55 protein-coding genes, 2 tRNA genes and 1 pseudogene (2 of these 58 running past the window's edge) are annotated in these 57116 nt (G+C 67.9%); 22 read left to right on the top strand and 36 right to left on the bottom strand.

The window, feature by feature from the left end; translation table 11 throughout:
• A protein-coding gene (locus JOD60_RS04760) for a toll/interleukin-1 receptor domain-containing protein (RefSeq protein ID WP_076689025.1) crosses the window boundary here: on the bottom strand, positions 1–1219 show its 5' portion. 272 nt of this gene lie to the left of the window's left edge; 1219 of the gene's 1491 nt are visible here — the first part of the coding sequence; its start codon is at positions 1217–1219; its stop codon lies off the left edge, out of view.
• A 244-nt stretch (positions 1220–1463) separates the two neighbouring features.
• On the opposite strand from JOD60_RS04760, the gene JOD60_RS04755 reads away from it, so the two are divergent.
• Positions 1464–1958, top strand: a complete 495-nt coding sequence (locus JOD60_RS04755) for a hypothetical protein (protein ID WP_157127840.1) — start codon at positions 1464–1466, stop codon at positions 1956–1958.
• Between the two features lie 145 nt (positions 1959–2103).
• Here JOD60_RS04755 and JOD60_RS04750 read toward each other — a convergent pair whose 3' ends face one another.
• Positions 2104–5202, bottom strand: a complete 3099-nt coding sequence (locus tag JOD60_RS04750) for a type I restriction endonuclease subunit R (protein WP_076689021.1) — start codon at positions 5200–5202, stop codon at positions 2104–2106.
• 81 nt (positions 5203–5283) lie between these two features.
• Between JOD60_RS04750 and JOD60_RS04745 the strand changes: the two genes are divergently transcribed.
• Together JOD60_RS04745 and JOD60_RS04740 are read left to right on the top strand one after the other, a co-directional pair.
• Entirely contained in the window at positions 5284–5595 is a 312-nt protein-coding gene (locus JOD60_RS04745; RefSeq protein WP_076689019.1) for a type II toxin-antitoxin system RelE/ParE family toxin, read from the top strand.
• Positions 5579–5878 carry an addiction module antidote protein gene (locus JOD60_RS04740; protein WP_076689017.1) on the top strand — a complete coding sequence of 100 codons (300 nt, stop codon included), beginning with the start codon at positions 5579–5581 and terminating at the stop codon, positions 5876–5878. Before JOD60_RS04745 ends, JOD60_RS04740 begins: the two co-directional genes overlap by 17 nt.
• Positions 5879–5927: 49 nt before the next feature.
• Here JOD60_RS04740 and JOD60_RS04735 read toward each other — a convergent pair whose 3' ends face one another.
• The 3 genes from JOD60_RS04735 to JOD60_RS04725 form a co-directional block, all read right to left on the bottom strand.
• Positions 5928–7106, bottom strand: a complete 1179-nt coding sequence (locus JOD60_RS04735) for a restriction endonuclease subunit S (protein WP_076689015.1) — start codon at positions 7104–7106, stop codon at positions 5928–5930.
• The gene (locus tag JOD60_RS04730) at positions 7103–9055 is read right to left on the bottom strand and encodes a type I restriction-modification system subunit M (protein WP_076689013.1); all 1953 of its coding nucleotides are present in this window, start codon (positions 9053–9055) and stop codon (positions 7103–7105) included. The genes JOD60_RS04735 and JOD60_RS04730 overlap by 4 nt, the downstream gene beginning before the upstream one ends.
• 96 nt (positions 9056–9151) lie before the next feature.
• A complete protein-coding gene (locus JOD60_RS04725; RefSeq protein WP_076689011.1) occupies positions 9152–10357 on the bottom strand; it encodes a KAP family P-loop NTPase fold protein in 1206 nt (401 codons plus the stop codon).
• Positions 10358–10606: 249 nt separating this feature from the next.
• Between JOD60_RS04725 and JOD60_RS04720 the strand changes: the two genes are divergently transcribed.
• A protein-coding gene (locus JOD60_RS04720; protein ID WP_157127839.1) for an IS3 family transposase occupies positions 10607–11853 on the top strand; the annotation gives its coding sequence in 2 pieces (ribosomal slippage) (positions 10607–10916 and positions 10916–11853; 1248 coding nt in all).
• A gap of 453 nt (positions 11854–12306) precedes the next feature.
• Here the strand turns inward: JOD60_RS04720 and JOD60_RS04715 are convergent.
• Positions 12307–12573: a hypothetical protein gene (locus JOD60_RS04715; protein WP_157127838.1), complete on the bottom strand. Its 267-nt coding sequence runs from the start codon at positions 12571–12573 to the stop codon at positions 12307–12309.
• Positions 12574–14329: 1756 nt separating this feature from the next.
• Between JOD60_RS04715 and JOD60_RS04710 the strand changes: the two genes are divergently transcribed.
• Together JOD60_RS04710 and JOD60_RS04705 are read left to right on the top strand one after the other, a co-directional pair.
• Positions 14330–15256, top strand: a complete 927-nt coding sequence (locus JOD60_RS04710; RefSeq protein WP_076689004.1) for a DUF2599 domain-containing protein — start codon at positions 14330–14332, stop codon at positions 15254–15256.
• Between the two features lie 11 nt (positions 15257–15267).
• Positions 15268–15516, top strand: coding sequence for a hypothetical protein (locus tag JOD60_RS04705; RefSeq protein WP_076689002.1), 249 nt, complete (start codon positions 15268–15270; stop codon positions 15514–15516).
• A gap of 483 nt (positions 15517–15999) precedes the next feature.
• Here JOD60_RS04705 and JOD60_RS17145 read toward each other — a convergent pair whose 3' ends face one another.
• The 3 genes from JOD60_RS17145 to JOD60_RS04690 form a co-directional block, all read right to left on the bottom strand.
• Positions 16000–16638: a response regulator transcription factor gene (locus JOD60_RS17145; protein ID WP_232321692.1), complete on the bottom strand. Its 639-nt coding sequence runs from the start codon at positions 16636–16638 to the stop codon at positions 16000–16002.
• Positions 16639–16668: 30 nt separating this feature from the next.
• Entirely contained in the window at positions 16669–17958 is a 1290-nt protein-coding gene (locus tag JOD60_RS04695; protein WP_084201887.1) for a sensor histidine kinase, read from the bottom strand.
• A 108-nt stretch (positions 17959–18066) separates the two neighbouring features.
• Positions 18067–19041, bottom strand: a complete 975-nt coding sequence (locus tag JOD60_RS04690) for a class III lanthionine synthetase LanKC N-terminal domain-containing protein (RefSeq protein ID WP_443673665.1) — start codon at positions 19039–19041, stop codon at positions 18067–18069.
• Positions 19042–19620: 579 nt separating this feature from the next.
• On the opposite strand from JOD60_RS04690, the gene JOD60_RS04685 reads away from it, so the two are divergent.
• The gene (locus JOD60_RS04685) at positions 19621–19878 is read left to right on the top strand and encodes a hypothetical protein (RefSeq protein ID WP_076688996.1); all 258 of its coding nucleotides are present in this window, start codon (positions 19621–19623) and stop codon (positions 19876–19878) included.
• Complete coding sequence (locus JOD60_RS04680) at positions 19871–20866, top strand: zeta toxin family protein (RefSeq protein WP_076688994.1); 996 nt, start codon at positions 19871–19873, stop codon at positions 20864–20866. Before JOD60_RS04685 ends, JOD60_RS04680 begins: the two co-directional genes overlap by 8 nt.
• A gap of 135 nt (positions 20867–21001) precedes the next feature.
• Here JOD60_RS04680 and JOD60_RS04675 read toward each other — a convergent pair whose 3' ends face one another.
• The 5 genes from JOD60_RS04675 to JOD60_RS04655 form a co-directional block, all read right to left on the bottom strand.
• Complete coding sequence (locus JOD60_RS04675; RefSeq protein ID WP_076688992.1) at positions 21002–21199, bottom strand: hypothetical protein; 198 nt, start codon at positions 21197–21199, stop codon at positions 21002–21004.
• A 200-nt stretch (positions 21200–21399) separates the two neighbouring features.
• On the bottom strand, positions 21400–22668 hold the full coding sequence (locus JOD60_RS04670; protein ID WP_076688989.1) for a hypothetical protein: 1269 nt from the start codon (positions 22666–22668) through the stop codon (positions 21400–21402).
• Between the two features lie 7 nt (positions 22669–22675).
• Positions 22676–22948: a hypothetical protein gene (locus JOD60_RS04665; RefSeq protein ID WP_076688987.1), complete on the bottom strand. Its 273-nt coding sequence runs from the start codon at positions 22946–22948 to the stop codon at positions 22676–22678.
• Positions 22945–23286, bottom strand: a complete 342-nt coding sequence (locus JOD60_RS04660) for a hypothetical protein (RefSeq protein ID WP_198159115.1) — start codon at positions 23284–23286, stop codon at positions 22945–22947. Before JOD60_RS04660 ends, JOD60_RS04665 begins: the two co-directional genes overlap by 4 nt.
• 2 nt (positions 23287–23288) lie before the next feature.
• Positions 23289–23948, bottom strand: a complete 660-nt coding sequence (locus JOD60_RS04655; RefSeq protein WP_076688985.1) for a ParA family protein — start codon at positions 23946–23948, stop codon at positions 23289–23291.
• A 136-nt stretch (positions 23949–24084) separates the two neighbouring features.
• On the opposite strand from JOD60_RS04655, the gene JOD60_RS04650 reads away from it, so the two are divergent.
• The 4 genes from JOD60_RS04650 to JOD60_RS04635 all read left to right on the top strand — a co-directional run bounded on the left by JOD60_RS04650 (position 24085) and on the right by JOD60_RS04635 (position 26555).
• A complete protein-coding gene (locus tag JOD60_RS04650) occupies positions 24085–24663 on the top strand; it encodes a hypothetical protein (RefSeq protein WP_232321691.1) in 579 nt (192 codons plus the stop codon).
• A complete protein-coding gene (locus JOD60_RS04645; protein ID WP_157127836.1) occupies positions 24656–24868 on the top strand; it encodes a hypothetical protein in 213 nt (70 codons plus the stop codon). The genes JOD60_RS04650 and JOD60_RS04645 overlap by 8 nt, the downstream gene beginning before the upstream one ends.
• Before the next feature lie 191 nt (positions 24869–25059).
• Positions 25060–25980 carry a tyrosine-type recombinase/integrase gene (locus tag JOD60_RS04640; protein WP_198159114.1) on the top strand — a complete coding sequence of 307 codons (921 nt, stop codon included), beginning with the start codon at positions 25060–25062 and terminating at the stop codon, positions 25978–25980.
• A 53-nt stretch (positions 25981–26033) separates the two neighbouring features.
• On the top strand, positions 26034–26555 hold the full coding sequence (locus JOD60_RS04635; RefSeq protein WP_157127835.1) for a hypothetical protein: 522 nt from the start codon (positions 26034–26036) through the stop codon (positions 26553–26555).
• 106 nt (positions 26556–26661) lie between these two features.
• On the opposite strand, the gene JOD60_RS04630 is transcribed toward JOD60_RS04635, so the two are convergent.
• The 16 genes from JOD60_RS04630 to JOD60_RS04555 all read right to left on the bottom strand — a co-directional run bounded on the left by JOD60_RS04630 (position 26662) and on the right by JOD60_RS04555 (position 42652).
• Positions 26662–26753: transfer RNA gene (locus tag JOD60_RS04630), tRNA-Ser, on the bottom strand.
• A gap of 222 nt (positions 26754–26975) precedes the next feature.
• Positions 26976–28283, bottom strand: coding sequence for an LCP family protein (locus JOD60_RS04625; protein WP_076688981.1), 1308 nt, complete (start codon positions 28281–28283; stop codon positions 26976–26978).
• A gap of 33 nt (positions 28284–28316) precedes the next feature.
• Positions 28317–28401, bottom strand: a tRNA-Ser gene (locus JOD60_RS04620).
• Between the two features lie 119 nt (positions 28402–28520).
• Entirely contained in the window at positions 28521–29456 is a 936-nt protein-coding gene (locus tag JOD60_RS04615; protein ID WP_084201886.1) for an HAD family hydrolase, read from the bottom strand.
• Positions 29453–30718 carry a serine--tRNA ligase gene (gene serS, locus JOD60_RS04610; protein ID WP_076688979.1) on the bottom strand — a complete coding sequence of 422 codons (1266 nt, stop codon included), beginning with the start codon at positions 30716–30718 and terminating at the stop codon, positions 29453–29455. Before serS ends, JOD60_RS04615 begins: the two co-directional genes overlap by 4 nt.
• 128 nt (positions 30719–30846) lie before the next feature.
• On the bottom strand, positions 30847–31773 hold the full coding sequence (locus JOD60_RS04605; RefSeq protein ID WP_076688977.1) for a DNA-formamidopyrimidine glycosylase family protein: 927 nt from the start codon (positions 31771–31773) through the stop codon (positions 30847–30849).
• 112 nt (positions 31774–31885) lie between these two features.
• Positions 31886–33400, bottom strand: a complete 1515-nt coding sequence (locus JOD60_RS04600; protein ID WP_076688975.1) for an HNH endonuclease signature motif containing protein — start codon at positions 33398–33400, stop codon at positions 31886–31888.
• A gap of 41 nt (positions 33401–33441) precedes the next feature.
• Positions 33442–33849 (bottom strand): PIN domain-containing protein, encoded by a 408-nt coding sequence (locus JOD60_RS04595; RefSeq protein WP_076688973.1) that lies wholly within the window; start codon positions 33847–33849, stop codon positions 33442–33444.
• Positions 33846–34133 carry a type II toxin-antitoxin system Phd/YefM family antitoxin gene (locus JOD60_RS04590; protein ID WP_076688971.1) on the bottom strand — a complete coding sequence of 96 codons (288 nt, stop codon included), beginning with the start codon at positions 34131–34133 and terminating at the stop codon, positions 33846–33848. The genes JOD60_RS04595 and JOD60_RS04590 overlap by 4 nt, the downstream gene beginning before the upstream one ends.
• Before the next feature lie 125 nt (positions 34134–34258).
• The gene (locus JOD60_RS04585) at positions 34259–34738 is read right to left on the bottom strand and encodes a hypothetical protein (protein ID WP_157127834.1); all 480 of its coding nucleotides are present in this window, start codon (positions 34736–34738) and stop codon (positions 34259–34261) included.
• Positions 34739–34807: 69 nt separating this feature from the next.
• Positions 34808–35095 (bottom strand): hypothetical protein, encoded by a 288-nt coding sequence (locus JOD60_RS04580; protein WP_157127833.1) that lies wholly within the window; start codon positions 35093–35095, stop codon positions 34808–34810.
• Positions 35096–35121: 26 nt separating this feature from the next.
• Positions 35122–35700, bottom strand: a complete 579-nt coding sequence (locus JOD60_RS04575; protein ID WP_076688967.1) for a hypothetical protein — start codon at positions 35698–35700, stop codon at positions 35122–35124.
• Positions 35700–38123, bottom strand: a complete 2424-nt coding sequence (locus tag JOD60_RS04570; protein WP_232321690.1) for a GIY-YIG nuclease family protein — start codon at positions 38121–38123, stop codon at positions 35700–35702. The genes JOD60_RS04575 and JOD60_RS04570 overlap by 1 nt, the downstream gene beginning before the upstream one ends.
• A 121-nt stretch (positions 38124–38244) precedes the next feature.
• Positions 38245–39612 (bottom strand): Eco57I restriction-modification methylase domain-containing protein, encoded by a 1368-nt coding sequence (locus JOD60_RS04565; RefSeq protein WP_307823844.1) that lies wholly within the window; start codon positions 39610–39612, stop codon positions 38245–38247.
• Between the two features lie 224 nt (positions 39613–39836).
• Entirely contained in the window at positions 39837–41978 is a 2142-nt protein-coding gene (locus JOD60_RS04560) for a GmrSD restriction endonuclease domain-containing protein (protein ID WP_076688961.1), read from the bottom strand.
• Complete coding sequence (locus JOD60_RS04555) at positions 41975–42652, bottom strand: DNA methyltransferase family protein (protein WP_076688959.1); 678 nt, start codon at positions 42650–42652, stop codon at positions 41975–41977. The genes JOD60_RS04560 and JOD60_RS04555 overlap by 4 nt, the downstream gene beginning before the upstream one ends.
• A 104-nt stretch (positions 42653–42756) precedes the next feature.
• Between JOD60_RS04555 and JOD60_RS04550 the strand changes: the two genes are divergently transcribed.
• From JOD60_RS04550 to JOD60_RS04525, 6 genes are all read left to right on the top strand, one after another.
• Positions 42757–43023 carry a helix-turn-helix domain-containing protein gene (locus JOD60_RS04550; protein ID WP_076688956.1) on the top strand — a complete coding sequence of 89 codons (267 nt, stop codon included), beginning with the start codon at positions 42757–42759 and terminating at the stop codon, positions 43021–43023.
• A 148-nt stretch (positions 43024–43171) separates the two neighbouring features.
• Positions 43172–43435 (top strand): type II toxin-antitoxin system Phd/YefM family antitoxin, encoded by a 264-nt coding sequence (locus tag JOD60_RS04545; protein ID WP_076688954.1) that lies wholly within the window; start codon positions 43172–43174, stop codon positions 43433–43435.
• A gap of 4 nt (positions 43436–43439) precedes the next feature.
• On the top strand, positions 43440–43865 hold the full coding sequence (locus JOD60_RS04540) for a type II toxin-antitoxin system VapC family toxin (RefSeq protein ID WP_076688952.1): 426 nt from the start codon (positions 43440–43442) through the stop codon (positions 43863–43865).
• Positions 43866–43953: 88 nt separating this feature from the next.
• Positions 43954–44958: a diacylglycerol/lipid kinase family protein gene (locus tag JOD60_RS04535; RefSeq protein ID WP_076688950.1), complete on the top strand. Its 1005-nt coding sequence runs from the start codon at positions 43954–43956 to the stop codon at positions 44956–44958.
• 49 nt (positions 44959–45007) lie between these two features.
• A complete protein-coding gene (locus tag JOD60_RS04530; RefSeq protein WP_076688948.1) occupies positions 45008–46381 on the top strand; it encodes a cryptochrome/photolyase family protein in 1374 nt (457 codons plus the stop codon).
• Between the two features lie 29 nt (positions 46382–46410).
• On the top strand, positions 46411–47460 hold the full coding sequence (locus JOD60_RS04525) for an MsnO8 family LLM class oxidoreductase (RefSeq protein ID WP_076688946.1): 1050 nt from the start codon (positions 46411–46413) through the stop codon (positions 47458–47460).
• A gap of 390 nt (positions 47461–47850) precedes the next feature.
• Here the strand turns inward: JOD60_RS04525 and pheA are convergent, their stop codons facing one another.
• Positions 47851–48831, bottom strand: a complete 981-nt coding sequence (pheA, locus tag JOD60_RS04520) for a prephenate dehydratase (RefSeq protein WP_076688944.1) — start codon at positions 48829–48831, stop codon at positions 47851–47853.
• 23 nt (positions 48832–48854) lie between these two features.
• Here pheA and JOD60_RS04515 point away from each other — a divergent pair, with 23 nt between their 5' ends.
• The 3 genes from JOD60_RS04515 to JOD60_RS04505 all read left to right on the top strand — a co-directional run bounded on the left by JOD60_RS04515 (position 48855) and on the right by JOD60_RS04505 (position 51558).
• On the top strand, positions 48855–49484 hold the full coding sequence (locus JOD60_RS04515) for a hypothetical protein (RefSeq protein ID WP_232321688.1): 630 nt from the start codon (positions 48855–48857) through the stop codon (positions 49482–49484).
• Positions 49485–49568: 84 nt separating this feature from the next.
• Positions 49569–51212, top strand: coding sequence for a phosphoglucomutase (alpha-D-glucose-1,6-bisphosphate-dependent) (gene pgm / locus JOD60_RS04510; protein ID WP_076688940.1), 1644 nt, complete (start codon positions 49569–49571; stop codon positions 51210–51212).
• Between the two features lie 142 nt (positions 51213–51354).
• Positions 51355–51558 carry a hypothetical protein gene (locus tag JOD60_RS04505; protein ID WP_076688938.1) on the top strand — a complete coding sequence of 68 codons (204 nt, stop codon included), beginning with the start codon at positions 51355–51357 and terminating at the stop codon, positions 51556–51558.
• Between the two features lie 18 nt (positions 51559–51576).
• Here JOD60_RS04505 and JOD60_RS04500 read toward each other — a convergent pair whose 3' ends face one another.
• From JOD60_RS04500 to JOD60_RS17000, 5 genes and pseudogenes are all read right to left on the bottom strand, one after another.
• Positions 51577–52818 carry a glycerate kinase gene (locus tag JOD60_RS04500; protein WP_076692051.1) on the bottom strand — a complete coding sequence of 414 codons (1242 nt, stop codon included), beginning with the start codon at positions 52816–52818 and terminating at the stop codon, positions 51577–51579.
• Complete coding sequence (locus tag JOD60_RS04495; RefSeq protein WP_076688936.1) at positions 52815–53897, bottom strand: LacI family DNA-binding transcriptional regulator; 1083 nt, start codon at positions 53895–53897, stop codon at positions 52815–52817. Before JOD60_RS04495 ends, JOD60_RS04500 begins: the two co-directional genes overlap by 4 nt.
• Positions 53894–54769 carry a sugar phosphate isomerase/epimerase family protein gene (locus JOD60_RS04490; RefSeq protein ID WP_076688933.1) on the bottom strand — a complete coding sequence of 292 codons (876 nt, stop codon included), beginning with the start codon at positions 54767–54769 and terminating at the stop codon, positions 53894–53896. The genes JOD60_RS04495 and JOD60_RS04490 overlap by 4 nt, the downstream gene beginning before the upstream one ends.
• 23 nt (positions 54770–54792) lie before the next feature.
• A pseudogene (locus tag JOD60_RS04485) lies at positions 54793–55992 on the bottom strand (dihydrodipicolinate synthase family protein).
• 57 nt (positions 55993–56049) lie between these two features.
• A complete protein-coding gene (locus tag JOD60_RS17000; protein ID WP_275578837.1) occupies positions 56050–56181 on the bottom strand; it encodes a hypothetical protein in 132 nt (43 codons plus the stop codon).
• A gap of 46 nt (positions 56182–56227) precedes the next feature.
• Here JOD60_RS17000 and galE point away from each other — a divergent pair, with 46 nt between their 5' ends.
• Positions 56228–57116, top strand: the 5' portion of a protein-coding gene (galE, locus tag JOD60_RS04480; RefSeq protein WP_076688929.1) for a UDP-glucose 4-epimerase GalE. Its footprint extends 92 nt past the window's final position; only the first 889 of its 981 coding nucleotides appear in the window; it begins with the start codon at positions 56228–56230; its stop codon lies beyond the right edge, outside the window.

The raw sequence follows: 57116 nt of genomic DNA, 5'->3' as shown, positions 1-57116 counted from the left end.
GATCGAAGGCATCAGAGTAGTCGGCGTCGCTGGCGAACTGTGGCTGAAAGAGCGGCGCGAGCACTGTGTGAAGATGATCGGAGATCGGTGTATGGCGCCGGCCGCCCTGCTTCGTGATCAGCGCATTCGCGTCGTCATCGGTTGGGGATTTGCCCTCGTCTTCCAGACACAAGACTGTGCCAAGCGATCGCCATTGATCGATCCCGACGATGCTTTGACTACCCGACGTCAGAATGAAGGGCACCCGACGCCCCCCGGTTAACGTGACGCGCACGTCCGCTGTCGCCGCTCGCATCATCGAATAGTTGGCCTTGGACATTGCCCCGAGCGCGGCAACGAAGGTAGCGACCAGCGCGGGATACTGATGGAGAGATGTCAGGAGGTCGGCACCGGTCTCTTGCGTCGACTCTTGCGCAAGCATTGCGAGAGTCTGCGTGAACTCCTGCTCGTGAGCCGGCGTGCCGTACATCGAAATCAGTTTGAGGGGCACCAGCGTCGGGGCAACCGTGTCCTCGTATCGCCGCACTCGTTGGACCCATTCGTGCGCGAACGCGGCATCCAGTTTGGTGCCGTGCGGCACCCCGAGCGGGAACACGTCGCGGTCACTTAGCGATTGCCGAATCGGCCCTCGAAGAGTCGAAAGGTACTCGTCGTAGTCCATGATCAACTGCGGATTCCGCAAGAGGAATCGAAGCCGCTCGACAACATCACTCTCCGCGAGAGCGGCATTGTTGGCAACAGCCGAGACGGATGCCGGCGGAATTCCCGGCGTCGATCCCATAGCGCGCTGAATAGCGACCACCAGTCGACTTATCTGCGCCGTCTTCTGAGTTCCGAACAGATCTGCGCGATGAATCGAGTGGCCCAGAGTGCGCCCGGCCCCGAGATCGATCTCGGGTATCTCGCACTCGTCCAGCCGGGCAGTCATGAGCCATGACGCCCCGGGCGGGCGCAACCGGTACTCCTCGGCCGCGAGAGTTAACTCTTCGTACTGGTACGACTTCTCCCGCTTCGCAAGGTTGGAAGAGAAGCACGCCAGGAATACGAACGAACCGCTTCGGATCGCGTCGCGAATCTCGCGCTGCCAATCGTCACCCGGCCAAAGCTTGTCCTTGTCTCGCCAGACGATGAAGTCTGCGGCTTCGAGAGCGCCTTGGAGCTCGTCGATCTGGTCGGAATCTTCGGTGATGTACGAGATGAATACGTGGTCCCCGGGCACGTCGCCCAGATTATCTGGTTAGACCGGGCGATCCGTGATGCCTGCAATCTTCGCCGAGCGCGATAGACGAAGCGGCGGCTGCGGTGGCGGGCGGTGCCCGCTGAGGGATCCCCTACGAACGCTGACGTCCCACTAACTCGCGCCGCCCGTGTACGGATGCCAGCGCGACAAAGAGCTGGCCCTGCCCGCCGCGCATGTCTGAACGGTGGTGTTAACTCGTCAATCTGCGAGGAAGGACATCACATTGGATTGGCTCACACCATGGGGAGTCGCAGTAATCGCGGCCCTCGCATCCGTCGTCGGCGTCTACTTTTCGCAATGGCGCCCACTGAACCTGCGCCGCGCTAAATGGCTTTCGGATCAGATCGGCGCCATGCGCGAGGACTCGACGGAGAAGGAATTCGCTCAAGATCTCCACGACGACTACGTGATCCACTGGGCCATGCGTCAGACCGGCCCAGGTGCGGGGCTGTACTTCGCCATCACGGCCTACCTTTGGGGTGCAGCCGCCGTCTTCGGACTCACAGCACTCGTGAACCTCGCGATAGCGACTTTCGCCGATCCGAACGCCCTCGCGGCTGCAGGTGCGTGGGGCATTGCGATGATCGGTGCGATCTTGATCTCGGCCATTCCGCACACGCTTGAGGAAAACTGGCAGAAGCGGCGCGTCGAGGCCGTGAGGAAGTCGCGTCACCTGCGGCGACCGCTGAGTGAGTGGCGAAAGGACCTGCCGAGTTGAGCCCACCGACGGCGGGGCATGCTGGGAGGAGTTGGCCGCGCGTCGACGACGCCCCGCAGTCTCGAGACTGAACAACGTCCCTCGAGCAACGCTGCTGATGATTAGCGCAGTGGCAACAAGCTACGCGCGGCGTCGTGTCGCAGTCTCACCCCGCCGAAGCCGCGCGCTCCGCCTCGCTGCGGGTCTTCTCGTATAGTCCCATCGCCACGAGCACGCTCACCACTGACGGGAAGTCGCTCTTCTGCAAGAGCGCACGGATGGCGGCGCTGTGTCCGGCGTCCGACGCGTAGAGGACGTCTTCGAGCTCAGCGACGATGGTCGGGGAGGACTCGAAGTCGATGGGGGTGTTGGCCATCGCCTCGGCTTGGATTTTCGGGTTGTCGACGACGTGGCGGAGGATTGTCTCGGCCGCGCTGACGGCGTTGAGTTCGTCGACGTCGGTGCCGGCGAAGAGGCTGTTGATCTTGTCGATCACGTCCTGCAGCAGGCCGTACTTCGCTTCGCGCGGCTGCGCGGAGCCGGCGGCGGTGATTCCCGCCAACTCTCCGGATTCACCCGACGTCAGCCCCAGCGAGAGGGCCTCGAGCTTCCGCAGCCGGTAGTGGGTGAGGACGATGTCGTCGGTGTTGATCGCGGCGGCGTCGGCCTCATCGCGTTCGATGACGCGCCGGTAGACGCGCAGGAAGATTGCCCACTTCTCGATGTCGGTGTCGCCGTAGTCCATGATCTGCGACAGGAAGTCGTACGACCGGACGAACGCGAACACCGTCCCCCGGAACTCTTCGAGCCTGCCCTTCTCGAGCTCGTCGCCCGTCGCAGCCGCGGTGTTCCAGCGGTCCCAGAAGATGTCGCGGGATGCCTTGATGTGCGAGTACAGCGCGTTGTGGCTGGACTTGTGCAGCCAGGCATCCACGACCGCGTTCAGATCGTGCGTGTCGATGATGTTCATCGCGCGGAGTTTGCCGAGCATGTCGTGGATGATGTTCGGGTCGCTGGGCTCCGTCAGTTCGGCGTCTTCGTAGTACACCTGGAACGCCGCGAGGATCTCGGCCGGGTCGTTGACGAAGTCGACGATGTACGTGTTCTCCTTGCCGGGGATTACACGGTTCAGCCGTGACAGGGTCTGCACGGCGGTGATGCCCGACAGCTTCTTGTCGACGTACATCCCGACCAGCAGGGGCTGGTCGAACCCGGTCTGGAACTTGTTCGCGACGATCATCACTTGGAACTCGTCGCCGCCGAACGCCGCGTCCAGGCTGCGTCCCTTGAGCCCCGGGTTCAGCGACGTTTCGGTGAACTCCTCCGGCCCCGACTGCGGGTCGGTGACCGTGCCCGAGAACGCGACCAGCGCGCCGAGCTGCCCGTCGAGCTTGTGCTCCTTCAGGTACGCGTCGATGGCGAGCTTGTACCGCACCGCCTCCTTGCGTGACCCGGTGACGACCATCGCCTTCGCCCGGCCACCGAGCTCGCTGCGCACGTTGGCGCGGAAGTGCTCGACGATGACGGCGACCTTCTGGGCGATGTTCGTCGGGTGCAGCCGCACCCACCTCATCACCTCGCTGCCGGCCTTCGCCGTGTCGATCTCGACATCCAGCCCCGTGGCGGTGTCGGTGTGAGCAAGGGTGAACGCGAGGTCGTAGGGCAGGTAGTTCTTCAGCACGTCGAGGATGAACCCCTCTTCGATCGCCTGCTTCATCGAGTACAGGTCGAACGCCTGCTTCGTGCCGGCATCGTCCTCCCGGCCGAACAGCTCGACCGTCTTGCCCTTCGGCGTCGCCGTGAACGCGAGGAACGAGATCGTCCCGACGCCGACCTTCCGCGCCATGACATCCGCGAGCACGTCTTCGACGTCGACGGCCCCCACGTCGTCCGCCTCCGACTCGGGTGTCGCGCCGGCGGTGAGGACCTGTTTGAGGGATGCCGCGGCCTCGCCGGTCTGGGACGAGTGCGCCTCGTCGGCGATCACCGCGTAGCGGCGGCCGGCGAGCCCGGCATCCCTCTCGATGGTCTCCAGCGCGTGCGGGAAGGTCTGCAGCGTCACCCCGATGATCTGCTTGCCGGCCAGCAGCGCCTCGGCAAGCTGCGCCGACTTGGATGCGTCCCCGCCCCGGGTGATTGCCTGGAACACCCCGGACGTCGTCTCCAGCTGCTCGACGGCACGCTGCAGCTGCCCGTCGAGGACCTGCCGGTCGGACACGACGATGACGCCGTCGAACACCTTTGACCCGTCCGCATGATGCAGCTGCGCCATCCGGTGCGCCGCCCACGCGATCGAGTCGGTCTTGCCCGAGCCCGCGGAGTGCTGGATCAGGTAGTTGTGGCCCACGCCCTCACCGAGGACGGTGCGCTCGAGCTTCGTGACCGCGCGCCACTGGTGGTAGCGGGGGAAGCGGAGCGCCCGGTCGTAGGTCTTCTTGCCGTCGATCGGGTCGGTCTTCTCGGTGAACCGGTAGTGCAGGAACCGTCCGACGAGGTCGAGCCAGGTGCCACGCTCGAGGATCTGCTCCCAGAAGTACGCCGTCGGGCTCGACCCCGCGACTGCGGCGTTGCCGGCGCCGTTGTTCTTGCCGCGGTTGAACGGCAGGAAGCGGGTGTTCGGCCCGTCGAGCTTTGTCGTCATGTGCACTTCTTCGTTCGTGACGACGAAGTGCACGAGCGCGCCGCGCCCGAACGTGAGCAGCGGCTCCCCCTCGGGCCTCCGGTCCTGCGCATACTGCTTGAGGCCCGCGGTCAGGTTCTGCGTGAGGTCGGTCTTCAGCTCGATCGTCGCCACCGGGATGCCGTTGACGAACAGCACCAGGTCGATCCGGTTCGCGTGCCGTGACGAGTACACGACCTGGCGCATCACCCGCAGCCGGTTCGCGGCGAAACGCTCCGTGGTCTTCGCATTCAGCGACGTCGCCGGCCGCGCCTGGAACAGCGTGAACTTCGCGTTCAGCACCCCCACCGGCGCCTTCAGCACGTTCAGCGTGCCGCCCCCGTTCATCGGGTCGGTCGACGCCGACGCGACGATCCGGTCGAGGATCTGTCTGCGACCCTGATCGCGGGATGCCTCGGACGCATCCGGCTTCACGAGCTTCTCCAACTGCTCCGGCTGCGTCGCCTCGAGCCACGCGAACACGTCCCCGGGGAACAGCGCCCGTCCACGGTCGTAGCCGGTGTCGTCGGGCGAGTACTCCCACCCGTGCGCGGCGAGATACCCGCACAGCTCGACCTCGAACGCATCCTCGTGCTGAATCGCCACGACGCTCACTCTCTCAAGACCCGGAGGGGACGGCTGGCTTCGACTCTAGCCAGTCCACCGACTGTGAACTACAGTTGACACATGGTCGAGGTCGTCAAGAGCGCGGTCTTCGACCAGTGGATACGAAAACTCAAAGACCGGCACGCGCGAGCCCGCGTGCTCGTCAGGATCGACCGGCTCGCCGCAGGCAACCCCGGCGACGTGAAACCGGTCGGCGACGGCATCTCCGAACTGAGAATCGACTACGGCCCCGGCTACCGGGTCTACTACCTCCAGGAAGGCTCGCGGCTCATCCTCCTGCTCTGCGGAGGCGACAAGTCCACCCAGCAGTCCGACATCACCCAGGCACACCGAATCGCAGAGGAGTGGAAGAACCATGACCGAGACGTCTGACCGCTTCAGCCGTTACGACACGGCCGACTACCTCACCGACCCTGCCGACGCCGCCGCGTACCTCGAGGCCGCGCTCGAAGACAGCAGCGACCCGACCGACGTCGCGCGTGCACTAGGCACCATCGCCCGATCCGGCAACCTCAGCGAGCTCGCCCGCCGCACCGGCATGAGCCGCGAAGGCCTCTACAAAGCGCTCTCCGCCGACGGCAACCCCAGCTTCGCCACCATCGTGAAGGTCGCCGACGCCCTCGGCCTCAAGCTTCACTTCGAATCCGTCGCCTGACGCGATCTCACGCCCCGGGTCGTTCAGCGAGCGCAGTGAGTCGAAACGCTCAGGCCGTTCCCCGCACATCGATCTTGCCCGTGACCGCCGCCGAGATCAACGCCGCGCGTCGCTCCTTCGAGAGGGCGATCGCCTCGCGCGCATCCGCGATCGCCGCGTCAAGCTCACGCATTTGCTCGCTGGTTTGGAGAACAACACGCTGCTGCTCAGAGATACTCGGCAACGGCACCATCACGTCTCCAACAATCGACGTGTTCAGGCGCTGTCGAGTTGAGCCGCGCGAGAGCTCACCGAACCGACCGCGAGTCTGAGGCGCCGATAGAACCCAGGCCAAGAACTCGGCGGTCATCAGCCGATTAGGTCGCAAGCGGTAGCAGTCAGCCTTGACCAGAGCGGGGCCAAGCTCCGGAATGACAGCAGCGCGGCCGAGTGGCATTCGCTCGTCACCGAGCCCAGCGATGACGACGTCACCCCGCTCGACGGCGTGCGACTGAAGCTCAGCGAAGTACGTCATCGATATGTAAGCTTCGTCCTCCTCCTTGAACGCATTAACACCTATGTTTCCGAGGCGGACAACGCGGGCTCCGTGATCCGAATAGTGCGCTGATGTCAGACTCGATCCGAAGGGGCCGTCAACGATCGAATCGATCGTTCGGCGAAGCGGCACCTCCGGCGCAGCCATGCCGTCGATCGCCGCCTGCCACGTGGAGTCCTGACGCTCGATTAGCAACCCGATGAGCTCCTCCTGATCCGCGATGAACGCGTCAATCTCCGCCGTCTCCCGGTCGAGGTAGTCGGCGATCTGCGCCTGCTGAGTCTCGTCAGCCACTGGGACCAAGAGCGCTGCCAGGTCAGAGGCCGAGACCGCGGCAAACGTGGAGCCGGTGGCTACCGAGTTCAGCTCCTCCGCCGAGGACAGGAGCCACCAGTAGAAGTACCGAGACGGACCCGTATGCGGTCGTATCGCACACAGGCCCCGACCGATCCCGTAACGCTGATCTGCGAGATTGACTGCGCCCACCGGCGCACGGACGGAGACGAGGACATCTCCTGCCTCCGCGACTTTCGGCGCCGAGGCCGATTCCCACCTTGCCGTCGGGTGCTGGGCACCAAACTCCGCGTTCCCCTGGAGGAAGGGCAAACCTTCGTCGAGAAGCTCGACCGCGCCGGAATCCGGCGACTGCCCCGCCAGAATCCGCGCGGCGTACCGCAGCGGGACACCGCTCATGCCTTGACCGCTTTCAACCGCGCCCGAATTCGCCCGAGCACGCGCTCGAGGTCGGCGTCGATCTCTTCGAGTGGGCGGGGCGGGACGTATTGGTAGAAGTGGCGGGTGAAGGGGATCTCGCAGCCTTCCTTCGTCTTGGACTCGTCGATCCAGGCATCCGGGGCGAAGGGCTTCACCTCGCGGTCGAAGTAGGCGTGGATGTCTTCGTTCCAGGGCACGTTCTCGGTGTCGCGCAGGGTCGGGTCGGGCTCGGGGCGCTTCTTGGCATCCAGAACGATCGGTGCGCTCTCGTCGCGTTCCGACAGCGCGGCGAGCAGCGCCTTGAGCTGCGCCGCGGTCAGTGCGATCCCGGCATCGGCGAGGAGTGCGGTGACGCGTTTGCGGAAGGCGGCGAGGTCGGTGGTGGGCGACGACCCCTCGACAAGCTCGGACACCTTCCCGGCGACCGGCTGCAGATCGACCGAAGCGAGCGCCTTGAGCTCAGCAGCCGCGGCGAGGCGCTCGGGGGTGAGCGCCCAGTTCAGGCGCAGGGGCCGTTCGACCGTGATAGTGCGGTAGAAGAAGTCCGTCCGGTCGAAGATCTTCGAGCGCGCGGCATCCGGCTCACCCTCGTAGAGCCGCACGATCTGTGCGATGTCGTCGGGGCCGAGTTCGTTGCGCTTGGAGCCGAGGCCCTTGCGCATCTTGCGGAACAGCTTCGATCCGTCGATGAGTTGCACCTTGCCGACGCGCTCGGCGGCCTTCTTCGTCGACAGCACCCAAATGTAGGTGGCGATGCCGGTGTTGTAGAACATGTCCGTCGGCAGCGCGATGATCGCCTCGAGCAGGTCGCGCTCGAGCACCCACTTGCGGATGTTCGACTCCCCCGACCCGGCGCCGCCGGTGAACAGGGGGCTGCCGTTGAGGACGATCGCCGCGCGCCCGCCGCCGTCCTCGGCGCTGCGCATCTTCGAGATCAGATGCATCAGGAACAGCATCGACCCGTCCGACACCCGCGGAAGGCCCGCGCCGAACCGGCCCGCGAACCCGCGCTGCGCGTGCTCCTCCGTGACGGCCTTCTGCTGCTTCTTCCAGTCCACGCCGAACGGCGGATTCGAGAGCCCGTAGCTGAAGGTCGCGCCCGCATGGCCGTCGTTCGTCAGGGTGTCGCCGAAGAAGATGGCATCCACCGACTGGCCCTTCACGGTCATGTCGGCCTTGCAGATCGCGTACGACTGCGGGTTGATCTCCTGCCCGGCGAGCGTCAGCGTCGCCGTCGGATTGGCGCTGCGGATGTGGTCCTCAGCGACCGACAGCATCCCGCCGGTGCCCGCAGTCGGGTCATACACCGACCGGACGACGTTCGCCTTCGCGAGCGTGTCGGACTCGGGAGCGAGCAGGATGTCGACCATCAGCTCGATCACGTCGCGTGGAGTGAAGTGCTCACCGGCCGTCTCGTTCGAGGCCTCCGCGAACTTGCGGATCAGCTCCTCGAAGATGTGGCCCATCTCCTCGTTCGGAACCGCTGTCGGCGACAGGTCGACTGCTGCGAAGCGCTGCGTGACGAGGAACAGCAGGTCGTGCTCGTCGAGCTCGGAGATGCGCTCGGCGATCTTGTACTTGTCGAAGATGTCCTTCACGTTCTCGCTGAACCCGGTGACGTAGTCGAGGAGGTTTGCGGCGAGGTTCTCGGAATCGCCGAGCGCGGTCTTCAGGTCGAAGCGGGACTCGTTCCAGAACGAGTACTGGTGGTGAGCCTTGTGACGCAGCAGGGACGCACGCACGGGGATGCCGTCGGCCTTGGCCTGCTCGACGGCAGCGAAGACTGCATGCTTGGTGGGTGCGAGCACGGCGTCCAGTCGGCGAAGCACGGTGAACGGCAAGATGATGTCGCCGTACTGATGGGCCTTGAAGCTGCCCCGCAGCAGGTCCGCGATCGACCAGATGAACGTGGCGTGATTGTTGCTCAAGACGTGCGACTCCTCGGTGGTCGTCCCCTCGGAATCCTATTCCGCGGGCGGCCGCCTCAGCGCAGCCGGTCGCCCACCGCGGACCGGTGAGCGGGACTACCCGCCGATAGAATCGCCGGTAGGAGGCGATGTGGCAGAAACATCGGCATGGCGGGCGAGCGACGTCGTCGAGCACGACCTTCTCCGCGACGCCGCGGCCGCACTGACCGCAGCCCTGCTGACCGCGGCGCGCGCCGACGACTCCGCTGCCAGCGGTCTGCGCGACGAGGCCGGCGTTGTGCGCCGTGAGGTGGCGGGCGTTGACGGGTACGACCGCGCGGCCGTGACCGCTTTGCGAAGGATGCGGGTGAGTAGTTGCGCGTTGAACTGAGCCCGGCGAGATTCCAAGATGCGCATCAATAGCGTCAGCGCGTTCACGAAACGCTTTACAGAACGAGGATTTCCGCGGAAGGCAATTTCGATCGCATCCTCCAGTTCGATTGTCAGGCCCTCGAGGTGACGCAGACCACTGAATCCGGGAACGAGTGCCTCAAGCGCGCCCGGCGCCGTCGTCATCGCACTCGGGATGCGGAACGGCACCTGGATGATCTTCTCGATGAATTCGTGCCCGTTCGCGTGGGGATAGCGCTTCTGGACGGCCTGGGTGACTACGTCATAATCAAGCGCGAGCACAAAGACGAATCCCGCGACATCGGTGATCACATTGATCGACTCGAGCATTCCAACGACGTTCTCCGTCGTGCAGCGATCCAAATCATCGACAAAGACAACGATACGCCGTCCGTCCAACGCCTCGCCGACTCTACGCAACTCTTCGAAAGGCCTCGCGAACGCGTCGTCGAGGGTCACCGGTGGACTGGACTCTTCGTCCCAAGCTGCCCTCACGTCCGCTGCTGAAAACTCAATGCCGACCACCGGGATCTTGAAACCGAGGCTCACGCCGAACGCGCGCAGCAGTCGTCCGACGGCGCGAGCGAGCGCATGGTCGTTCGTCTTTTGAACAGCGGAGAAGACCGCGTGGAGGAGTGGAATCACGATCTCCTGGCTGCGCTGATAACGCCACGCGTCAAACTCGACGGTGATTACATTCGCGTCAGCCTCGAGGATCCGATTCATTGCCTTTAGTAGCGATGACTTACCACTACCCCATTTCCCGTAGAGCCCGACTGTGAATTGAGGTCGGTCTGCAGCCGCGATAGCATCTGTCAACGCCGCCGCGTAGTCCTCGAATCCGAGGCCGGGATACTCAGTCGGGACATCCGCGACGATCCGATTAGTGACCACACTCGTCTTGCTCGTCACCCGTCATCCTTCCGAAACGTGCGCGGGCCAACAGGGATCCGCGCCGCTAGGGCCCAGCGTAGGGGTACGACAGTTGTGTGCTCGAGCAGCGGTCGTATCCGGACGAAGTAGGACCGGCATTCGCCCGGCTCGTGAAGTTAGCGCAGGACACGCACACTGTCAGACAGCGCGTTCGTTCCATCGGGACTTGACCCCTGATCTTGGACACGCTGATTCCAGCACGACGCTGGGGAAGCGAGAATCCAAGGGATGGCAAGGAAGAACTACACGGACGAGTTCCGGCAGCGGGCGGTGGACTTGTACGAGTCCACGCCTGGTGCGACGTTGAAGGCGATCGCGGGCGACCTCGGCATATCTCGGGGTGCGTTGAAGGAGTGGGTCGACAAGCTGGGCTCCGGGCATACGACTGACGGCCCGACACCGTCGGCGGCCGGGGCGCGTCCGGAGTCGCAGGCCGCGCGGATCGTGCGGTTGGAGACCGAGCTCGCCGCGGAGAAGGCCGAGCGGACCAAGCTCGAGACGGAGCGGGACATCCTCCGTCAGGCGGCGAAGTACTTCGCCGGGGAGACGAACTGGCGAACCGCTTCCAGTTCGTCGAGGACCACAAGGACGCCTACGGCGTGAAGCGGTTGTGCGAAGTCATCGAGATCCCCAGATCGTCCTTCTACGCCTGGCTCGCGGCGGCGCCGGGACGGGCGGCGAGGGTTGCCGAAGACGCGGTCCTCGCCGATCGCATCCGGGTGCTGCAGGATCCCGCGCAGGGCGGAGACCGCGCCTACGGGGCACCCCGGGTCACCGCCGACCTCAACGACGGCGTCCGGCCCACCGAGCGGGTGAATCATAAGCGGGTCGCCCGGGTGATGCGCGAGCACCAGCTTGTCGGGATCCGGCTGCGACGGCGGGTGAAGACCACGATCCCGGACCAGTCCGGGCGCCGGTTCCCCGACCTCATCGAACGCGACTTCTCCATCGGTGAGCCGGGTCGCCGGTACGTCGGCGACATCACCTACCTCCCCATCGCCGACAGCTCGAACCTCTACCTCGCGACGTGTATCGACCTCGGCTCCCGCAAGCTGGCCGGCTGGCAGGTCGCCGACCACATGCGCACCGAACTCGTCGAAGACGCCCTGCGCGCTGCTGCCCGTGATCGCGGGTCACTGGCCGGCGCGATCTTCCACTCCGACCACGGCTCGGTCTACGCGTCGAAGGCCTACGCGGTGCTCTGCGAGCAGCTGAAGGTGACCCAGTCCATGGGAGCGGTGGGCACGAGTGCCGACAACTCACTGGCCGAAAGCTTCAACGCCGCGCTCAAGCGAGAGCTCCTCGAGGGTCGGGCCGCGTTCCCCGACCAGGCCACCGCCTACCGGGCCGTGTTCCGGTGGGCCAACCGCTACAACACCCGACGGCGCCACTCCGCTATCGGCCACGTGAGCCCGAACACCTACGAAGCCGCCTACGCGGCGACCGCGTCCGCTACCATCGCGGAAGCGGCATAACCGAACCGACACAGTGTCCACGATCAAGGGTCAAGGCCCATCTGCATGTCACCGGCCTCGGTCGCCCAGTTGGCGTGGCCTACCAGGTCGGCGGCATCCATACCTGTGTCCGAAAGGCGGCGGAGGGCGCGCGCACTCACCGCCACCCTTTCCAGGGGACGACTCGGATGACTTTCACTCAAATGGGGGATCGCAGGGCCACTCTCGCTCTTCAACTCGCTTGTCGGCCACGTCGTTGCGAGCGGCGCCGTCCTCGCGGATTCGGGCGATGAAGCGAGGATGGCCGCGTGGTTGCAGCGCGGACTCCGGGTCCGGCTGTCTGCCGATAGATCGACCGCTTCACGGTGCCGATATCAGAACGGCACGTTGATCCCGATGGCCCGCAGCATCGAGTCAGATGGCAGGTTGGGTTACCCCTTGGTACCCAACCTGCCAGTGGACATCGTTGAGCGATCAGAAGAGGCGGCCCGTGATGACATAGAGCAGCGCAATCGTGACGACGCCGGTCGCGACCGCTGCCAGGGCCATGTAACGCATCCTGTAGTGAAGTAGCACCAGCCCCCACAGCGCGCTCAGCGCCGCCAAGGCTCCTAGTCGAACGCCGAACAACACACCAATGGTCATTGACATGATCCAGAGTGCGGGCAGAGCGCTCACCCAGGACACGGATTTCACCGTGCGTGGCGGACTGTCCCGTCGAACCTTCGCGGTGGTCGCCATGATTCGTCCTCCCACGTCGACCTATCTAGAGCAGGCTACTCGAACAGCCAGTAGTGGCGTCCCAGTTTGCGTGGCAGCGAGTGGCAATCGTCCCGTAGCTCGTGACGATGTCGATGTCGTTGCGCCACCGAACATTGCGCTCCGTGTAAGTCCGTCCGTAGCTGCTGCCGTTCGCGTACTCGTACCCGTTGGCAGAGTGCGGATACGAGTCCACGGTCCACCCAGCACCGAGTGACTGTGGGGTTACGTTGGTGCTGCTGTACCAAGTCCGGCAACCGTCGTAGACGTAATTCAATCGGGTCGTGAGCCGGTAGAAGGCATAGAGGGGACCATTCCTCGTCCTCGTGACCTCTACCCAGGTGGATCGCTGGGGGCCACAAGCCCGGGCAGAGACGGATTGTCCTGGAACGATTGTGACGGGCCCGCGAGTCACCGTTTCCGTCGTAGACGTCGCGATGTTCCTTCGCACCGCTTCGTTGGACCAGGCATCCTCGAGATAGCTAATCTCAAGGCCCTCTGTCGCGTGTGCAGCAGCTATCCATTCCGCCTTGGTATAGCCGCCGTACGTCTCCTCGTCGGCAGCCGTTGCGGGGGCGGCGACAGACATCGCCGCAATCGTTACCCCAATCGCTGCAAGACCGATCTTGAGTTTCCTGCTAATCATCGTGTTCTCTCCTCCTGTGGGCGACACTGCCCTTCTTCGAAGCTAGAGACACCACTCGAAAGCGGTCAAACAGGGTCCGGGTGCCCCATTCGGATATTCGAGATTCTTCTGATACCCCCGCTTCCGTTCCGCGGGCCGCAACCGCAGCGCCTCGAGAAGAGGCGCGATCAATCGTCCGGGCTGTTGCCTCTGAGAGGTGCGACAGCATTGGTATCAACGAGTACACATCCCCACTTGCCGAGTAGCAGCCGGCCCGCGCCGTGGCGCCGGCAGGCATCTAGCCAGAGGGGAGTTGGTTCGATGGCCGTCAACGGCGCGCTGGGAATCACGTCCCGCCGTCCGACGGCGACTCCGGCCACCCCAGCGTCGCTCCACCATTCGAGAGCTGACCGAACGAAAGTTGCAGGTGGCGCCGGCGCAAGTATTGAAACTACCCGTCCAGGGACGCTGCTCGGCTGAGAGATTCACTCATTGGGGTGAGTCTGCCCGGGTATCGGTCCACTAAACAGAGGCGCAGTCGCGGACAGAATGACAAGTGGGGTGGACCGCGCCGGTTTAGGTGCTCGTGCTCCGTGACCATTGAGGCGCGCCCCCGGCCCGAGCTTCGGTTCCTGCTGGTCCGTCGGCATCGGCAACATCGGCTCAGCCATGGCCCACAAGCTCCGGACGGCATATCGAACCGCGACACCGACATCGTTGATCGCGAACGTCAGCGACGCCACTCCGGAGAACCACCTCTCTGGGCTCGAGGGCGACGACCTGATCGGACACCAGCTCCACTTCTGCCGTGGCGGTCATCCGATTGCATGATTTCGACGGACAAGGTTCGCTCTGCGCGAGGACCACTCGGACCGCGGGTCGCGGCCCAGGCGTGTCGGCATAGACCAATGACCCCCAGAAGTTGGAGTCTTCATCTCGAGTTGCCCCACACTCGTGCGCCAGAAGGCGGACGCTACGCTCGCCGCGGGTCCCGAGGATGGCTCGGGGTGACAACACGAAGGAGTAGCTGTGGGTACTCATACATCCAAGGCGAGATATGCCATCGCGACGGTCGGTGTGGCCGTGGGGCTGGTCGGCCTCCTGGCTCCATCAATGGCAAGCGCGGCCGCACCTGACGGCGACGAGGCCGAGCGCCACGAACTGGTCTCGCTGTTCGATTCGGTGGCCCCGGAGTTCTTCGCGCGTATATCGCCCGTGGTGGCTCCCCGGCCCATAGAGCAACTCTCGTCCGCACGTTTCTCGACGGCGACTGACCAGGTTGAACTGCCCTCGGAAGCGTCCGAGGCCGTTCTGGTGGGAAGCGCTGAGGTCGGCCTTGCGCCACAGGGCACCGAGCAGCTCGGCGAGGCTCTGCAGCTGCAGTCGAACGCTGTGGCATTCGTGGGCGAAACAGTGACCCAGGTCGCAGTCGATAAGGGCGCCGGACTTTATGGTTTGGCAACTGTCCTCGCAGATGAGTCGGCGGGGGATCGGTTCAGCTATGAACTGCAGAGCCCAGCGGACTTGCATATTGAGATCGGCGAAAGCGGAGGAGCCCTCTTCCTCGAGGGCGATGACGTGGTGGGCGGCGCATATGCGCCATGGGCCATCGACGCTGCAGGCGTCGAAGTGCCTACTCACTATGTCGTCGAGGACGGTGCGCTGGTGCAGGTCGTCGACCATACCGGAGGGGGCTTCACCTATCCGATCATCGCCGACCCCACCTACTACGGTGAGTCGCTGATCAGTTCGGTTGTGACCCGCTATCCGGCCGCGGGGCGCGAGCTCTCGGTCCATACGTCGACCTGGTGGAAGACGACGGCAACGTTCGGGGGTACGGTCATTTCAATCACGGTGCGGAACCAGGTGACTGATGAGTTCGCGCGGATCACGCCTTCACCCTGGGACACCACGGGCGGTCGTCAGCAGGTTTCCTGCCACGCGTACTACGCCACTTTGAAGGATCCCTGGAACATCGAACTGTGGCGGCCTACTGTCGGGGAAGCCGCGACAGTTGCAGCGGCTTGCAACCCATCATGAGGAGGTCCGAAATGAGTAAGACGCTTGGTGTGGCCGGGGGGACCGTTCTCATCCTCGTCGGCTTGTTCCTGCTTGTGATGGTGCCGTTCAACCTGAGCGCCCAAATGGATCGAGTCGACCGCGAAGGACTCGGAGGCAACATCTTCGCGCCGGACGTGCTCCCTCTTGGCGGTCTAGGGCTGCTGGCTATTGTCATCGGCGTGGCGGTCCTGACCTACACGCACCGCCGGGGACAGCGGCCGACAGCGGCTGACGGCTGAGCAGTCCCGCATCCCATCGGCGACGGCCCTCTTGGGCGCCGTCTGGAGGGTTAGCACGCGTAGACCTCCGGTCGTGGCGCGACGCTCACGCGTACGCCATCGTGCCGGGGGTCTCTGCGCTGCAAACGCACGAATCTAGAGCAGTCGGACATGCCGGGGCGAGTCAGCTATACGGGTTGCTACACGCCCTGAACGACTTCGCTCCTCGAACTCGGGTGTCCTGACGCTCGTCAGGGCACCCGAACTGCTCGGATCGGTTCCCTGAGACTGGCGACGACGGCCGGCGGAATGGCGGCAACGAATCCCAATGCGCCGAGCGCGCAGACGACAGTGGAGTCGGGGATGGGGTCGAGAACGATAACCACGTGGCGGTAAGCGCTGGGGTCATCCAGGCTGGGGTCGCAGTGTGCCCACGCTGTGGCGGAGCCCGACTCGCATGAGTGTGAGCTCTGGTGCCGCTCACGGGCGGGTGCCCTGGCGCGGCTAGGTGGGGTTGATCTGCTGGCGGGCTGCCCAAAGCGCCAGCTGAGTGCGGTCCGTGAGTCCAGTCTTTCGCAGCGCCGTTTGGAGCTGGGAGCGGACCGTGTGCACAGAAACGTTGAGCTTCGCAGCGATGTCCTCGTTGCTGGTGATCCCGCTCGCGAGCGTGGCGACAACACGGAACTCCGCCGATGACAGAACATCAAGAGCTGTATCGAACCGCGGTGCGCGTCCCCGGCGGACGAACTCGGCCAGAACGGGTGCCATCATCCTCGACGACACGACCGGGTCACCGCGGTACGCGGCATGGATGGCGTCTACGAGTCGCTCGGAGTCATGGCTCTTGAGGAGGTAGCCGATGGCACCGGCGTCCAGCGCGTCGCGAACGTAGCCGTCGACGGCGAAGCTGGTCATGACGATGACGGCCGCGGGCGTGGCAGCCATGACCTGTTTCGTTGCCTCGATCCCGCCCAGACCGGGCATGTGCAGATCCATCAGAACTACGTCCGGGTGTTCACTGCGAGCGGCTGTCACCGCGTCAGCGCCGTTTCCCACTTCGCCGATGACAGCGATCTCAGGGGTGGCATCGAGTTGGAGGCGCATACCGAGACGAACGGCGCGATTGTCGTCGGCGATGAGCACGCGAATGCGTTTCGGGTTAGACACTGCTGGTTATCCTTCGTCATGGGTGGTTGATGCGAGGGGAACCGACATTCTGACTCGCCATCCCCGGTCCGGCGTGGGGCCAGCTTCGAATGATCCTCCCAACAGCTGAACGCGGTCGCGCATGCCGCTGAGCCCCCACCCCAAGCTGAGCCCGGGTATCGCTTGGCTGCCGTCGGTGCTCTCGGTGTTCTCGACCATCACGTCGAGCGCGTCGGAGTTCACCCGCAGGGTTACTCGCGCCGTCACGCCAGGTGCGTGTTTGGCGACATTCGTCAACGATTCCTGCAGGACCCTGTAGCCCGTGCTGGATACGACAGCGGGGAGATCTTCGACGGCGCCCACACATGTCAGGCTGACTGGCAGACCCACGCGTCTCCAGTATTCGGCAAGGTGGGTCACCTGCCTCAGGTCAGCACCAGCGTCGACCGGCTCCGCGCCCGTGGCACGCAAGTCCGCAAGCGCCACCGAGAGACTCGTCGCGGCGAACTGTCCCTCCTGTCGCACCTGCCCGACGAGCTCAATCGCTCGCTCCGGGTGGTGGGGGGCGATGGCCATGGCCGCGCCCGCGAGCGTGATGAGGCCTGCGAGGTGCTGACCCGCCACATCGTGCAGCTCCTGCGCAATTCGAGTGCGTTCGGAACGCTGCGCTTCCACAAGCAGACGGGCATGCTCCTGCTTTGCGAGGATCGCCTCTTCCCTGGCGAGGGCGACCTGCCGAACGCGCACTCTCCACCAGATCCCCAATGCTGCCGCCCCAGCGACCGGCGCCGCAAAGCGAGCGGACTCTCCGACGACAAAGCCAGCGGTAGAGGTGATCTCGATCCCCTCAATCAGCAAACCCGCGAAGAGGACTCCCATGGTGACCAGGATGACGGCTAGTGCCCACAGCGACGCTGGCAGGGCGGGTATCCGAGCCGCAAGCAGGAAGATGGCGACGGCGATGACCAGGTACATTCCGGTCAACCACGATGGCACACTGAGCCCTAGTGCGAGCGCGAGGTACACCGCCACAGCGACCGCCGCAGCGAGGCGAGGACGGTGGTCAGCGAGCAGAAGTGAACCCGCTTGAGCGGCGCATCCGAACACGAGCAGAGCGATCACCGCCGGCTCCGGTAGCGGCAGACCCCACACGGTGTTTCCACCCAGATAAGCCATGACCGGGATCGAGAGGACCTGCACCAATGTCGTGGCGAAGATGGTCATCGCGAAGATAATCGCGGCTCTTTTGGATCCGAGGAGAGTTAAGTAGCGGTCGTTGCCGGGCGCGGCGTCGTAGACCACCTCGTCAGCGCTCACGGCGTTCCTCGCATCTGCTGAACCTACTACTGGCGTCGGATCGCCGTTGTCGCTATCGGTGAGGTGGTCGCGCTTGCAGGTCAGGTCCGACCCTCTTGCTACTGGAGCTCAGCGGCCACCCGCCGGGTTGCAGTGGATGACCGCCTCGACCAGCGATGTCCCCTCAATATGGTCGAGGACAAGGAAGTGATGCCCCTCAGAACTGAACGTTCCCAACGGTCGGGGAACGTTGACGGCGCCGGACAGTGATGCCAAGGTGCGTCGCTCGTCGAACAGGCGGTCGACGGCATCGCGTCCATCGGGGGTCCATCCGCTATGGGGGCGCGCTTCCTTCAGAACGACGCGGGTCTCATCCACCTCAGCGAGATATACCCCGCCCGCATTTGAATGGTGTAGCACCCCAAGGATCTGAGGGAAACCTTCGGGGGGAGCAATGTCGTGGCGACGCCGAATCTGTGGTCGGAGAAACTCCGTGATGTGTGCCCAGGGCGGAACGTAGAAACCCGGCGCCCTGACGTCGGGGACCAACTCGCCCGAACGCAGATCGCGGATAGCGGGTACGGGCATGCCGTCCTTGACCACCGACAGGCGGCGAAAGCCGCCATACCTCAGATACAGCGAACTCTCGTTCCACCGAACGTCGGAGAGCACATAAGGGCCTACGGTCCCGATCAAGACGGTCTCCAGGTCGACCAGACAATCGTGGAGCTCCGCGTCCGTGGCCGGGAAGATGGCAATGAACTTTCCGGCGCTCGCGCGGTCGGCATCCTTACTCATCGCCCTGCCGAGTGTGGGCTCGTCCCGCAAATGCTTGAACGTGAGCTGTGATGAATGGCAATAGGCGGACACGCGACGGAGGACGTCGTGGGCTTGAGCTGGAACGGTGCTCACATGCACCTTCCACCCTTGTTCGGGGAGGTCGCGCCGAAGCGGATGCCAATGAGTCCAGTGGTCATCCGTGACCTGCGCCCAGGAGCTCCAGTCGCGCTCGCTGTCAGGACCAAACCTCCCGGTCGATTCGCCGCCGCCCTGCCCGGGGCGCTCGTAGAAGACCGGGTCGGCGCCGGCGAACGCGGCGTGCATCTGGTTCACCGGGGACCCCATCGCTTGTCGAGCGAGCTACGCGGTGGACATTCTGGGGCTGGAGTGCGGTAACCGACTCACGCGCGACTCGCCGCGGACCAGCCGCCGCAGGACGTGCCGAGAGCGCTTCGGCCCTAATCACGTGGGATCCCTGCTCGCGGCGTCACCCCACAGGGCAAGGGCAAACGAGAGTGATTCACTCATATGGATGAACTTGGCCGGGCGCGGTGAGCGCAGGTGCTCGTCATCCCCGATCACCGCGCGCACCGGTTCGCTCCCTTTCCTACGGGCGGGCGCGCCTCTACGCCGCTGGCCATGGACCAACGCGTAGGTGCCGTCGCGGGGGTGACGCTCGTGTTGGCGCTGTCGGGGAATTGCTCCGTGATGTAACGGCCTGGTGCGTGGGGGCGCACATGGTTATCCGCGATCGGGCGCGCTCGCAGCACATCGAGAACAATGTCGCACTGGCGGCGGACGGCGCGTCGGAGCTGGACAGCGGGCGCGGCCACAGCGACCGCGGGGGTCCGTGGACCGCCGCCCGCCGGAAGCCCGTCGGTAGAATCGCGGGTAGGAGGCGACGTGGCAGGAACATCGGAATGGCGGGCGAGCGACGTCGTCGAGCACGACCTTCTCCGCGACGCCGCGGCCGCTCTGACTGCGGCCCTGTTGGGCGCCGCACAATCCGACGACTCTATCGCCCGTAGTCTGCGCGACCAGGCCGGCGCTGTGCGTCGTGAGGTGGCGAGCGTTGACGGGTACGACCGCGCAGCCGTGACCGCGACGCGCCAGCGGCTCGCGGCACGGTTGGCGGAGCTCTCGGCGGCCGCCGATGGCTGACTCCACCGCACCGAGCGTCGCTGACGAGATCCTGCAGCGGGACATCCTCCCGACGATCTTCCCCGGCCCCCCCTCCGCCACACCGGTCGTCGTGCTCGTCGCCGGTCAGCCCGGGGCGGGCCGGGGACGCGTGGCCGCGCGGATCGCCGCCACAGAGGGCGCAACCGCTCTCAGCGGCGACGAGCTGCGGGCGTTTCACCCGATCACCCAGAGCGAGCATCTGTTGTCCGGCGAGCAACAGCAGGAGGTCGCTACCGCGACGGCAGGTTGGTTGCGTGACTGTCTCCGGTACGCGCGCACCAATGGCCACTCGGTCGTGCTGGAGGGTGCGTTCACCGACGCAGCGGTCGTGCGCGGCACAGCGGCGCAGTTCGCCGCAGCCGGCTTCGGCACGCGCGTAGCGGTGGTCGGAGCCCGGCGCGCCGACAGCTTGCTCGCCGTCCTGTCGCACTACCTGCGCAACGTTCAGGCGAGCAATCCCGCGACGTACACCAGCCGGTCCGCGCATGACGCTGGGTTCGGCGGCACTCGCGCCCTCGTCGCCGCGATCGAGGCCGACCCGGCGGCGGATCGACTGACGGTTGTCGATGGTCGCGGCGACATCGTGTTCGATGCCGCTCGCCATGACGCTGGCGCGTTCGCCGGCGCATCGGCTGCTCTGGCGGTCGCGCAGGGCGGTCGGATGAGCCGGCTGGAGAGCACGCAATGGCTGAGTGAACTGCACCACGTCACGGCTTTCGCGCAGTCGCAGCGGCGGCTCCCCCGTGATGTGGCGGAGACGCTAGTGGAGTTACACGAGATTGCACTGTCGGAGGTGATCCCGCAGTTGCATGTTCCCGCGGGGGCGCGGTTCGCGGAGATGACGGCGCGGACGACGTCGGCGCGACTCGCCGCGTTGCGTGAGTCTCTGGTTGGTCCCGTGCAGCCGGATGCAGCGGCCCCGGTGGTCGTGCCTGCCGGTCCGGAGCGCGGGGGCATCTCCCGCTGACGCACCACGGCATGCGCCGCCAGGCGCGTGACACGGGTGCGGGACTTCCGCAGTTCGATACTCCGGCGTTCGGCACTTCGGCGTTACGGAGCGGGCAGACGGCCACGCAGCTCTCCTCGGCGCAAGCGCCCCGGTTCAGTGGAGCTCCGCGCCGAGGATGCTGGCGAGCACGATCGCGCAGATGACCAGTCCGGCCACAACGCTGAGGACGACGGCGGCGCCGCGGATGCTTCCGCGCACCGCGCAGCCGGCGAGGGCGGGGAGGGCGAGCAGGATCCCTACCGTGCAGGCCGCGAGGAGCTCCGCGAGCGGCGCGGCAGTCGCGATGTTCATCACGGCCTCCCGAGGGTCACGGTCGACCTCTCTGGTGGGGTCTTCCTGGTAAGCGGCACAACAAGCGACCGCAGGTGTGCGTAGTGCCGGGTCGTGGAATAGCGGACCGAGCGCAGCGAGGGAGCATATGCCGCGAAAGCCCGGAACGGAGCGCACCGGAGGGAGCTACGATCGCCGACCAGGAAAGACCTCACTGTGCGTCACCTCTGTCGCGAAGGTGTGGCCATGGCCGCAGGCGGTGACGTCACGGGGCCGGTTTGGGTGGTGTCGAACAGGAGGGGGTGGGCTTCGCGGGCGAGGTTGAGGGCTTTGGCGATGTCCTGTTCGGAGAGGCCCTGCAGATTGAGGCGGTCTTTGACGAGGTCGAACGCGATGCGGTGTGCGAGGACGTCGACGTCGAGCAGGGTTTTCCCGGCGATCGCGCGGGCACGGTTCTCGAGGTCGGCTTCTTTCCGCAGCTGGTCTGTGTGGCGTTTCGTGTAGTTCTGGACGGTGGACACGACCTTGGAGAACTGCTGCTCGCGTCTGCGGCGGGCGTGTGTCTGTGTGACGTAGGCGACGGCGCGGGTGAGGTCTTCTGGGGTGAGGGTGTCGACGGGGATGCCGGTGGCGACGACGTCCCAGATCGCTTGCACGAACAGGGCGTCGTGCAGGGTCTGTGCAGGAAGGCCGGCGCGAGCGCGTCCGTCGATGTGCTGCTGCGCCCGGGTGCGAAGGTCGGCGGCGTGGGTGCGGACGTGGGTGTCGAGCGCGAACTCGAACGCGTCGTACTGCTTGTAGTGCTCCCGGACGTCCGGGGAGGTGAAGAACCGGTCCGCGTCGCGCTGATTCGCGCGGCGTTCCGCAGCGGGTGTGCGCCGGATCTGCTTCGGCGGGAGCGCGGCCGCCTGCAACCGGCGGGCGAGGCGGCGCGCGTCACGGTTCGCCTGCAACGCCTTCGCGTACTTCTCCGGGTCTTGCCGGTAGGCGCGTTGGTAGTTCGCGGCGTACTCCGGATGCCGGGACGCCCAGTCCTGCACCCGGGCTTTCGTGGCCTCCGGGTGGCGGTCGCGGTACCGGATGGCCCGCTGAAGGGCCTCGGCGCGGTGCGTGGCGTAGTAGCGGCGGCTGTACTCGCGGGCCTTGTCGGGGTGCGCTTGGTACCACCGTCGCTTGTACTCCCGGACGCCGTCGGGGTCGGCCTCCCGGCGCGTGCGGGCGCGGTCACGTGCTCGGGCGCGGCCAGCAGCGAGGGCTTTCTCTCGTGCGGCGCGGCGGCGTGCGGAGTCGCGGTTCAGTTCCCGGTTGCGTTCGGGGTGCGCGTCCTTCCACGCTTTGGTCAGCGCCCGGGCCTGCTCGGGGTGCCGCTCGCGCCATGCGTTGCGTGACTCGCGGGCGCGTTCGGGGTTCGCCAGTCGCCACGCCCGCGCCGCGGCACCCCGGCCCTCCGTCCGCGCTGCGCCCGGTGTGCGGGCGTCCGTGTCGTCCACCGCTCTCTCACTCGGTGGCGGGGCCGATGGCGCTCAGGACAAGCCGGACGAACTCGCGGCGGTGACGGGTCGGGTCGACGATCACCCGGGCGCACACCTCACGCAGCCGGGCACGGTCCTCGTCCGTCATGGCGGTCAGCGCGAGGGGTTCCAGGACGAAGTCCACATCCCTGCCCGGCGCCCCTGGGTTGACGGCGACATCAGCCTCGTCGTAGTACAGCGCGGCGATCCCCGCGCGTTCGAGGACGTCGTCGGCGTGCTCCTCACTCAATCGGATCATGTCCCGGTTCCTTTCCTTTCAGTGGTGAGTGGTTGCTCGTTCACGGTCTTCCCCGTCACGGATGCGCGGAGCTCGTCCTCCGTGGAACCGACGAGATCGCCGGCGTGGGCCAGGAGCAGGTCGATCGCGATGCGGATGAGGGTGTTCTCGGTGATCCGCTCCGCTTTCACCGCCCGCCGCCGCATCAGCGTCTCCGCGAGGCCCGTCAGCGCGGCAGTCTGGTCGAACCGCAGCCGCGCGTCCTTCCGGTCACAGCGGGCGAACTTCGGCCCCGGTGTGCCTGCCGGGCCGGCGGTGCGCACGTCACGGAGGGCGTCGACCAGGTCGATGCGCGCCACCGTCACCACCGCCCCGCGAGCGCCGACTCGAACTGAGCCTCGAGCTCGTACCCGACGGTGGTGACGTCGGCGATCACACCGCGGGTGCGCCGGTTGTCCGGCAGCGTCGTCAGCACGTCGCCGAGGGCGGGAGCATCGGCGTGGGCGCGGTACTCGCGGAGGTGATGATCGAACCGGGGGATGCCGTAGACGCTGTCCAGCAGGTCGCACCATCCCGCCGCCTGGTGCGGGATGCACGGATCGATCCGATTCAGCAGCACCGAGAACCGCAGCATCCGCGGTTCGATCAGCCGGCTGATCGTGTGCAGGGTCGGGGCGAACGCAAGCGGATCCGGCGTCATGGGTACGAGGACGAAGTCCGCGGCATCCATCACCGTGTCCATCAGCGCCCCACCCTCCACACCCCCAGCGGTGTCGATCAGGACGTAGTGATACCGGCCCTCCAGCTCACGGATCCGCCCGAGCGCGAGCAGGCTCTGCGTCGCCGTCAGATCGAACGCCAAGTGATGCCGCGACCGGTCGGCCCACCAGCCGACCGAGCCCTGCCGGTCCGTGTCGACCACCAGGACCCGATGCCGACGCGAGAGCGCCGCCCCCAGCTGCATCGCGACGGTCGTCTTCCCGACCCCGCCCTTCTGGTTCGCGACGACGATCACGTTCATGGTCACTCCTCCAGTACTGGATTTGTAGAAGCAGATTCCCTCTTGACATGACTAAATACCTAAGCAGTATTGTTAGTCAAGGTCGAATCTGTCGAAGTGCAGAGCGGTAAGACAAACTGAGGGGGTGAAGGTCGACGTGAACACACTCGCTGGCAACGCCATGACGTCAAACGACGCCACGCAACCGGTCGGGACCGCTCTGCGCATAGCGCCCGCATTCGTCGCAACCGCGACAGGGCAGTTCCCGGGCATCGAAACCACGATCGAAGCGCACTACAACCCAGCCCGTGGACGCTACATCCCCACGACCATCGTGAACCGGGCGATCAGCGACGACTTCGACGAAGACCGCCTGAAGCGCACCGCCACGCAAGCGATCCTCCAAGCCGCGATCCCCCACTGCGTGTCCGTCCTCCTCGACGACACCCCTGGCGCCGAATGGACCACCATCGCGGACCTCACAGCCACGGAAGGCAGGATCATCCCACCCTGGCTCGCCGAAGCAGTCGTCAAACGAGGCGTCAAGGACGAGCGCTGGGAGGTCATCGAGATCCTCTACAGCAGCGCAGCCCTCGCGGACTCCCCGCCCGCCCAACTCATCGCCCTCGAACTCGACATCCCCGAGCGGACCGCCGTGGACTGGATCCAGAAGGCCCGCGCCGCAGGCTGGCTCACCGGCATCACCTCCAACATCGGTCGACCGGTGAGTGGTTGAGGCACGCAATTGGCACGACGTCCTGGACGACGGACGATTGTTCTGCACCGAAGAAGAGACAGCCGCACTTCTCGGAATTCATCGGACCACCCTCCGGACGCTGGCGCTGGCCGGAAGCGCCCCAATCGAACCTGTGGTGCTGACGGAGCACAAGCGCGTCTACCGGAAGGTGGACATCGAGCGACTCGCCGGGGTGATCCTGTGAGCATCGAAGCACGCAAGAAACAGAGCGGGAAGATGGTCTACGTCGCGCGAGTCAAGCTCGGCGGGAAGCTCGTCGCGAATAGAACGTTTGATCGCAAGCACGATGCCGAGCAGTGGGAACGGGAACAGAAGCACCTGCTGGAGACGGGCAGACCCCTCGCTCCTAAACGGTCCTTCACGCTCGGGCAGCTCGTGACCGAGTTCCAGCAGGCCAGGAGTGACGGCAATCCGCATACGATCGACACGGACAACAACAACCTGGCCGCGTTGCCCGCTACCCTTCTTGCGCGGCCGCTCGCCAATGTCCACGCAGAGGACATCCGAGCACATCTCATGAAGCAGCTGCGCGCAGGCAAGAAGCCTGCGACTGTCGCCCGCGCCAAGACGACACTGAGTGCTCTCTTCACATACGCCGAACGCCAGGGAGTGCTTCACCAGCCCCACCCCGTCCGCACCATGGCGAAGATCAACGAACTCTCGGTGACGCAACGATCGGTGGCGCCGGCGGAGGTGCCGACCTCAGAGCAGCTCACCGCCGCCATCAGCGCGGTCCGTCGGAAGCGTGAAGACATCGCGGATCTGTACGAGTTCAAGTCATTGACAGGGCTGAGGTGGGGCGAACTCCGCGCCGCCCGTGTCAGCTGGTTGATCGAACGTCCTCTGCCCCAGCTCATCGTGACCCGCTCCCACTCCGACGGTTACGACGAGAAGGACCCGAAGTCCTGGCGTGGGACGCGACCGGTCCCGCTCTCACCCCGCGCCCTCGCGATCTTCCATCGCTATGCACGCGGTAAGCAGCAGGACGAGTACCTTTTCACCAACCGCCGGGGCGACCAATTCAAGGTCACCACGGTGCGAAAGTACCCCATCGGCTTTCACCGGCACGCGCTGCGTCACTACGCCGCATCCACGTGGCTTCGACTCGGGACGCCGATCCACGAGGTCGCCGAATACCTAGGCGACGACCCCCGCACTGTTCTCCGGGTGTACGCCCACATCCTGGGCGAAGGACAACGACGAGACCACATCAACCGCCTCGCCGCGGCCGAGAACAGCGCCGCGACGGGACCCGTCACGTCCTCCGAAAAACGCACGCCCGAACTCGGCCGCTAGCATCACACGTCGGCGCCTCATGGTTTGATCGCATGAGAGGGAGGTTGCTTGACGTGGACGATCTGACGCCTTGGGCGGTGGCACTCATCGCCGCGCTAGCCCCGCTGCTGACAGTCGTCCTCACTGAGCGTCGACCGCCCGAGTTGAGACGAGCCCGCTGGTTAGGGGACGAAGCGAGTCGAATGCGCGAGGGCACCGCTGAACGACGATTAGTAGAAGACGCTCGCGACGACGAGATCGTCGGTTGGGTAATCGCCCGCACCGGACCCGGCGCAGGAATCCTCTTCCTGATCGCGACCTACCTCTGGGGCGTTGCGGCCGTCCTCGGAATAGTCGCAATCATCGCTGCCCTCGCCGCTATCGCAAGCCCACCACTCTTCTCCGCCGCCGGCATGTACGGCATCGCCACCATCCTGACCATCACGCTCTCGGCCATCCCCTACGGGGTCGAACAGGCCCGGAGGCAAGCTCGGTCACGGGCGGTGCGCTCCGCCTTGGGTCTTCGCGAGCCCGTCGCAGAATGGCGCACGCGCACAGGTACCGGCGCGGAGAGCCCACGCACAGGAGCGGGCTGATCTTCCGGGACACTGTGGGGACACTGCCGCCCAATCTCTCCCCGATCTATCAGAGATAGCCGACCGATCGGAAGTCAGAAAATCCCCGGCTTGACCGGGGATTTCTTGGCGGAGACGGAGGGATTTGAACCCTCGGTCCCCGTAAGGGGACTCCACCTTAGCAGGGTGGTGCACTAGGCCTGACTATGCGACGTCTCCAGGCGTCCCGCCGCCGAAACGGCGCGAACGCACCCGGCAATCATAACCGGTCGCGCGTGCCCTCCAGAACCGGATGCCGCGGCATCCGCCGGCCGCCGTCACCGCACGAGACGGCCAATCCCTGACGAGACGGGATGGGTCACGTCCCGTTTCGTCGCGGATGTGCCGTCTCGCGGGCGCCGCCGCCGCCGCGGGCGGCGGCACACGCCCCACCCCCGCGGATCAGCGCTGGGCGACGGTGCAGGTGACCTGCGCGGCGTTCTGGCCGGTCACGGTGCTCGGCAGCGCCACGGAGGTCTCGGTCGGGGCGGGCGCTTCGGTCGCTCCGGTCCCGGCATCCGGCGCCGCCGTCTCGGTCGGAGCGGGCGTCGCTGTCGCACCGGCGTCGGGCTTGGTGGCTTCGCCCACCACCTCGGTCCCGTAGCCGTCGCTCGTGGACCCGGTCAGCTGCAGCGGCTGGTTGTTCGCCAGCGCGTCGAAGAGCACCGCGGCATCGGAGAGCACCGGCTGCACGCGCAGCCCGCCCTCGGCATACACGGTCGGATACTGCACGAAAACGATGTCCTCGTACGCGACGTCCTTCACGGCCATCGCGATCTGCACCATCTTCTGCGGGTTCGCGAGGGACTTGCTCAGCACGAGCTGTCCATCGTTGACCTGCTTGACCGCGGTCGTGGCGAGGTTGAGGAGCGTACCGGGGTTCGCGAGCACACCGTCGGACTGAAGCTTGCGCACCAGGGAGCTCATGAACTGCTGCTGATTGGAGATGCGACCGAGGTCGGAGCCGTCGCCGATACCGTGCCGGATCCGCAGGAACTGCAGCGCCTCGACGCCCTGGAGCGTCCGCTCCCCCGCCGGCCAGTTGATGCCGGTGTGGTCGTCCTTGATCGGGTCGGACAGACACACCTGCACGCCGCCGATCGCATCGGACATGTTGATCACGCCCGTCCACCGGATCGCCGCCGCGAACTGGATGTCGATCCCGGTGAGCTTCTCGACCGTGGCCACGGAGCACGACAGCCCGCCGTACATGTACGACACGTTGAGCATCTGCGCGCTCATCGCCGAGTACTGCCTGCCGTCCTCGCCTGTGCACGACGGGATCGGCACGATCATGTCGCGCGGGAACGACACGACGGTGACCCGTCGCGGGTTGTCCGAGATGTGCAGCAGCATCGTGACGTCGTTGCGCTCACCGTCGGTGTCGCCGTTCTGGCACGCGCCCGACAGCGACGCGTTCGCGCCCTCGCACGAGTCCGTGCCGACCAGCAGCAGGTTCACGCCGCCCTCGATCTCGCCGAGCGTCGGCGGCAGCTGCGCCTCGCCGGCGTCGCCGATGTCCACGCCTGCCGCCTCGACCGAGCTCACCGCGTTCCACGCCGCGAACGCCGCGACGGACGTGGCGCTCAGCACGACGACCGCGACGATCGCACCGAGCACGGTGAGGATCTGCGCGAACGGCTTCGGCGAGGTCAGGATGCCGTGACGGGCGACGGGCTGGCGGCGCGAGCCGTCGGTGCGTGCACTCACGGGAGTCCTTTCAGGTGCGGCAGGGCCGCGAAGCGGAGGGTGTGGGATTCGAACCCACGGGACATTGCTGCCCACCGGTTTTCAAGACCGGGTCCATCGGCCGCTCGGACAACCCTCCAGACGCATGCGACACGGGGCTCGTGAGGCATCCATCGAACGGCGAGTCTATCCGAGCAGACCCGTCCTATCTTCCCGCGAGCGCCTGAGCAGGCCCTGAAAGACGCGCCTGCGATTGCGCTACAGCCGGCGCAGCACGTCCGCGACACCGCCGGCGTGGACGGATGCCGTGATCTCGCCCGCCTCGGCCCGCACCTCGTCGGGCCCCTGTCCCATGGCGATCGCCCGGCCGCCGTGCTCGCGCGCCCACCGGAACATCCCGAGGTCGTTGCGCCCGTCGCCCATCACCAGCACGCGCTCGGGTTCGACGCCCAGCCAGGTGCGCACCTTCTCCAGCGCCGTGGACTTGTCCACGCCCTGCGGGGCGATGTCGAGCCAGGCCGACCACCCCACGGCATACGACACCTTGTTCAGACCGATCCGCGAGACCAGCTCGACGAAGTCGGCGTCGGTGTCGTCGGGCGAGACCACCACGACGCGGCACACCGGCTGCGCGACGAGCTCGTCGAACCCCACCCGCTGCGCGTGCGCGAGGTTCCAGTCGTCCATGTGCTCGGTGTACAACCGCCGCCCGTCGGCGAGCTCGACCATGTAGCGCGCCTCCGGCAGGTGCTCGCGCAGCAGCGTGACGACCTCCGTCGGGTCGAACGTCTCGACGTGGAAGCGCTCGTACACGCTCTCGTCGCCGAACGGCCCGCCGACGCGCTTCATGATGACCGCGCCGTTGGAGCACACCGCGTACTCCGGCGCCAACTCCAGGACGTGCTGAATGCCGCGCGTCCCCTCCCAACTGCGGCCGGTCGCGAGCATGACCTCGTGGCCGGCGCGGTGCGCGTGGGCGATGGCGTCCACGACGCCGGGGCTGAGCGTCTCATCCTCGAGCAGCACCGTCCCGTCGACGTCGAGGGCGATGAGCAGCCGCTCCGTCGAAACGGCCGGGTTCTCGGCATCCTCCGCGACGCGCTCGACGAGCCGCGCGGCCTTGCGGGGACCGACGACCTTGACCGAACCGGTCGGCGGCAGCCTCTCGTCGCCGCGCGCGCGGTCGGCCGTCATGCCACCGGCTCCGCGACCTCGAGACCGCCGAGGTACGGCCGCAGCACCTCGGGAATGACGACCGACCCGTCGGCGCGCTGGTGCGTTTCGAGCAGGGCGACGATCCACCGGGTCGTCGCGAGCGTGCCGTTGAGCGTCGCGACGGGCACGGTCTTCCCCCCATCGGGCCGGTAGCGCACGTCGAGCCGGCGCGCCTGATAGCTCGTGCAGTTGGAGGTGCTGGTCAGTTCGCGGTACGCCTGCTGCGTCGGCACCCACGCCTCGACGTCGTACTTGCGCGCCGCGGACGACCCGAGGTCGCCGGCGGCGACGTCGATCACGCGGTAGCTCAGGCCGAGGTCCTGCAGCATGCTCTCCTGCAGGGCGACGAGACGCAGGTGCTCCGCCTCGGCATCCTCGGGCGTGGTGTAGACGAACATCTCCAGCTTGTTGAACTGGTGCACGCGGATGATCCCGCGGGTGTCCTTGCCGTACGAGCCGGCCTCGCGGCGGTAGCAGGTGGACCAGCCCGCGTAGCGCTTCGCGCCGGCGGAGAGGTCGATGATCTCGCCCATGTGGTAGCCCGCGAGCGGCACTTCGCTGGTGCCGACGAGGTAGAGGTCGTCGGCTTCGAGGCGGTAGACCTCGTCGGCGTGCTGTCCGAGGAATCCGGTGCCGCGCATGATCTCGGGCCGGACGAGCGTGGGCGGGATCATCGGGATGAACCCGGCATCCACCGCCCGCTGCAGCGCGAGGGACATGAGGGCGTACTCGAGGCGCGCGCCGATGCCGGTGAGGAAGTAGAAGCGCGAGCCCGACACCTTCGTGCCGCGCTCCATGTCGATCGCGCCGAGCTTCTCGCCGAGGGCGAGGTGGTCGAGGGGCTCGAAGTCGAAGGATGCCGGCTCGCCATGCGTGCGCAGCGTGACGAAGGCCTCTTCGCCGCCGGCGGGGACGCCGTCGATGACGATGTTCTCGATGCGAGCGAGAGCCTCTTCGGCGGCGGCTTCGGCTTCGGTGACGGCCTGCTGGGCCGCCTTGACCCGGTCGCTGAGGTCCTTCGCCTGGGCGACGAGCGCGGCCTTCTCGTCTTTGGGCGCCTGCGCGACCTTCTTGCCGTGCGCGTTCTGCTCCGCCCGCAGCTCTTCGAAAGCGGTGATCGCGGCACGGCGCGCCCGGTCGGCGGCGAGCGCGTCGTCGACGGTGTCGGGCGACTCGCCGCGGGCCTCCTGCGAGCGCTTGACGAGGTCCGGGTTGTCGCGGAGCAGGGCGAGATCGATCACGCGGCAAGTCTAGTTGCGGGGTGCGGCGGGGCGGATGCCGGGTGGTTGCACGGTGGCGCAGGCGGCGGGCGTGTGGTGGCGCGGGCGGTGGCACGCGGTGCCGCGCAGGTCGCCGGATCGCGCCAGGGTCAGCGCTCGGGCTGGCAGACGGGGCAGTACTGGGCGGCGCCCTTCGACCCCGGCACATCCGCCACGGTGCCGCCGCAGTCCGGACACTGCTCACCGGTGCGGCCATGGACCGCCATCGCCGCGACCTTGCGCGCCTTGAGCTCGTCTATCGGAACGCTCCGCTGCCGCGCGAAGGCGCCGCCCAGCACGCTGCGCACGGCGGCGAACAGCGCCGCCCGTTGCGCCTCGTCGAGGTCGGTGGCGTGCGTCAGGGGAAAGAGGCGTGCCGCGTGGAGGATCTCATCGGAGTACGCGTTTCCGATGCCGGTGAGCCGTTCCTGCTCCTGCAGCAGCGCTTTCAACTGCTTGCGCCGGCCGGCGAGCACGCCGTCGAGCTGGTCGGCCGTGTCGTCGGCGGATGCCGGGTCTGGGCCGAGCTTCGCGATCGCTGGAACCTCGGCGGGTTCGTCGACGATCCACAGCCCGAGGGACAGCCAGGTTCCGCCGTCGGTGAGGAGGAGTTCCGTGCCGTCCGCGAAGCTCAGCACGGCGATGGTCGGCGCGGAGGTTGTCGCCGTGGTGAGCTTCGCGGCATCCGTCGCCGCGGTCGGCGTCGCGTCGGTCGACGCGGCCGCCCCACCCGTCGCATCGGTCGACGCGGCCGTCGCAGTGGTCGTCGTCGCGGCATCCGTCGTCGGTTCACCGCTCCATCGCATCCATCCCGCGCGACCGAAACTCACGACGAGTGACGGACCTTCGGTGTCGATGGCGAGGTGCTTGCCGAAGCGACGGATGCCGGTGACCGCGCGGCCGACAAGTTCTGAGGTGAGGCGACCCCGCGTCTTGAGGGCGCCGTACTCGACGAGTTCCAGACCAGCGATCTGACGCCCGACGATGTGCGTGCGGAGGAAACCCGCGAGCGCGTCGACCTCAGGTGACTCCGGCATGGGCCCATCGTGTCAAGGGACGAGAGGTCGCGCCAGGGCCGCCGACCCAGGACCGCGGCGCGGCGCCCAGGCAGCGACGTGTCACCCGTCGGGCGGCACGCCGTCCGTCAGTTCAGGCGGCAGTGCGCCATCCCGTTCTCGGCGGCGGGTCGAACATCCACCGCAGGGGCGCCTTCGATCTCAGTTCGATCGGCGGCGAGCCCTCGCCCGGAGGCGGGACGAGCAGGAAGGCACCCTGTCCTTCGCGGACGATCTTCCACCCCGTGAGATGCAGATGCACGTGATGGTAGGCGCAGAGCAAAATGCCTCGATCGATGTCGGTGCGGCCGCCGTCGGCGCACCATTCGTCGATGTGATGCGCTTCGCAGTACAGGGGTGGTCGGTCGCATCCGGGCCACATGCATCCGCCGTCTCGCACGGCCAGCGCGGTGCGCTGCGCGGGCGTGAACAGTCGACTTTCCCGTCCCACATCGAGCGGATTGCCGCAGGAGTCCACGGTCACTGGGACGACGCCGGTCTCGCAGACCATCCGGTCGATGACGGAGCCAGGAACGGATACCCGACCGTCCTCGGTGTGCGCGACAGCAAGGAGACGGCCGAACGCGTCCCGCGCGCCCAGACCACCGGCTCCCCCGCCGCGGGTGCCACCCGCGCCGCGGATCGTCACGAACCGCACGCCGGCCTGTTTCGTCCCGAACACGTCCTTCGCCTCGGCGGTCGCCCCCGCCCGCACCAGGTCGGCGAGCAGGTCGAACGCGAGCTGCTCGTTCGTCCGCGGATCCTCACTGAGCTGCTGCGCCTGCGCCGCTTCGTCAGCCGACACGAACCGCGGGCCGCCCCGACGCGGGCGCAGTGCGGCATCCATCACCGACTGCCAGAACGCGGCCGTGACATCGTCGAACACGATGTGTCCGTGCGTCCGCCCGTCAGCATCAATGCGCATCCGGAAGGAACGGGCTTGGTAGTGCTCCGCCCACCGTGCCTCCGCCCCGGCCGGGTCGATCGCATCGCGCACGGCGCGCGCCGACGCCGAGAGATCTTCGACGGTGCAGCGCGGCGCCTCGTCGATGAGCTGGGCGGCGGCGACTCGCCACACTTCGACGACATCGTCTTCCGCGCGCCCCTCGATCAGGGGCGGCTCGCCCAGGCCACGCCGGATCACGTCGAGCTGAGCGTGCGTGATCGACCCAGCGAGAAGAGCCGCACCCAAAGGCTCATGCCAGGGACGCCGCGCGTCGCTGCCCGGAAGAACATCGTCGACGACCCGCGAGCCCTCGGCATCCGCACCTTCGGCCAGCGTCTCGCCGACCTTCACGACGCGGATGGCTTCGCTGCGCGGGATGCCGGTGATCTCCTGCACCATCTGCACCGGAGTGCGGAATCCGCCGGTCTGCGCCAGGCCCGCGTGCCCGGCGGCTCGGGTCGAGCGGCGCGCGATGACGCCCGCGAGAGCGACCTCGAGTTTCTGGACGTGGCGAGAGAGGTCGGCGACCGCAGTGAAGGCTTCACGCACCGACGCATCGCTGAGCGCGCTCGCACCGGCCGCGAGGGTCGTCGCCTCGCAATCGAGCTCGGCGAACTGCGCCAGACGGTCGACGCCGTCCCGAAGATCACCGATGAAGCTCATATAGACAGTGTGCCGAGGGCCTCCGACATTGCCCGGCGCGGTCAGAGGTCGCTGGGGTAGACGACATTGATCTCAGTGATCGAGCGGGGGAAGTCCTTGCGATTGTTCGTCACGAACTGCTCCGCGCCCGCGGCGACTGCGGTGGCCAAGTGTGCGGCGTCGGCGGCACGAAGCCGATGGCGTGCGGCGAGCGCGACGGCCAGCCGTGCCGCCGCTGCGTCGAGGGGAAGAAGTTCGAGGCGACTCAGGATGCCGATGAGCGCTGCGACCTCGGTGGACGACGCATCCGCCCGCATCGGCTTCGCGAGGACTTCGGGCAGGAGCAGCACCGAGCCGATCGCCGCGACGTCCGTGCGCTCGATGAGCGGCCGCACCCTCGCGCCCAGTGGGTGATCGGTGGCAGCCGCGTAGATGATGACGTCCGCGTCGAACGCGACGGTGTCGCTCATCTACCGGCGCGATCGGCGTGGACAGCCTCTACCAGCTCGTCCACGCGGTCCCGCGTCATCCGCGCCGTGCGCAGCGGCGTGGCGCGCGCCGCCTCAAGGAGTTCGGCGAGGGCGTCGGCGTCTCGCCACGCGCCCGCCGTACGTGGCGGACGCACGGCATCGGGATGAACGAGCATCGCGACGATGCGGCCGTGACGGCTGATCGCCACCTGCTCGCCAGCTTGGACGCGATCGAGCTGAGCTGGCAGAGTCTGCCGGGCCTCACTGGCGCTGATCGTCGTCATGGACGAAATTGTACGCTCTTGTACGGTTGCCTGGCGGGGGAAACACGCGTCTCGAGTGGTCCGGACGGCGGCATCATTGGGAGCATCAGGTGATGCAGAAGGAGATGTCACGATGCGCACTACGGTCACGATCGACGACGAACTCTTCGAGACAGCGCCACACTGACAGGGATCTCGGAGCGTTCGGCGCTGTTCCGGTCTGCACTCGAGACGCTCATGCGAGTGGAGAGCGCGCGCCGACTGGCGGCCTTGGGCGGCACGAACCCGTCCGCGCCCGCGGCGCCGCGCCGCCGCGACTCGACGGCATGATCCTCGTCGACACCTCGGTGTGGATAGCTCACCTGCACCGGTTGGAGCCCGCCCTCCGCACTTTGCTTCTCGACGACCGTGCTGCGACGCACGACGGCGTCATCCAGGTGCTGGCACTGGGTTCCCTCGCCGCCCGCGATGAGGTACCCGCGGCCCTCGGTCGCCTCACCCGGCTGCCGTCGCTGCGCCGCGAGGAGTTCGTCGACTTCGTCGATCGCGAACGCCTCTGGGGCGGCGGGCTCAGCGCGATCGATGTGCACCTGCTCGGAGCGGCGCGCATCATCGTGCTCGCCCACCCATGCGCTCGGGCTCCCCCAGCCCGTCAAAGGCGGTCGCTCCGACCCCTGGGTCGATCCCGATCTGTACTATCCGCCACCGAGGACCTCTTCGATCTCGGCGTTGATGAGCGATGTAGCCGTGGTGCCTAACTCATGCGCTTTGCTGCGAACGTCGTCCAGTCGCCGAGCGGTCGGGTCATAGAACGAAACGCGCACGGTGCGCCGTCCGGCCTTCGTCGAAGGGCTGGAGATGACGCTGTCCAGGATGGCGCAGATCACCTCCGACTTGCTTTGATCAGTCCATTTTGCCTCGTCGGCGACGAGTGCCGCCGCACGTTCGGACAGTCGAATGCCGAACCGATTTGCCGATGGCATAGTTCTCCTTCTTCCAGTCCCGCGCCTCAGTCCTGAGCGAGACGCGAGATTCGACGAACGCCCGACGCGTTGTGACGACCGGGGTGAGCATTCCACTCGAGCGCGTAGCCGCCGCCGTGCGAGACCGATGACCAGGCCATGAATCGCGCGCGCGAGCCCAACGGGATAGGCGCCTCTTCCGGTTGCAGCAGCCTTGCGATGAAGGACTGCTCACTTGGCCGGGGGCTCCTCCAGCGGCCTGGTGTTCCGAGCGCGTCGATCGCATCCGTCATCGCCGCACCTCGCCGGATCTGATCGGATTGGGACTGGTCCCAAGCTAGGAAACTGATGTCGGAATGGAACTCCACGATTATCACGTCGCTCCACTCCGACATGAGGTGAAGCCCTGGGACCTGCTCGATCGAGAATGTGGAACCTTGCGCACGCCAATCCTCGGCGACGGCTTGCGCTTCGCTGAGGGTGCAGGAAAGGCTAATCGGCCCGCGATAGTGCAAACTTGCCGTGCCGTGCCAGGCGTTGCGCTGACGTGTAGTCACATAAAGTGAGACGGGAACGATCCGCTCCAGGTGTTCCTTCGCAAGATCGCGATAGCTGCTCTCCGACATCACGCATCCACCGCGACGACGGTGTCGTACAGTCCGTACCGGGTCAGGCCGGAGTGCGAGTCGATCCCGGTATACGACAGCGAGGCGTCCTCGTATCTGCGGAACGCGAACACGGCTTGATTCATGTGCCCCGCGTTGAAGACGCCGAGACCGACGAGCAAGTTGAAGTCATCGACGGTGAGGCCGGTGACCGCCTTGAACAGGTCGGGCTCGATCTTCGTGATGACGTCGTAGAGCGTGTTCTCGCGGTAGTCGGTGAGGTACATGAACGCGGGGATCCGGGTCGCGAACTTGATCAGCTTTTCCTGGATCTGCTTCCGCTTGGACTTGTACTCCTTCTCCTCCTCGGAGATCTCCCTCTTCTCGCTCGGCGTGAGGTCGTCGCCCTTCTCCTTTTTCGTCTTGGACACGGCCTCGCTCTTGTTGACGACCGTCTCGAACACGTTTGAGCCGAGCGCGCGGAAGCCCTCGATGTTCATAACGGCATCCATCGCTGCCTGCGACGACATGATCTTCTTCAGCGTCGCGTTGTCGACGTTCACGAGGATCGCCGACTCCCACTTGCGCGCGAGGAGCGTCGCCGAGGTGCCCGCCATGGCGATGTCGAGGATGCCGCCGGCATCCACCTGTGTCATGTTCGACCCGTCGTAGGCGAGCACCGGCAGGAACTTGACCAGCTCCTCGACGGCCTTCTCGGGGTTGCGCTCCTCGGGCGCGAGGCCGATGCCGTATTCGCTGATCTGCCGCAGCGCGCGCGTCGGCGCGAAGTCGAAGACGAAGCAGACCGGCTTGAGGATGTCCTCGCGCGATGGGTCATCGCCGTCTGGGTTGCGGATCGTCCACGGCGACTGGACGCGGAACGCCGCCTGGAAGTACGTCTCCGGCGCCTGGAGGTTCCGCAGCATCAGGATCGACGACCACTGCGGCACGGTGACGCCGGTCGTGAGCTTGCCGACCGTGAGGGTGATCGTCTTCGTGTCGAATCCGCTGCCGATCGCCTGGCGGACGGGCGGCAGCGCGTCGAGCCCGACGCCGACGCCGGGCGCGGAGACGTTGACGACGGTGTAGTCGTGCCAGAACGCGTTCTGCGGCTCGGCGAGCAGCGATGCCATGGCCGCGCAGGATGCCGTGCGCGGCAGCATCCAGATCGAGTGCTGCAGGTAGGGCAGCAGTCGCGTGTCGGAGTACGGGAACGGCGGTCGCGTCCCGGCTTTGAGGAAGTCGACCTGCGTCGGCGCGTACTGCCCGCGGATGATGTCGAGCCACTTCTGCACGTCATCCTTGTGCACGAACTCGGCGGCGCCGTCGACGACCCTCGCCTCGAAGAACGCGTTGAGGTCGAACTCGTCGAACTCCCCCTGGCTCGCGATCGCGGTGAGCTCGTCGGGCATCTGGTACGTCAGGAGCCGCATCTCGGGCAACGACGCATACGGGTTCGGCTCGTCCGCATGCTGCTCGACGTGCTTCTGCTTGGCGCGCTGCTCGTCGGTGTAGGTCCAGTTGAAGATCTGCTCCTCGATGAAGCGTCCTTCTTTGAGCACCTTGAACGGCGTGCCGGAGAGGTAGAGGTACGCGCCCGCACGGATCGGCACAAAGGCGTCCTCGTCGGCACCGTTCGTCTCGAGCTCTTCCGCGAAGGTCTCGAGGTCCTTGCTGAACTCGTCTTCGGTCGCCTTCTTCGACGCCTTGTCGTCCTCACCCTCGAAGAGTTCCTTGGCCGCGTCGCGCCAGGCGCCGAAGTGGTACTCGTCGAAGACGACGAGGTCCCAGCTCAGCTCGGTCAGCCACTTGTGCTTCGGCTTGAAGTTGCCGGCGCTGTCGCGCCCCATGAGGTCCTGGAAGGAGCCGAAGAAGACGAGCGGACGGTCGGCGTCGACGGATGCCGGGTCGCCGCCGGTCTTGCGAGAGAGGTACTGCCACCCGTTGAAGTCGACGTGGGTCTTGAGGTCCGTGTCCCACGCATCCTCGACGGCAGGCTTGAAGGTCATGACGAGCACGCGCGTCGCGTTCATGCGCTTGGCGAGCTGGTAGGTCGTGAAGGTTTTGCCGAAGCGCATCTTGGCGTTCCAGAGGAACTCCGGCACGGCGTCGGCATCCTGCGCCCATCGGCTCGCGAAGTATGCGAGCGTCTGCTCGACCGCGGATGCCTGTTCCTCACGCATCCCGAAGGTGGCGTGGTGGGAGCCTTCGTAGGCCTGGCCGGCGCGGAGTTCGGCGATCGCCGTCTTCACGTCGTCGGCGGAGCAGCGCATCCACTCCTTGCTCGACTCGAAGACGACGTTCTCGAAGCCCTTCTCGATGAGGCGTCGGCGCACCTCGACGTCGGTGATCGGCGGACCATCAGGCCGTTCGGCCGGCTCGTCGACCTCGAGTATGTAATCGACGCGTGCCTGCCCCTGCGACTCACGGATGCGGGCGTTCACGTCTCGCGAGGTCTGCCCGACTTTGAGGCATCCGCGCCACCGCCGGGCGACCTCGTCGGAGGACCACGCATAGAGGCGCGGTCGGGCTTCCGGCTTCGGTGGAAGGAGCTCGGACTCAGGCTTAACCATTCGCGGGCTCGTCGTCGTGAGCGGCAACCTGCGACTCGATGAAGGCGATCTCATCTTCGGTCAGCCCATACCGGGCATAGAGCTTCTCGTCCGTCCACTCCTCGTCGATGGGCAGGTCCGGAACGAACGCGTACACATCCCTGTTGGCGTGTTGCGTGGACTTTCGAAGCGACACCAGGAACCGCAGGAAGCGCGTCCTCAGGTACGCCGCATAGTTCCGTGCAGCGGTCTCATCACCGAAACGTCCCGCGACGAGGTAGGTCTCCGTGCAGGCAGTACCGGGCCCGGCGAGCAACGGTTTGCTCAGGAACTTGGTTTCAACAGCGGCGCTCGTGCCCTGCACGGCCGTCATCAACACCTTCCAGTCGTCCACCCACTCGGCGTTCTGCGCAAGCGCGCTGCGGTCGACCCAACTGACGCGTTGAGAGCCGAAGAGCTTCACTGGATCCGCGATGCCCTCGGCATCCGCGCTGCCGTGGAAGAACGTACGGAGACCGAAAGGCTTGCCGGCCGAGACCCGAGCATCAAGCGTCGGCTCGCCACGCTCGCGCACCTTCTCGAGAATCGAGACTGCCTCGTTGCGGCGGACCAGGACGTCGTATGTTCCCAGTTCGCGCGTCGACGGCCCGCCGAGCGGTTTCCCGTCCCACATCGTCTGTATCTCACAGGGGCCGACATCGACGCCATCCCACAGGAAGTAAGACACCCCGCCGCGGATCTTGACTCCCGGAAAGCCGTCGTAGAGCTTCGGGAAGTCAACCAGCCGGCGAATCCGACGTGACGCCAGCATGCGCTGCCTGAACTGGTCCAGTCCACGCCCGCCAGCGAACCACCGTGACGGCGTGACCATCACGATATAGCGCGGGTCGAGGCGGATCGCGCCATCGACGAAATGCTGGTAGATCGGAGCTGCGGAGTTGTTGTGACCGCCGTCATCCAGCTGATACGGCGGGTTCCCGATGATGACGTCGAACTGCACGTCGGCTCCAAACATGGTCGCGAGCAGCGCCCGCGGGTTGGTCGTGTGGATGAAGGCGTAGGCGTGCGACTCGAGCGCATCCCCGCGCTCGTACCCCGCCTTGGCGGCGCCGCAGTACGCACACCGGTCACCGGCCCAGGTGTGCTCGGTGCGTTCGAACCAGATGTTGCCCCAGTGCCGGTCGAAGCTCTTCGCGATCGAGTGCTCGCCCGTGGCTTCCTTCGAGCAGTAGACGCTGCGGCGCGCGAGGAGCGCCGTGAGCTGCGTGATGCCGATCCCGTAGACCTGCCTCGTCAGGATGTGATCGACCCGCTTCTCGAGATCGGGCTCCCACTCCGCGAGCCCCTCGGTGAGACGCCGGGTGATCTCGCGCAGGAACACCCCCGACTTCGTGAAGGGGTCGAGGAAGCTGACATCCGGGTTCTCCCAGATGACCGCGCCGTCGTTGGCATCCGCCCACGCATCCGCGACGGTGTCGAGCATCTGGTTCGCGAACTCGGGAGGCGTGAACACCTCATCGTTCGAGAGGTTCGCGATGCACGTGAGCACATCGGGGTTGTGTCTGCGCAGGGCAAACGAAGCCTTCGCCTCGAGGACGGGTGCGCTCATGCGTCAGCTTCCACACCGGCATCCGCCGCGTCTGCGCCGAGGCTGGCGAGGTAGTCCGCGCGCACGTCGTTGAGCCGCTTGTCGGTGCCGGAGATACCCCAGAACCACCAGCCGTTGACGCCGCCCTTGGCGGTGTAGACGACGGCCGCCGCCGCGGACGGCGTGTCGTACGCGACCCCGTCGACGAACAGTCGGCCATCCTGCGCGACGGTCGCGACCGCGCCGGGCACCGCGCGCAACCGGGGGTCGAGCTCGGTGCCGACCTCCAGCCATCCGGCATCCACCAACTGCGCGACGTCGACGCTGGCTCGCGTGATCGGCGGGGGCGGCGGGACATCGAGCCCTACGTGGCCCGCAGGAGCCGGCCACAGTGCGGCGATCTGGGTGATCAGTTGATCGGTCCGCTCGGCGATCGTGTCTTCGTCCCACGTCGAGCCGCCCGCGAGAGCCAGCGCGTCCTTCGTGATGAGGACGTCATCGGATGCGAGGAAGTGCGCGCGCTTCTGCTCCCAAGCACCGTTGGACACCTTGCTGTTGAGCGCCTGCGTCACGATCGTGAGGTTGCCGAGCTGCTGGACGCGGCGGTCCCGCTCGCGCGCCTGCTCCTCATCGAGGTCCGCCGGCCAATGCGCGCGCCACTTCTGCGGCATGAGATGCTCGACGGTCGCCTTGCCGCGCACGATCGGCCCCATCGCCAGCGGGTTCACTCCCGGATAGCCGCGCTTGGCGTCCTCCAGCGCCTCGAGCACCATCCGCAGGCGGCTGCGACGGTAATTCCAGTAGACATTCCTGTCCGTCAGCGCGGCGCGCAGTTCGCCGTCGCCCGGCCAGTAACCGGCCGCCGTGTGGTTGGCGACGAGAATGCCTTCGACCGCGCTCGCCAACTCCTGTCGGGGCCGACGGCTCAGCTCGCGGAGCATGTCGACGATGAAGCGGTTGGACCCCTGCGAGGGCGCCTTCACCAGAGCGCGCCGTACGAACCAGCTCTCCAGAAGATCCAGGATGCGGTGGCGATCGGCATGCGACACCTCTGCCTGCTCCGGCTCGTCGAGCCAGATGAGCAGCGGCCGGCTGATCTCGGAGTCGAGCGTGCCGACGCGGTAGCTGAACAGTTGCGTCCGGTCCAGGGGGCCGTTCGGGTTCTCCGAGCCCTCGATGATCGCGCGATAGCGGTCAGCGGCCGTCTTGATCCGCGGCAGCAGCGCGGCCACATCCTTCTCGACGGTGTTGACGTAGTGCTTGAACTGCGTGAACACCTCGCGGATCGGGAAGTCCGTCAGCGTGCGTGCGACGAGCCACTGCCACAGGAAGAGCGACGCCCGAGGGTTCTTGATGCGCCCGGAGGTGACCTCCGTCTCCCACCAGGGCGTCTCGAAATCGGCCCAGTACGCGAGATAGGCCTTTTCCGCCTCCGCGGCATCCACCTGCTGGAAGATGAAGTTCTTGATCAGGTCGGCGGCCGACAGCGGCGTGCCCCGCGCGTTGAGCGTCTCGAAGATCGCCTGCGCGTCCTCGTGCGCCTCGAGCCGGATGCTCGCGATCTCCAGTCGCTCAGTAACGGCTCCCACGAGCAGAGCGGCCCGCTGATCCGCATCGTTCCCACCCAGCCACTCCGCGATCGCCTCAGAGAAGAAGCGGTGGGCGTCCCGAAGCCGCGACTCGGGGATGCTGCCGTACGAGATCGGCGGCGTCGCCGCCATGACGGCGGCGAACGACACGCGGTCGCGGTTCGTCGGCCAGAGCTTGAAGCGGTCTTCCTCGGCCTTGCGGAAGCTCTTCGGGTTCTCGACGAGCGGAAGCACCTGCTCGGCGAGGTCGGTCATGCCGCGGCGCTCCAGCTGAGCGTGCAGCGCATCGAGGAGCAGCTGCAGTGTCGTCATCCGCTGCTGGCCGTCGATCACGTTCCACGTGGGCAGCGCACCGAGCCGGGTGGGAACCTGCTGGATGACGATCGCGCCGAGGAAGTGCGTCGCATCCGGATTGTGGTCCTCGATCACGTCGATGAGCCGGACGATGTCCTCCCAGAGGGGCGCCCACTGTTCGTCGAGGGACCACACGTACGGCCGCTGGAACAGCGGCACGGTCAGGCGCGTCGGGTTGTAGAAGATGTCCTTCGGCTTGACGACATCCGTCTTCATGCAGCGATCTCCTCGATGGTCATCACGGGGTAGGTGCGCACCGGCGTGAAGATCTCGTGCTCTTCGAAGGCGTCGAAGAGCGTGCCGGATGCCGCGGAGCGCTGTGTCAGCGCGTCATAGCGGAAGTCCCGTCGCTGGTACCTGCCGCGGCCGAGGTATGCCCACTCGGGGAAGACGATGGGTGCGCCCACGGCATCCGTCATCGCGAGGGCGTCGCCCTGCACGATGTTCGACGCCAGGACGGCCTCGGCTGCGGCGAGGAGGGGGTCGCGTTTCGTCTCGCTTCGCTCGCTCAACGACTGGGACGCGTGCCCGCCAGGCGACTGCTCCAGTTTCAGTACCCGGGCGAAAGTACCCGCGAGGTTCTCGCGACACTCGATCGCATTGTCGGCGAGCAGCTCGATGCCATAGATGCACATGAGGCCGAACAGCGCGTAGTGCCGTTTCTCGAAGGCGCTCTTGCCGTACCTGCGCTGTACCACCGCGAGCTTGCGCTCGAGGATCGGCACCAGAAAGTTGCCCGACCCGCATGCCGGCTCGAGGAACCGCGAGTCGATGCGCTCGGTCTCATCCCCCACCAGGTCGAGCATGTCGTCGACGAGCCAGCGGGGCGTGAAGACCTCGCCGTGATCGGCGACCCGCTGGCGCGACTTCACCAGCTTCTCGTCGGCCATCGACGCCCCTTCCCCAAGTCCCACTACTCGATCCGAGCCTAAGGTACAAGTACCCGGGGACATGCGCCCTGGTGAGGGTGACCGGGAGCGTCGAACCTTGAGGGATGCCCCGAGTCCCCTCTGCCGCAGCCGCCTATGTCGGCGAGCAGATCCGGGCCGCGCGGATCCGCTACACGAAGACCCACGACCAGCTGGCGGCCGAGACCGGCATCGACTCGTCGAACATCCGCAGCTACGAGAGCGGTCGGGCGATGCCGAGCGTTCTCACCCTCGTGCGCATCGCCGATGCCCTGGGCGTGACGCCCGGCTCCCTCATCGACGGGCTCACCGTTGACCTCTTCCCCGCCGAGTCAGCCCGTCGGGTCGGCTGACATCGCCCTCTGCACAGCACCCCGAATCGACCACTTATCCCCAGAACGACCACTCCCGCATATTCAGCGTCTCGATCCCGTGCACCATGGGCGCATGAAGGCATCTTTGGCAGACCCGCTCGCCGTCGGAAGTGGCTACAATTCAGGCATGACTGTGGCCACAATCGGAATCCGTGAGTTGCGCGACGGTCTGAGCCGTCATCTGGCAGCAGTTCAGGAGGGCGATGAGATCGTCGTCACTGACCACGGCAAGCCGATTGCCCGCATCCTTCCTTATGGGGAGGAGTCCCCCCTCGATCGCCTCATCCGTCTCGGCGTCGCCCGCCCTCCACGGGCGCCTCGCGCCCCTCTCCCCGAGCCGATCAAGGCCAACGGCACCGTGAGCGACCTGATCAAAGAGCAGCGCCGTTAGCTCGATGCTCGCGTACTTCGACAGTTCCGCTCTCGTGCCCCTGGTCATCGACGAGCCGTCCACCGCACGAGTCCGAACTGCATGGAACGCCGCCCACCGGGTGACGACCAGTCTGCTGAGCTATGTGGAAGCTCGAGCCGCTCTCGCACGAGCAGAGCGCTCACACCGCATCGGAAGTGACCAGCACCAGCAGGCGATCATCGACTTCGACCGCCTATGGGACTGCGTCACGCCGATCACCCCGGTCGAATCGATCGTGCTCAGCGCAGCTCACCTCGCCGCGCTACACCGACTGCGCGGTTATGACGCGGTCCAATGCGCGACCTCGCTGGCGGTCGCCACTGATGAAATGGTCGCGGTGAGCGGCGACTCCGAGCTCCTCGACGCCTGGGAGGCCATCGGCATCACGACGATCAACCCGACGATCTGAGCGTCGCTGCGAGGTATTCCCCCGGGCCTCCGCCGCAGGAGCGGTGAAGCCGAGACGCCAGCCCCGCCGCGCCCGGTATCGTGGCGACATGTGCCCCGCTGACGCCGAGACCGCCGAGCGCCGCGCGGCGCTCGTCTACAACCCGACGAAGGTCGCGGCGGAGACGCTCCGCGCTTCCGTGACGACGCACGCGCAGCGTGCCGGGTGGGGCGAGCCCCTCTTCTATAGGACGACGGTGGACGATCTCGGCGACGGCGTCACCCGCGAAGCCCTCGAGGCGGGCGCGACATCGGTGCTCGTCGCCGGCGGCGACGGCACGGTCCGCGCCGTCAGCGAGGCGATGGTCGACACCGGCATCCCCCTCACGATCGTCCCCAGCGGCACCGGCAACCTGCTCGCGCGCAACCTCGGACTGCCCCTGACCGCCCCGGAGGCGATGGTCGTGGCGGCGTTCGAGGGCGACGTCCGCGCGATCGACATCGGCTTCGCCGAGTTCCTGCGCGAGGACGGCGAGCGCGAGGAGCGCGCCTTCGTCGTGATGGGCGGTATGGGGCTGGATGCCGCGATGATCGCCAACACGAGCGGTGACCTCAAGAAGAAGGTCGGCTGGGTCGCCTACGTCGACGGAGCCGCGCGCTCCCTCGTCGGCGCGAAGCCGTTCGCCCTCATGTACCAGGTCGCCGGGGACCGGATGCACCGCGCCAACGTCCAGAGCGTGCTCTTCGCCAACTGCGGCTCCCTCCCGGCCGGCCTCGAGCTCATCCCCGAGGCCTCGGTCGCCGACGGCGAGCTCGACATCGTCATCTTCCAGCCGAAGAATCCCATCGGCTGGCTCGCCGTCTGGCGTCGCGTCGCCTGGGACAACAGCGTCCTGCGCCGCTTCCGCGCGGGCCGCCGCATCCTGCGCCTGCGCACGAAGGACAACTCGGTGCGCTACGCCCGCGGCACCGGCATCCAGCTCGCCGCCGACGCCGCCCACCCGGTGCAGCTCGACGGCGACGAGTTCGGCGAGGCGACGGCGATCGACGTCCGCATCCACGCCGGCGGACTGCACCTCGCCGTCCCGCACGGCCACACCTCGCCCAAGCTGTAGCCCACGTCAAGGGGGTGCATGCGCCCCCTTGACCGGCGACGATGGACGGATGCCGGCATCCCCGACCCTCGTCTGGTTCCGCGACGACCTGCGCCTTGCGGACCACCCCGCGCTGCGCGCGGCGATCGACCGCGGCGAGCCGGTGATCGGCGTCTTCCTGCTCGACGAGGTCTCCCCCGGCATCCGCCCCCTCGGTGGCGCCGCCCGCTGGTGGCTGCATCACTCGCTCGCCGACCTCGGCGCGCGTCTCGCGGAACGCGGATCGGCCCTCGTGCTGCGCCGCGGCGCCGCGGCTGAGGAGATCCCCCGGTTCGTCGCCGAGACGGGCGCGGGTACCGTCGTCTGGAACCGCCGCTACGGCGGACCGGAGCGCGCGATCGACGCGGACCTCAAGACCCGACTGCGGTCCGACGGCGTCACGGTCGAGTCGTACGCCGCATCCGTCCTCTTCGAACCGTGGACCGTCCGCACCGGCGCGGGCACCCCGTTCTCCGTGTTCACGCCGTTCTGGAACGCGTGCCTCAACCTGCCCGCGCCGCGCGCGCCGCTGCCCGAGCCCCGCGAGATCCCGGGGCCGGCGACGGCGCCCGACACCGACGCGCTTGAGGAGTGGGGTCTCCTGCCGACGGCTCCCGACTGGGCGGAGGGCCTGCGCGAACGCTGGCGGCCCGGAGAACTCGCCGCCCGCCGGCGGCTGCGCGACTTCCTCGACGACGACCTCGGCACCTACGACCGCGCCCGCGACGAACCGGCCGCCGGAGCGACCAGCCTGCTGTCGCCACGCCTGCGGTGGGGCGAGCTCAGTCCCCACACCGTCTGGCACGACACGCTGCAGGCCGCGGGCACCGGCGCTCACGCGGCCTCGGCCCATCGGTTCCTCTCCGAGCTCGGCTGGCGCGAGTTCGCCTGGCACACCCTCTTCCACTTCCCCGACCTCGCGACCCGCAACTGGCGCGCGAGCTTCGACGCGTTCCGCTGGCCGCACCCCGACCCCGAGCACCTCCGCGCCTGGGAGCGCGGCGAGACCGGCATCGGCCTCGTCGACGCCGGCATGCGCGAGCTCTGGCGCACCGGCTACATGCACAATCGGGTGCGGATGGTCACGGCATCCTTCCTCACGAAGAACCTCCTCGTCGACTGGCGCATCGGCGAGGAATGGTTCTGGGACACCCTCGTCGACGCGGATGCCGCGAACAACCCGTTCAACTGGCAATGGGTCGCCGGTTCGGGCGCCGACGCCGCCCCCTACTTCCGCATCTTCAACCCCGCCCGGCAGGCCGAGCGCTTCGACCCGCACGGCGCGTACATCGCGCAGTGGGCACCCGATGCCGCCTCCCGCGCCCCGATCGTCGACCTCGCCGCCACCCGTCGCGAGGCCCTCGACCGGTACGAGGACGTCAAGCGCGCCGCACGCGCGGAATGACCGGATGCCGGGACGCGTTGTCTCAGGTGATGAACGCCCCCGCACTCTCCGTCCTCGATCTCGTCCCGGTGCGCACCGGCCAGACCAGCGCGCAGGCCGTCGCCGCCTCCCTCGCTCTCGCCGCACGCGCCGACGAACTCGGCTACCGCCGCTATTGGTTCGCCGAGCACCACAACATGCCCGCGGTCGCCTCGACGAGCCCGCCGGTGCTGGCGGCCGTCGCCGCCGCCCGCACCCGCCGCATCCGCGTGGGGTCGGGCGGGGTCATGCTGCCCAACCACTCCCCGCTCGTCGTCGCCGAGCAGTTCGCCGCCCTCGAGGCCATCGCCCCGGGCCGGATCGACCTCGGCATCGGACGCGCGCCCGGCAGCGACCCGGTGATCACCCAGCTGCTGCGGATGAGCGGCACGACGAGCGACGTCGACCGCTTCCCCGACCACATCCGGGACATCCTCGCACTGACCTCACCCGAGGGCGCAACTGTGCGACTCACGGGCCGCCCCGACGGCGACGACCGGTACGCCATCCACGCGACCCCCGCCGCGACCGGCGCGCCGGAGCTGTGGCTGCTCGGCTCGAGCGACTACTCGGCGCAGCTGGCCGCCGCGTTCGGCCTGCCGTACGTCTTCGCAAACCACTTCTCCGGCGAGGGCCTCGAGCGCGCGCTCGACCTGTACCGGCAGAACTTCCAACCGTCCGAGACGCTCGCCGCGCCGCGCACCTTCCTCACCGCGAACGCCGTCGTCGCCGCGACCGCGCAGGAGGCGGAGGAGCGGATGCTGCCGCAGGCCCGCATGATGGCGCGCCTGCGCGGCGGGCGACCGCTGACCGCGCTCGAGACGGTCGAACAGGCCGCGGCGGCCGAGGCATCCGACGCTCTCGCCGCTCCCCTGCTCGACGCCCTGCGCCGACGCTGGTTCGTCGGCGAGCCCGCCGATGTGCGCGAACGGTTGGCGCAGTTCGCGCAGACGCACGGCGTGGACGAGGTCATGCTCTCCCCCGTCGCCGGCGCCTACGACGCCGAGCCGATGGACGCGGCATCCGGCCGCCTGCAGACCCTCGAGCTGCTCGCCGGCTGACCTTCGCCTGCCGGTCGGCACCCGACCCCCATGTTCAGCAGTCGCCCGCGCACAGTGCCACGAACCCACACCGTGCCCAACCGACTGCCGAAACCGAGCGGCCACCCGACCCCCACGTTCAGCAGTCGCCCGCGCACAGTGCCACGAACCCACACCGTGCCGAACCGACTGCCGAAACCGAGCGCCAGCGCGAACCCGGCCTCACATTCAGCAGTCGCCCCCGCACAATGCCACGAACCCACACCGTGCCGAACCGACTGCCGAAACCGAGCGGCCACCCGAACCCCGCGTTCAGCAGTCGCGCGCGCACAGTGCCACGAACCCACACCGTGCCCAACCGACTGCCGAAACCGAGCGGCGGCGCGAGGCGAGGGGCCTGCCCGGGAAGAGCTAGACGGGCTCGCCCGAGATGAGACCGCGCAGCCAGTCGCGCGCCTCGACGAACACCTCGTCGGAGTAGCGGTCGGGGTAGTGCACGACCGCCCGATCGGCGCGCGGATACGACCCCAGGAAGATGACCTTCGGGCTGAATCGGCGAAGGCCCAGCAACGCATCGGCCATGCGCTCGTCCTCGATGTGGCCGTCGGCGTCGATGACGAAGCGGTAGCGGCCGAGCGCATCGCCGATCGGCCGCGACGCCAGCAGCGACAGGTTGACGCCGCGGGTCGCGAACTGCTCCAGCAGCTCGAGCAGGGCACCCGGGTGGTCCTCGGGGAGCTCCACGATGAGCGAGGTCTTGTCCGCGCCGGTCGGCGGTGCCGGCGGCACCGTGCGGCTCACCAGCACGAACCGCGTCACCGCGTTGACGTTGTCGCCGATGCCCTCCGCGAGCAGTTCGAGGTCATAATGCTCCAGGATGCCGGGGGGCGCGATCGCCGCGTCGGCGTCACTGACACCGTCGACGATGCCGACGGCCGAGGCCACGTTGCTCGCCGCCGGCAGATGGGCGTGCTCCGGGAGGTTCGCGCTCAGCCACTGCAGGCACTGCGCGTACGCGACGGGGTGCGCCGCGACGAGCGACACCTCCGACAGCCGCGTCCCGGGCCGGCCGACGAGCACGAAGCTCACCGGGACCAGGTACTCCCCCACGATCCGCAGCCCGGGCATCGTCGCCAGCGCGTCCTGCGCGGTGGACACCCCGCCGTCCACGGAGTTCTCGATCGCGATCATGGCGGCATCCGACCGCCCCTCGACGACGTCGGCGAGCGCCTCGCCGACGTTGCGGACGGGCCGCCAGATCTGGTCGCGCGCCTCGGTCACCTGGGCCAGCGCCGCTTCGGTGAAGGTGCCCGCCGGTCCCAGGTAGCTGTAGGTGCGGCGGGTGGGGGCGGAGGCGGCCGGTGCGACGGTCGTCGGGGGCGCGGAAGTCACGGACGACAGCCTACGCTGAAGGGGTGAACCGCCGACTCGCCCCCCTCGCCGTCGCCGCCGCCCTCCTCACCGCCGGGACGCTCGCGCTCAGCGCGTGCGCCCCCGAGGAATCGTCGCCCACCCCGACCGCGACGTCGACGCGGACCGGGAGCGCCTCGGCATCCGCCACCCCCTCCGCGACCCCGTCGGCGACGCCCGATGCGTCGTGCCTCGTCGGCGACTGGACGATGGGCCAGGAGGAGCTCGTCGGCTTCTACGACGACGTCAACTCCCTCATGGCCGGGGCGGGCGTGAACTTCACCCCCGAGGGCAGCGCGAACCTCACCCTCGGCGCCGACGGCACCTTCGTATGGGCGCCGGCCGCGACGGTGACGGCGGCGGTGTCGGGCACGACGATCCTCATCACCTTCGGCGGCCAGATCGACGGGACCTACACCGCGACGGCCGACCACGTCTCGACCGCCACCCAGAACACCGCGGGACTGCAGGTGTCGGCGACGATCGACGGCACGCCGACGGATGCCGGGGCCGTCAGCGAAGAGATCGCCGGAGCGCCCGTGACCGACGCCTCGTACACGTGCAGCGGCGACACGCTGACCCTCGAGAGCGCGATCGCGGGCGGGACCGCGACGAGCGTGCTCCACCGGCGCTGAGTTCTTGCTCTCGCGGCGGGTCTGCCGGCGGTAGCGTTTCACTGCGTCGGCGCGTCGGCGGGGCAGCAGTGACAGACTGTCGGCATGAGCCGTGCAGGACAGCCCGCCGAAGCATCCGACCTCATCGACATCGATGAACTGATCGCCGCGTACTACGACCGCAAACCCGACGCCTCGGTGCCCGAGCAGCGCGTCGTCTTCGGGACGAGCGGGCACCGCGGGTCGAGCCTGTCGACGAGCTTCAACGAGGACCACATCCTCGCCACGACCCAGGCGATCGTGGACTACCGCGCGTCCCAGGGCATCACCGGCCCGCTGTTCCTCGGACGCGACACCCACGGCCTGTCACTGCCCGCCGAACGCACCGCGGTCGAGGTACTGGTCGCGAACGGCGTCGACGTGCGGGTGGACGCGCGGGATGCGTGGGTGCCGACGCCGGCGCTCAGCCACGCGATCCTCACCTACAACCACGACCGCTCCGCCGACGACCCGGGCCGCGCCGACGGCATCGTGGTGACCCCGTCGCACAACCCGCCCCGCGACGGCGGCTTCAAGTACAACCCGCCGCACGGCGGCCCCGCCGACACCGACGCCACCGGATGGATCGCCGACCGCGCGAACGCACTCATCGCCGCTGGGCTCGATGAGGTCAAACGCACCCGGTTCGCAGACATCGACGCCGACGGGCTCGGCTCGTACGACTTCCGCGAGGGCTACGTCGCCGACCTCGCGGACATCATCGACGTCGAGGCGATCCGCCGGGCCGGCATCCGCATCGGAGCCGACCCGCTGGGCGGCGCGTCGGTCGAGTACTGGGCCCTCATCGGCGAGCGCTACGGGCTGGATCTCACCGTCGTGAACCCCGAGGTCGACCCGACGTGGCGCTTCATGACGCTCGACTGGGACGAGAAGATCCGCATGGACCCGTCTTCGCCCTCGGCGATGGCCTCCCTCGTCGCGCGGCGGCACGAGTACGACATCCTGACGGGCAACGACGCCGACGCCGACCGGCACGGCATCGTCACGCCGGACGCGGGGCTGATGAACCCGAACCACTATCTCGCCGTCGCGATCGACTACCTGTTCAGCCACCGCGACCGTTGGCCCGCGGATGCCGCGGTCGGCAAGACGCTCGTCTCGTCGATGATCATCGACCGTGTCGCCGCATCGCTCGGCCGGCAGCTGCTCGAGGTTCCGGTGGGCTTCAAGTGGTTCGTGCCGGGGCTGCTCGACGGGTCTGTCGCATTCGGCGGCGAGGAGTCGGCGGGAGCATCCTTCCTCCGGTTCGACGGGGGCGTCTGGACGACCGACAAGGACGGCATCCTGCTGTGCCTGCTCGCCGCCGAGATCCTCGCCGTCACGGGCAAGACGCCGTCGCAGCGGTACGCCGAGCTCGAGGCGCAGTTCGGCGCCTCCGCGTATCAGCGGGTCGACGCGCCGGCGACGCCCGCGCAGAAGGCGGCGCTCGGCAAGCTGTCACCGGATGCCGTGACGGCGACCGAGCTCGCCGGCGAGCCCATCACGGCGAAGCTGTCGCACGCGCCCGGCAACGGCGCCGCGATCGGCGGCCTCAAGGTGCAGACCGAGCACGCGTGGTTCGCCGCCCGCCCGTCGGGCACCGAGGACGTCTACAAGCTGTACGCCGAGTCGCTGCGCGGGCCCGAGCACCTCGCCGAAGTGCAGGCCGAGGCGCGCGCCGTCGTCGCGGAGGCCCTCGGCGGCGCGTGAGGCGCCGCGCGGCACGTCTCATCGCTTCCTCCCCAGCCGGGGTAGGCAGGAGGTTCTCCACGTTTCGGTTCACGTCGCACACGCTGTCGGCAGCTCGCGCTACCGTCGTGACAGCGCCGCAGCCGAGCGGCAGAATGGGGGTATGACCGTGACACCGGAGATCATCGGCGTGATCATCGCGGCGTTCGGCGCTGCCGCGACGGTCCTCGGCGGCGTCGCCGCCCTCAACGCGCGGATGGTGCACCGGATCGATGCCCGGTTCGACCGGCTCGAAGCCGACGTCGTCGAACTCAAGGTCGCCGTCGCGCGACTCGAGGGACCTCAGCCCCGCCTTCTTCGCCCCTGACGTGACGCCTCAGGGCGGTCAGCGGGCGCGCGCCACCTGTGCGCCGGCGGCGCGCAGCCAGTCTGCGGGTGCGGACAGCGAGGCTTCGGGCGATCCGGCGAGTTCCGTCAGCGAGACGGATGCCGCGAAGGCCGAGGTGTCGGCATCCGCCGTGATGCGTCCGGCCACCAACGCGGCGGGCACGCCCGACGCGGACGCCAGCTGCGCGACGAACGCGGGCACCTTTCCGGCGGCGGACTGCCCGTCGTACGAGCCCTCCCCCGTGATCACGAGGTCCGCGGCTGCGATGGCCTCGGCCAGGTGAATCAGCTCGGCGACGCGTTCGGCACCCCGCACGAGCTCAGCCCCCCACGCCAGCAGCCCGAACCCGGTGCCGCCGGCGGCGCCCGCGCCGGGCGTCCCGGCATCCCACACATGTGCCGAGTGCGCCGGATGCTGTCGAGCGGGCCCGCTATCTGCGGGAGATATCGGGCGCGCTCGGCGAGAAGGGGCGCGCTCGGCGTCAGAGGTGTCAAAGGAGGCGGCGGGGCTCAGGGGCGCGGCACCGGGGGCCACGAGCCCGGCGAGCCGGGCGAGCGCGGCGTCGGCGACGGCGACGGCCTCGGCATCCAGGCCCTTCTGCGGGCCGAACACCGCGGCGGCACCGCCCGGCCCGCACAGCGGGTTGGTCACATCCGACAGCACGACCGCCCCGCCGGGCGGCAGCGGGCGCAGGCCCGACAGGTCGGCGTCGGCGAGCGCGACGAGCCCCCGCACCCCGGGCGCGAGCGGGGCGCCGGAGGCGTCCGTGAACCGTGCACCGAGCGCCGTCAGCATCCCCGCCCCGCCGTCGGTCGACGCGCTCGAGCCGATGCCGAGGACGAGCCGTTCCACGCCGTGGTCGAGGGCGGCGGCGATCGCCTCGCCGAAGCCGCGCGTGCCGGCATCCCACGGCCGCAGGCCGCCTCCGCCGTCGGCCTGCAACAGCTCGATTCCGCTCGTCGACGCCAGTTCCACGACCCCGGTGCGATCGGGCAGAAGCAGCCAGGATGCCGGGATCTCACGCCCGTGCGGCCCGCATACCGTCACGGGCATGCGTCGGGCGCCGGGCACCGCGGCGGCGAACGCGTCGAGGGTTCCCTCGCCGCCGTCCGCCATCGGACGCAGCACGACCTCATCGGCGCCCCGCACCTCGACCCAGCCGTCCCGCACAGCGGCGGCCGCATCGGCCGCGCCGATCGAGCCCTTGAAGCTGTCGACGGCGACGACGACGCGCGTCATGCGCCGGCGGCGGCGTCGGCGGCGCCGCCGTCGCGCAGCGGCGTCGAGTCGCGCAGCAGCACCTCGAGGCGCAGCGCCGCCGGCTCCCACTCAGCATCCGTCGCGGCGTGCAGCGCCTGGTAGCCGACCTCCTCCAGCGGGATGCGGACCGTCGTCAGCGCCGGGGTGACGTCGCGACCGGTCGGGATGTCGTCGAAACCGGCGAGCGCGATGTCGTCGCCCACCGCGCGCCCGGCCTCGCGCAGCGCCGACAGGGCCCCGATCGCGACGACGTCGCTGATGCCGAAGACGACGGTGCCGGGCTCGACCCGGTCGGCGAGCGCCTGCGCCATGAGATCGTGGCCGGACTCGCGGGTGAACCCGCCGCGCAACACCGCGGCGACCTCTCCCCCGCCCGCAGTGAACCCTTCGGTGAAGCCGGCGACGCGGTCGTCGCTCGTCACGACGCCGGCGGCAGCGAGGACGACGGCGGTGCGGTATCCCCGCGCGGCGAGCGCCGCGCCGAGCTCGGCCGCGCCGCCGCGGTTGTCGATCGCGACGCCGCGCACGACGTCGCTGCCGTCGCTGCCGGCGCCGAGGGCGACCACGCGCCCGCCGGCGGCGGCGAACTGGTCGAGCTCGGCGGAGAGGTCCGGCGCGATGTCCTTCGAGGCGCGGGATGCCGCCAGGATGAGCCCCCGCGGACGCTGACCGCGCAGGGCGCGCACCAGACGCACCTCGCGCGCGGGGTCGCGCTCGGTGATGGCGACGGTGACGACGAGGCCCTCCTCGTCGGCGCCGCGCGCCACGCCCGAGGCGATCTCGCCGAAGTAGGGGTCGGCGATGTCGGCGACGAGCAGTGCGATGATCGCCGAGGTGCCGCGCGCCGTCGCCTGCGCCGACAGGTTCGCGGTGTACCCCAGCCGCGCCGCGGCGGCCTGCACGCGCTCGCGGTACGAATCGGCGACCTTCCGCGTCGAGCCGTTCAGCGCGCGCGAGGCGGTCGCCAGCGACACCCCGGCTTCGCGCGCCACGTCATGGAGGGTGACGGCGCCGGCGCGCACGGCATCGGGGCGCACGGGCTCGGAGGTGTCGGTCACGATCGCGATTCTAGGAGGTGGGGGGAGACCGCGGCGGCGAAGCCGGCGGCGGTGCGGCGGACCGCTTCGAGCGGCTCGGTCGCCCAGATCTCCTCTTTGAAGATCTCGACTTCGATGTCGCGGTCGTATCCGGTGGCCTCGACGGCCCGCGTGAGCGACGCGAAGTCGATGACACCGTCGCCCGGATAGTGCCGCGACAGCAGCACGTCGGCGGCCAGCGGGGTCTTCCAGTCGCACACCTGGTAGGTGGCGATGCGCCCCTCGGCGCCGGCGCGCGCGATCGAGGCGAGGACGTCCCGATCCCACCAGATGTGGAACGTGTCGACGGTCACGCCGACCGTCGCCGCGTCGAAGTCCGCGGCGATGTCGAGCGCCTGACCGAGGGTGGAGACGACGCAGCGGTCGGAGGCGTACATCGGATGCAGCGGCTCGATCGCCAGCTGCACGCCTGCCGCGGCGGCGTCGGGCACGAGCTCGCCGATCGCCTCGCGCACCCGCTCCCGCGCCCCGATGAGGTCGCGGGAGCCGTCGACGAGTCCGCCGGCGACGAGCACGAGGACGGCCGTCGAGCCGGGCGCACCGGCGGCGGCGAGGGTCGCGGCCTCCTCGATCGCGACGCGGTTGTCGTCGATCGACGCGCGGCGCGCCGGTCCCTCGGGCATCGTGAAGAACCCCGACCGGCAGTGCGTTGTGAAGCGCAGACCCGAATCGGTCAGCATGCGGGCCGCGACGTCGAGCCCGACCTCGTGCACCGGCTCCCGCCACACGCCGATCGCCTGCACCCCGGCATCCTGCGTCACGCGCAGCGCCGTCGCGAGGTCGGCGTACTTGATCGTCGCCTGGTTGATCGACAGGCGCGGGTCGACGACCACCGGTCCCTGAGCGTGTCGAAGAGTCACGCGTCCACCCCGTTCAGGCGGAGCATCGCATGCCAGCGGGATGCCGCGAGCTCGGGCTGCTCGAGGGCGTGCGCCGCGTTGGCGAGCTCGACGATGCGCGACAGGTGCGGCAGGCTCCGGGCCGAGTGCAGCCCCCCGACCATCTGGAACGCGGTCTGGTGGCCGTTCAGCCACGCCAAGAACGCGACGCCGGTCTTGTAATAGAATGTCGGCGCGGCGACACCTGCCGCGACAGCGCTTCGGTCGGAGCGAGGATCTCGAGGTAGCGGGCCGGGTCCCCGGCATCCAGCGCCTGGATCGCGGCGGACGCGACGGGCGTGAGCGCGGCGAACGCACCCAGCAGCGCGTCGGAGTGCTGCCGCCGGGCGCGCAGGTCGCGCTGCGGCTGCGGGGCGGCGGGCACGTCGCCGCCGCCGATCAGGCCGACGTAGTTGAAGTCGTCGCCGGTGAACATCCGCACGTCCTCGGGCAGGCGCTCGCGCACCGCGACCTCGGACTCCGCGTCGAGCAGGCTCATCTTCACGCCCGCGACCTTGCCAGGGTTCTCCTTGACGATCTGCAGCAGCATCTCGGATGCCGCGGGCCACGCGTCGGCGCCGAAGTATCCCTGCAGCTGCGGGTCGAACGCCGTGCCCAGCCAGTGCAGCACGACGGGAGTCGTCGCCCGCTGGAGCACCTCGCGGTACACCCGCCGGTAGTCCTCGGCGCCCTCGGCGACGCGCGCCAGGTGGCGGGAGGCCATGAGGACGGGGCCGGCGCCCTGCTCCTCGGTGAACTCCAGCTGCGTCAGGTACGCCGAGATGACCTCATCGATCGTGAGGTGCTCCGCGTCGACGTGGTCGGTGTTGACGCCCACGACGACCGAGCCGCCCTCCTCGCGTGCGACCTCGGCCGAGCGCGCGATGAGCTCACGGGTAGCCGCGGCATCCAGCCCCATGTTGCGCTGCGCGGTGTCCATGGCGTCGGCGACGCCCAGCCCCCACGAGTACACGTGGCGGCGGAACGCGAGCGTCGCGTCCAGTCGATCTCGGCGGGACGGCCCGGGGTGTTGTCCCGTGCACGACGGGGACCACGTGCGCCGCCGCGTACGCGACACGCGAGCGCAGCGGAGCGGTGGGCTTCGCGTAGCCCGGGGCGGCGTTCAGCGGGGTGGTGGAGGTGGCGCCGTCGGCGGCGAGGAGGGTGAGGCTCGTCATGTCCAGGCTCGTTCGGGGTCGGGGCTTCGTCGATGGCGGTGGCGGGTGCGGCCCGGCTCAGTTCAGGCTGAGCTCGGGCAGCTCGATCTTGCGGCCCTCGGTCGAGGACTGCAGGCCCGCCTCGGCCAGGAGCACGCCGCGCGCGCCGGCGAGCAGGTCTGCCCATGCCCGCCATGTTATCGAAAACACCGGCGGGACCGGCCGGGTAGGCTGGACACTCGACGTGAGGAGCGACATGAGCTGGCTGGTCACCGGAGGCGCGGGATACATCGGGGCGCACGTCGTGCGCGCCCTGCAGGATGCCGGGCTCGACCCCGTCGTCGTCGACGACCTCTCCAGCGGGCACGCGGACTTCGTGCCGGAGGGCGTGCCGTTCGTGCAGGGCACGATCCTCGACCGCGATCTGCTGGTCGCCGCGATGCGCGAGCACGGGGTCACCGGGGTGATCCACGTAGCCGGCTTCAAGTACGCCGGGGTCTCGGTGCAGCGCCCGCTGCACACGTACGAGCAGAACGTCGAAGGCACCCGCGTGGTGCTGCAGGCGATGGCGGATGCCGGGGTCACGAGCATCGTGTTCTCCTCCTCCGCGGCGGTCTACGGGACCCCCGACGTGCCGCTGGTCACGGAGGATCTGCCCAAGCGCCCGGCGTCGCCGTACGGGGAGTCGAAGCTCATCGGCGAGTGGCTGCTGCGCGACCAGGGCGTCGCGACCGCGGCATCCGACGCTCCGTTGCGGCACACGTCGCTGCGCTACTTCAACGTCGTGGGGTCGGCCGATCCGGCCGTCTACGACACGAGCCCGCACAACCTCTTCCCGATCGTGTTCGAGAAGCTGCTCGCTGGCGAGACGCCGCAGATCAACGGCGACGACTACGACACCGAAGACGGCACGAACGTCCGGGACTACGTCCACGTCGGTGACATCGCCGCGGCGCACGTCGTCGCGGCGCAGCGCCTCGCCGCCGGGGAGAGTGTGGAGCCGGCGTACAACCTCGGGTCGCAGAACGGGCTCAGCGTGAAGGAGATCATGGATGCCATGGCCCGGGTCACCGGCATCCCGTTCACGCCCGTCATCGGACCGCGTCGCCCCGGCGATCCCGACCGCATCGTCGCGACCGGCGAGC

Source organism: Microbacterium aurum (assembly GCF_016907815.1).
GTDB lineage: Bacteria > Actinomycetota > Actinomycetes > Actinomycetales > Microbacteriaceae > Microbacterium > Microbacterium aurum.
Note: the sequence above shows the minus strand (reverse complement) of the source record. Positions and strands in the feature narration are given on the sequence as shown.

Bases quoted from the DNA above. Each gene is read 5' to 3' on its own strand.
- JOD60_RS04690 (WP_443673665.1), bottom strand. From the start codon at position 19,041: ATGCACGCCGCGTTCGCCGGCGCCGACCCGGTCTTCTACGAGCGCCCC.
- JOD60_RS04605 (WP_076688977.1), bottom strand. From the start codon at position 31,773: ATGCCGGAGTCACCTGAGGTCGACGCGCTCGCGGGTTTCCTCCGCACG.
- JOD60_RS04675 (WP_076688992.1), bottom strand. From the start codon at position 21,199: ATGAACATCGCGACTGCCGCGCCGCTCGCGGAGCTCCTCGCGGCCTGC.
- JOD60_RS04505 (WP_076688938.1), top strand. From the start codon at position 51,355: ATGACCGTGACACCGGAGATCATCGGCGTGATCATCGCGGCGTTCGGC.
- JOD60_RS04540 (WP_076688952.1), top strand. From the start codon at position 43,440: ATGCTCGCGTACTTCGACAGTTCCGCTCTCGTGCCCCTGGTCATCGAC.
- JOD60_RS04575 (WP_076688967.1), bottom strand. From the start codon at position 35,700: ATGTCGGAGAGCAGCTATCGCGATCTTGCGAAGGAACACCTGGAGCGG.
- JOD60_RS04560 (WP_076688961.1), bottom strand. From the start codon at position 41,978: ATGAAGACGGATGTCGTCAAGCCGAAGGACATCTTCTACAACCCGACG.
- JOD60_RS04525 (WP_076688946.1), top strand. From the start codon at position 46,411: ATGAACGCCCCCGCACTCTCCGTCCTCGATCTCGTCCCGGTGCGCACC.
- JOD60_RS04655 (WP_076688985.1), bottom strand. From the start codon at position 23,948: ATGAACGTGATCGTCGTCGCGAACCAGAAGGGCGGGGTCGGGAAGACG.
- JOD60_RS04535 (WP_076688950.1), top strand. From the start codon at position 43,954: ATGTGCCCCGCTGACGCCGAGACCGCCGAGCGCCGCGCGGCGCTCGTC.
- JOD60_RS04600 (WP_076688975.1), bottom strand. From the start codon at position 33,400: ATGAGCTTCATCGGTGATCTTCGGGACGGCGTCGACCGTCTGGCGCAG.
- JOD60_RS04705 (WP_076689002.1), top strand. From the start codon at position 15,268: ATGAGTAAGACGCTTGGTGTGGCCGGGGGGACCGTTCTCATCCTCGTC.
- JOD60_RS04580 (WP_157127833.1), bottom strand. From the start codon at position 35,095: ATGCCATCGGCAAATCGGTTCGGCATTCGACTGTCCGAACGTGCGGCG.
- JOD60_RS04590 (WP_076688971.1), bottom strand. From the start codon at position 34,133: ATGACGACGATCAGCGCCAGTGAGGCCCGGCAGACTCTGCCAGCTCAG.
- JOD60_RS04745 (WP_076689019.1), top strand. From the start codon at position 5,284: ATGGTCGAGGTCGTCAAGAGCGCGGTCTTCGACCAGTGGATACGAAAA.
- JOD60_RS04545 (WP_076688954.1), top strand. From the start codon at position 43,172: ATGACTGTGGCCACAATCGGAATCCGTGAGTTGCGCGACGGTCTGAGC.
- JOD60_RS04595 (WP_076688973.1), bottom strand. From the start codon at position 33,849: ATGAGCGACACCGTCGCGTTCGACGCGGACGTCATCATCTACGCGGCT.
- JOD60_RS04500 (WP_076692051.1), bottom strand. From the start codon at position 52,818: ATGACGCGCGTCGTCGTCGCCGTCGACAGCTTCAAGGGCTCGATCGGC.
- JOD60_RS04715 (WP_157127838.1), bottom strand. From the start codon at position 12,573: ATGGCGACCACCGCGAAGGTTCGACGGGACAGTCCGCCACGCACGGTG.
- JOD60_RS04665 (WP_076688987.1), bottom strand. From the start codon at position 22,948: ATGATCCGATTGAGTGAGGAGCACGCCGACGACGTCCTCGAACGCGCG.
- JOD60_RS04615 (WP_084201886.1), bottom strand. From the start codon at position 29,456: ATGACGGCCGACCGCGCGCGCGGCGACGAGAGGCTGCCGCCGACCGGT.
- JOD60_RS04740 (WP_076689017.1), top strand. From the start codon at position 5,579: ATGACCGAGACGTCTGACCGCTTCAGCCGTTACGACACGGCCGACTAC.
- pgm (WP_076688940.1), top strand. From the start codon at position 49,569: ATGAGCCGTGCAGGACAGCCCGCCGAAGCATCCGACCTCATCGACATC.
- JOD60_RS04710 (WP_076689004.1), top strand. From the start codon at position 14,330: ATGGCAAGCGCGGCCGCACCTGACGGCGACGAGGCCGAGCGCCACGAA.
- JOD60_RS04735 (WP_076689015.1), bottom strand. From the start codon at position 7,106: ATGAGCGGTGTCCCGCTGCGGTACGCCGCGCGGATTCTGGCGGGGCAG.
- JOD60_RS04555 (WP_076688959.1), bottom strand. From the start codon at position 42,652: ATGGCCGACGAGAAGCTGGTGAAGTCGCGCCAGCGGGTCGCCGATCAC.
- JOD60_RS04550 (WP_076688956.1), top strand. From the start codon at position 42,757: ATGCCCCGAGTCCCCTCTGCCGCAGCCGCCTATGTCGGCGAGCAGATC.
- JOD60_RS04680 (WP_076688994.1), top strand. From the start codon at position 19,871: ATGGCTGACTCCACCGCACCGAGCGTCGCTGACGAGATCCTGCAGCGG.
- JOD60_RS04530 (WP_076688948.1), top strand. From the start codon at position 45,008: ATGCCGGCATCCCCGACCCTCGTCTGGTTCCGCGACGACCTGCGCCTT.